The organism is Salinithrix halophila (assembly GCF_042650125.1).
Classification (GTDB): Bacteria; Bacillota; Bacilli; order Thermoactinomycetales; family DSM-45169; genus Salinithrix; species Salinithrix halophila.
On record NZ_JBHSAP010000009.1, the window covers coordinates 398,795 to 456,465 of the forward strand.

The 57,671-nt window shown below is 52.6% G+C and carries 58 protein-coding genes and 1 riboswitch (2 of these 59 running past the window's edge); of the genes, 18 read left to right on the forward strand and 40 right to left on the reverse strand.

The features are described 5' to 3' along the window. Positions 1–715, reverse strand: partial view of a DUF4397 domain-containing protein gene (locus ACFOUO_RS08220; RefSeq protein WP_380704075.1) — the 5' portion only. The gene continues 80 nt to the left of window position 1, outside the view; 715 of the gene's 795 nt are visible here — the first part of the coding sequence; its start codon is at positions 713–715; the stop codon falls past the left edge of the window. Positions 716–893: 178 nt separating this feature from the next. Here ACFOUO_RS08220 and ACFOUO_RS08225 point away from each other — a divergent pair, with 178 nt between their 5' ends. Then, the gene (locus ACFOUO_RS08225) at positions 894–1,049 is read left to right on the forward strand and encodes a hypothetical protein (protein ID WP_380704077.1); all 156 of its coding nucleotides are present in this window, start codon (positions 894–896) and stop codon (positions 1,047–1,049) included. A gap of 89 nt (positions 1,050–1,138) precedes the next feature. On the opposite strand, the gene ACFOUO_RS08230 is transcribed toward ACFOUO_RS08225, so the two are convergent. After that, positions 1,139–1,375, reverse strand: a complete 237-nt coding sequence (locus ACFOUO_RS08230; RefSeq protein ID WP_380704079.1) for a hypothetical protein — start codon at positions 1,373–1,375, stop codon at positions 1,139–1,141. Between the two features lie 185 nt (positions 1,376–1,560). On the opposite strand from ACFOUO_RS08230, the gene ACFOUO_RS08235 reads away from it, so the two are divergent. Genes ACFOUO_RS08235 through ACFOUO_RS08245 form a run of 3 tightly spaced genes read left to right on the forward strand, consistent with a single transcriptional unit; the run spans position 1,561 to position 2,662 of the window. After that, positions 1,561–1,791 carry a spore coat associated protein CotJA gene (locus tag ACFOUO_RS08235; RefSeq protein WP_380704081.1) on the forward strand — a complete coding sequence of 77 codons (231 nt, stop codon included), beginning with the start codon at positions 1,561–1,563 and terminating at the stop codon, positions 1,789–1,791. After that, complete coding sequence (locus ACFOUO_RS08240) at positions 1,784–2,065, forward strand: spore coat protein CotJB (protein WP_380704082.1); 282 nt, start codon at positions 1,784–1,786, stop codon at positions 2,063–2,065. Before ACFOUO_RS08235 ends, ACFOUO_RS08240 begins: the two co-directional genes overlap by 8 nt. A gap of 27 nt (positions 2,066–2,092) precedes the next feature. Continuing rightward, positions 2,093–2,662, forward strand: coding sequence for a manganese catalase family protein (locus tag ACFOUO_RS08245; RefSeq protein ID WP_380704084.1), 570 nt, complete (start codon positions 2,093–2,095; stop codon positions 2,660–2,662). 46 nt (positions 2,663–2,708) lie between these two features. On the opposite strand, the gene ACFOUO_RS08250 is transcribed toward ACFOUO_RS08245, so the two are convergent. Further along, the gene (locus ACFOUO_RS08250) at positions 2,709–3,128 is read right to left on the reverse strand and encodes a Ger(x)C family spore germination C-terminal domain-containing protein (protein WP_380704798.1); all 420 of its coding nucleotides are present in this window, start codon (positions 3,126–3,128) and stop codon (positions 2,709–2,711) included. Positions 3,129–3,220: 92 nt separating this feature from the next. Next, positions 3,221–3,919, reverse strand: a complete 699-nt coding sequence (gene sigK / locus ACFOUO_RS08255) for an RNA polymerase sporulation sigma factor SigK (protein WP_380704086.1) — start codon at positions 3,917–3,919, stop codon at positions 3,221–3,223. Positions 3,920–4,349: 430 nt separating this feature from the next. Here sigK and ACFOUO_RS08260 point away from each other — a divergent pair, with 430 nt between their 5' ends. Then, positions 4,350–5,777: an alanine/glycine:cation symporter family protein gene (locus ACFOUO_RS08260; RefSeq protein ID WP_380704088.1), complete on the forward strand. Its 1,428-nt coding sequence runs from the start codon at positions 4,350–4,352 to the stop codon at positions 5,775–5,777. A gap of 96 nt (positions 5,778–5,873) precedes the next feature. On the opposite strand, the gene ACFOUO_RS08265 is transcribed toward ACFOUO_RS08260, so the two are convergent. The 5 genes from ACFOUO_RS08265 to ACFOUO_RS08285 all read right to left on the reverse strand — a co-directional run bounded on the left by ACFOUO_RS08265 (position 5,874) and on the right by ACFOUO_RS08285 (position 14,348). After that, positions 5,874–8,120, reverse strand: a complete 2,247-nt coding sequence (locus tag ACFOUO_RS08265; RefSeq protein WP_380704090.1) for an immune inhibitor A domain-containing protein — start codon at positions 8,118–8,120, stop codon at positions 5,874–5,876. 324 nt (positions 8,121–8,444) lie between these two features. Continuing rightward, complete coding sequence (locus ACFOUO_RS08270; protein WP_380704092.1) at positions 8,445–10,706, reverse strand: immune inhibitor A domain-containing protein; 2,262 nt, start codon at positions 10,704–10,706, stop codon at positions 8,445–8,447. Between the two features lie 296 nt (positions 10,707–11,002). After that, positions 11,003–12,316 (reverse strand): MDR family MFS transporter, encoded by a 1,314-nt coding sequence (locus ACFOUO_RS08275; RefSeq protein WP_380704094.1) that lies wholly within the window; start codon positions 12,314–12,316, stop codon positions 11,003–11,005. A gap of 347 nt (positions 12,317–12,663) precedes the next feature. After that, entirely contained in the window at positions 12,664–13,146 is a 483-nt protein-coding gene (locus ACFOUO_RS08280) for a DUF4166 domain-containing protein (RefSeq protein WP_380704096.1), read from the reverse strand. 146 nt (positions 13,147–13,292) lie between these two features. Further along, on the reverse strand, positions 13,293–14,348 hold the full coding sequence (locus ACFOUO_RS08285) for an RNA-guided endonuclease TnpB family protein (protein WP_380704098.1): 1,056 nt from the start codon (positions 14,346–14,348) through the stop codon (positions 13,293–13,295). A 305-nt stretch (positions 14,349–14,653) separates the two neighbouring features. Here ACFOUO_RS08285 and ACFOUO_RS08290 point away from each other — a divergent pair, with 305 nt between their 5' ends. Beyond that, a complete protein-coding gene (locus ACFOUO_RS08290; RefSeq protein WP_380704100.1) occupies positions 14,654–15,820 on the forward strand; it encodes an aminotransferase class I/II-fold pyridoxal phosphate-dependent enzyme in 1,167 nt (388 codons plus the stop codon). 85 nt (positions 15,821–15,905) lie between these two features. Next, positions 15,906–16,736, forward strand: a complete 831-nt coding sequence (locus ACFOUO_RS08295; protein WP_380704102.1) for an alpha/beta fold hydrolase — start codon at positions 15,906–15,908, stop codon at positions 16,734–16,736. 55 nt (positions 16,737–16,791) lie between these two features. On the opposite strand, the gene ACFOUO_RS08300 is transcribed toward ACFOUO_RS08295, so the two are convergent. From ACFOUO_RS08300 to ACFOUO_RS08335, 8 genes are all read right to left on the reverse strand, one after another. Then, positions 16,792–17,244 (reverse strand): PTS sugar transporter subunit IIA, encoded by a 453-nt coding sequence (locus ACFOUO_RS08300; protein WP_380704104.1) that lies wholly within the window; start codon positions 17,242–17,244, stop codon positions 16,792–16,794. A gap of 176 nt (positions 17,245–17,420) precedes the next feature. After that, a complete protein-coding gene (locus ACFOUO_RS08305; RefSeq protein WP_380704106.1) occupies positions 17,421–17,615 on the reverse strand; it encodes a hypothetical protein in 195 nt (64 codons plus the stop codon). A gap of 173 nt (positions 17,616–17,788) precedes the next feature. Beyond that, the gene (locus ACFOUO_RS08310) at positions 17,789–19,228 is read right to left on the reverse strand and encodes an aldehyde dehydrogenase family protein (protein ID WP_380704108.1); all 1,440 of its coding nucleotides are present in this window, start codon (positions 19,226–19,228) and stop codon (positions 17,789–17,791) included. A 29-nt stretch (positions 19,229–19,257) separates the two neighbouring features. Continuing rightward, positions 19,258–20,298, reverse strand: coding sequence for a homoserine dehydrogenase (locus tag ACFOUO_RS08315; protein WP_380704110.1), 1,041 nt, complete (start codon positions 20,296–20,298; stop codon positions 19,258–19,260). 18 nt (positions 20,299–20,316) lie between these two features. Beyond that, complete coding sequence (locus ACFOUO_RS08320; protein ID WP_380704112.1) at positions 20,317–21,537, reverse strand: M20 metallopeptidase family protein; 1,221 nt, start codon at positions 21,535–21,537, stop codon at positions 20,317–20,319. Positions 21,538–21,555: 18 nt separating this feature from the next. Next, the gene (locus ACFOUO_RS08325) at positions 21,556–22,794 is read right to left on the reverse strand and encodes a cystathionine gamma-synthase family protein (protein WP_380704114.1); all 1,239 of its coding nucleotides are present in this window, start codon (positions 22,792–22,794) and stop codon (positions 21,556–21,558) included. Next, positions 22,791–23,789, reverse strand: coding sequence for a cyclodeaminase (locus ACFOUO_RS08330; protein ID WP_380704116.1), 999 nt, complete (start codon positions 23,787–23,789; stop codon positions 22,791–22,793). The genes ACFOUO_RS08325 and ACFOUO_RS08330 overlap by 4 nt, the downstream gene beginning before the upstream one ends. Positions 23,790–23,792: 3 nt before the next feature. Continuing rightward, a complete protein-coding gene (locus tag ACFOUO_RS08335) occupies positions 23,793–25,004 on the reverse strand; it encodes a M24 family metallopeptidase (RefSeq protein WP_380704800.1) in 1,212 nt (403 codons plus the stop codon). 225 nt (positions 25,005–25,229) lie between these two features. On the opposite strand from ACFOUO_RS08335, the gene eutB reads away from it, so the two are divergent. Further along, on the forward strand, positions 25,230–26,225 hold the full coding sequence (gene eutB, locus ACFOUO_RS08340; RefSeq protein WP_380704118.1) for a hydroxyectoine utilization dehydratase EutB: 996 nt from the start codon (positions 25,230–25,232) through the stop codon (positions 26,223–26,225). 36 nt (positions 26,226–26,261) lie between these two features. Further along, a complete protein-coding gene (locus tag ACFOUO_RS08345) occupies positions 26,262–27,920 on the forward strand; it encodes a PucR family transcriptional regulator (RefSeq protein WP_380704120.1) in 1,659 nt (552 codons plus the stop codon). A gap of 43 nt (positions 27,921–27,963) precedes the next feature. Here the strand turns inward: ACFOUO_RS08345 and ehuA are convergent, their stop codons facing one another. The 4 genes from ehuA to ehuB all read right to left on the reverse strand — a co-directional run bounded on the left by ehuA (position 27,964) and on the right by ehuB (position 31,071). Continuing rightward, positions 27,964–28,788 carry an ectoine/hydroxyectoine ABC transporter ATP-binding protein EhuA gene (gene ehuA, locus ACFOUO_RS08350; protein ID WP_380704122.1) on the reverse strand — a complete coding sequence of 275 codons (825 nt, stop codon included), beginning with the start codon at positions 28,786–28,788 and terminating at the stop codon, positions 27,964–27,966. A gap of 18 nt (positions 28,789–28,806) precedes the next feature. Then, positions 28,807–29,475 carry an ectoine/hydroxyectoine ABC transporter permease subunit EhuD gene (gene ehuD, locus ACFOUO_RS08355; protein WP_380704124.1) on the reverse strand — a complete coding sequence of 223 codons (669 nt, stop codon included), beginning with the start codon at positions 29,473–29,475 and terminating at the stop codon, positions 28,807–28,809. Positions 29,476–29,478: 3 nt separating this feature from the next. Then, positions 29,479–30,117 carry an ectoine/hydroxyectoine ABC transporter permease subunit EhuC gene (gene ehuC / locus ACFOUO_RS08360; RefSeq protein ID WP_380704126.1) on the reverse strand — a complete coding sequence of 213 codons (639 nt, stop codon included), beginning with the start codon at positions 30,115–30,117 and terminating at the stop codon, positions 29,479–29,481. Between the two features lie 87 nt (positions 30,118–30,204). Further along, complete coding sequence (gene ehuB / locus ACFOUO_RS08365; protein WP_380704128.1) at positions 30,205–31,071, reverse strand: ectoine/hydroxyectoine ABC transporter substrate-binding protein EhuB; 867 nt, start codon at positions 31,069–31,071, stop codon at positions 30,205–30,207. 874 nt (positions 31,072–31,945) lie between these two features. Here ehuB and ectA point away from each other — a divergent pair. From ectA to thpD, 4 genes are all read left to right on the forward strand, one after another. After that, on the forward strand, positions 31,946–32,521 hold the full coding sequence (gene ectA / locus ACFOUO_RS08370; protein WP_380704130.1) for a diaminobutyrate acetyltransferase: 576 nt from the start codon (positions 31,946–31,948) through the stop codon (positions 32,519–32,521). 4 nt (positions 32,522–32,525) lie between these two features. Beyond that, positions 32,526–33,815, forward strand: coding sequence for a diaminobutyrate--2-oxoglutarate transaminase (gene ectB, locus ACFOUO_RS08375; RefSeq protein ID WP_380704132.1), 1,290 nt, complete (start codon positions 32,526–32,528; stop codon positions 33,813–33,815). A gap of 36 nt (positions 33,816–33,851) precedes the next feature. Further along, positions 33,852–34,253 (forward strand): ectoine synthase, encoded by a 402-nt coding sequence (locus ACFOUO_RS08380; RefSeq protein ID WP_380704134.1) that lies wholly within the window; start codon positions 33,852–33,854, stop codon positions 34,251–34,253. Positions 34,254–34,358: 105 nt separating this feature from the next. Continuing rightward, positions 34,359–35,255 (forward strand): ectoine hydroxylase, encoded by an 897-nt coding sequence (gene thpD, locus ACFOUO_RS08385; protein WP_380704136.1) that lies wholly within the window; start codon positions 34,359–34,361, stop codon positions 35,253–35,255. 355 nt (positions 35,256–35,610) lie between these two features. On the opposite strand, the gene ACFOUO_RS08390 is transcribed toward thpD, so the two are convergent. Beyond that, on the reverse strand, positions 35,611–36,183 hold the full coding sequence (locus tag ACFOUO_RS08390) for an ECF transporter S component (RefSeq protein ID WP_380704138.1): 573 nt from the start codon (positions 36,181–36,183) through the stop codon (positions 35,611–35,613). A gap of 165 nt (positions 36,184–36,348) precedes the next feature. Beyond that, a riboswitch (FMN riboswitch) is annotated at positions 36,349–36,487 on the reverse strand. Between the two features lie 19 nt (positions 36,488–36,506). Continuing rightward, positions 36,507–38,312 carry a peptidoglycan D,D-transpeptidase FtsI family protein gene (locus ACFOUO_RS08395; RefSeq protein ID WP_380704140.1) on the reverse strand — a complete coding sequence of 602 codons (1,806 nt, stop codon included), beginning with the start codon at positions 38,310–38,312 and terminating at the stop codon, positions 36,507–36,509. Between the two features lie 169 nt (positions 38,313–38,481). Here ACFOUO_RS08395 and ACFOUO_RS08400 point away from each other — a divergent pair, with 169 nt between their 5' ends. Continuing rightward, positions 38,482–39,063 (forward strand): YitT family protein, encoded by a 582-nt coding sequence (locus ACFOUO_RS08400; RefSeq protein ID WP_380704142.1) that lies wholly within the window; start codon positions 38,482–38,484, stop codon positions 39,061–39,063. A gap of 173 nt (positions 39,064–39,236) precedes the next feature. Here the strand turns inward: ACFOUO_RS08400 and tatA are convergent, their stop codons facing one another. The 14 genes from tatA to recD2 all read right to left on the reverse strand — a co-directional run bounded on the left by tatA (position 39,237) and on the right by recD2 (position 52,857). Next, positions 39,237–39,506: a twin-arginine translocase TatA/TatE family subunit gene (gene tatA / locus ACFOUO_RS08405; RefSeq protein WP_380704144.1), complete on the reverse strand. Its 270-nt coding sequence runs from the start codon at positions 39,504–39,506 to the stop codon at positions 39,237–39,239. Positions 39,507–39,510: 4 nt separating this feature from the next. Further along, complete coding sequence (locus ACFOUO_RS08410) at positions 39,511–41,103, reverse strand: PhoX family protein (RefSeq protein WP_380704146.1); 1,593 nt, start codon at positions 41,101–41,103, stop codon at positions 39,511–39,513. 192 nt (positions 41,104–41,295) lie between these two features. Further along, positions 41,296–42,336: an endolytic transglycosylase MltG gene (gene mltG / locus ACFOUO_RS08415; protein WP_380704148.1), complete on the reverse strand. Its 1,041-nt coding sequence runs from the start codon at positions 42,334–42,336 to the stop codon at positions 41,296–41,298. 234 nt (positions 42,337–42,570) lie between these two features. Beyond that, positions 42,571–43,617, reverse strand: a complete 1,047-nt coding sequence (gene mltG / locus ACFOUO_RS08420; protein ID WP_380704150.1) for an endolytic transglycosylase MltG — start codon at positions 43,615–43,617, stop codon at positions 42,571–42,573. Positions 43,618–43,701: 84 nt separating this feature from the next. Next, positions 43,702–44,013 carry a DUF1292 domain-containing protein gene (locus tag ACFOUO_RS08425; RefSeq protein ID WP_380704152.1) on the reverse strand — a complete coding sequence of 104 codons (312 nt, stop codon included), beginning with the start codon at positions 44,011–44,013 and terminating at the stop codon, positions 43,702–43,704. A gap of 10 nt (positions 44,014–44,023) precedes the next feature. Continuing rightward, positions 44,024–44,356, reverse strand: coding sequence for a DUF1292 domain-containing protein (locus ACFOUO_RS08430; protein ID WP_380704154.1), 333 nt, complete (start codon positions 44,354–44,356; stop codon positions 44,024–44,026). Further along, the gene (gene ruvX / locus ACFOUO_RS08435; protein WP_380704156.1) at positions 44,349–44,777 is read right to left on the reverse strand and encodes a Holliday junction resolvase RuvX; all 429 of its coding nucleotides are present in this window, start codon (positions 44,775–44,777) and stop codon (positions 44,349–44,351) included. Before ruvX ends, ACFOUO_RS08430 begins: the two co-directional genes overlap by 8 nt. Positions 44,778–44,831: 54 nt before the next feature. After that, positions 44,832–45,086 (reverse strand): IreB family regulatory phosphoprotein, encoded by a 255-nt coding sequence (locus ACFOUO_RS08440; RefSeq protein WP_380704802.1) that lies wholly within the window; start codon positions 45,084–45,086, stop codon positions 44,832–44,834. Positions 45,087–45,313: 227 nt separating this feature from the next. Continuing rightward, a complete protein-coding gene (alaS, locus tag ACFOUO_RS08445; protein WP_380704804.1) occupies positions 45,314–47,938 on the reverse strand; it encodes an alanine--tRNA ligase in 2,625 nt (874 codons plus the stop codon). A gap of 375 nt (positions 47,939–48,313) precedes the next feature. After that, positions 48,314–49,381, reverse strand: coding sequence for an AI-2E family transporter (locus ACFOUO_RS08450; RefSeq protein WP_380704158.1), 1,068 nt, complete (start codon positions 49,379–49,381; stop codon positions 48,314–48,316). A 186-nt stretch (positions 49,382–49,567) separates the two neighbouring features. Further along, positions 49,568–49,795 (reverse strand): hypothetical protein, encoded by a 228-nt coding sequence (locus ACFOUO_RS08455; RefSeq protein ID WP_380704160.1) that lies wholly within the window; start codon positions 49,793–49,795, stop codon positions 49,568–49,570. 21 nt (positions 49,796–49,816) lie between these two features. Further along, on the reverse strand, positions 49,817–50,017 hold the full coding sequence (locus ACFOUO_RS08460) for a hypothetical protein (protein ID WP_380704162.1): 201 nt from the start codon (positions 50,015–50,017) through the stop codon (positions 49,817–49,819). Between the two features lie 16 nt (positions 50,018–50,033). Further along, positions 50,034–50,534 carry a PRC-barrel domain-containing protein gene (locus tag ACFOUO_RS08465; protein ID WP_380704164.1) on the reverse strand — a complete coding sequence of 167 codons (501 nt, stop codon included), beginning with the start codon at positions 50,532–50,534 and terminating at the stop codon, positions 50,034–50,036. A gap of 67 nt (positions 50,535–50,601) precedes the next feature. Then, positions 50,602–52,857, reverse strand: a complete 2,256-nt coding sequence (gene recD2 / locus ACFOUO_RS08470) for an SF1B family DNA helicase RecD2 (RefSeq protein ID WP_380704166.1) — start codon at positions 52,855–52,857, stop codon at positions 50,602–50,604. A gap of 277 nt (positions 52,858–53,134) precedes the next feature. On the opposite strand from recD2, the gene ACFOUO_RS08475 reads away from it, so the two are divergent. From ACFOUO_RS08475 to clpP, 3 genes are all read left to right on the forward strand, one after another. Beyond that, entirely contained in the window at positions 53,135–53,728 is a 594-nt protein-coding gene (locus ACFOUO_RS08475) for a helix-turn-helix domain-containing protein (RefSeq protein WP_380704168.1), read from the forward strand. 73 nt (positions 53,729–53,801) lie between these two features. After that, a complete protein-coding gene (locus ACFOUO_RS08480) occupies positions 53,802–54,041 on the forward strand; it encodes a hypothetical protein (RefSeq protein WP_380704170.1) in 240 nt (79 codons plus the stop codon). Between the two features lie 77 nt (positions 54,042–54,118). Next, a complete protein-coding gene (gene clpP, locus ACFOUO_RS08485) occupies positions 54,119–54,694 on the forward strand; it encodes an ATP-dependent Clp endopeptidase proteolytic subunit ClpP (RefSeq protein ID WP_380704172.1) in 576 nt (191 codons plus the stop codon). A gap of 342 nt (positions 54,695–55,036) precedes the next feature. Here clpP and ACFOUO_RS08490 read toward each other — a convergent pair whose 3' ends face one another. The 3 genes from ACFOUO_RS08490 to ACFOUO_RS08500 are packed head-to-tail and all read right to left on the reverse strand — an operon-like array spanning position 55,037 to position 57,291. Next, on the reverse strand, positions 55,037–56,173 hold the full coding sequence (locus ACFOUO_RS08490) for a cysteine desulfurase family protein (RefSeq protein WP_380704174.1): 1,137 nt from the start codon (positions 56,171–56,173) through the stop codon (positions 55,037–55,039). Positions 56,174–56,192: 19 nt separating this feature from the next. Then, positions 56,193–56,612 carry a cysteine metabolism transcriptional regulator CymR gene (cymR, locus tag ACFOUO_RS08495; RefSeq protein ID WP_380704176.1) on the reverse strand — a complete coding sequence of 140 codons (420 nt, stop codon included), beginning with the start codon at positions 56,610–56,612 and terminating at the stop codon, positions 56,193–56,195. Then, positions 56,596–57,291, reverse strand: coding sequence for a YczE/YyaS/YitT family protein (locus tag ACFOUO_RS08500; protein ID WP_380704178.1), 696 nt, complete (start codon positions 57,289–57,291; stop codon positions 56,596–56,598). The genes cymR and ACFOUO_RS08500 overlap by 17 nt, the downstream gene beginning before the upstream one ends. 246 nt (positions 57,292–57,537) lie before the next feature. Between ACFOUO_RS08500 and ACFOUO_RS08505 the strand changes: the two genes are divergently transcribed. Next, positions 57,538–57,671, forward strand: partial view of an AAA family ATPase gene (locus ACFOUO_RS08505; RefSeq protein WP_380704180.1) — the 5' portion only. The gene runs 1,201 nt beyond the window's last position; 134 of the gene's 1,335 nt are visible here — the first part of the coding sequence; the start codon lies at positions 57,538–57,540; its stop codon lies off the right edge, out of view.

Here is a 57,671-nt window from a genome sequence, read left to right on the forward strand (position 1 = left end):
CGGCAGTCAATTTCACATTGGGGATCTTCAGTACCGCCCTTTCCGTACCGGTCGGACGAACTTCCAGGTTGACGGTTGCTGAGGGGAGAAAGAGGTAGTCGGTTCTCTCTTTATAGCCGATCTCTTCAAAGAGAACATTGGCACCCGTAACCGCTAAATCCACTCGGGGGGTATCGGGAGAAAGGTGGATAAAACGGATACCGGCCATCCCTCTTCGTCTTGTCGGCCGATCTTCCACCGTCAACAGCTCCAGCCTGGCTTTTCTCCCCACCACGGCTACGGTATAGTGCTGACCGGCAGCGGCGGAGAGCCGTACAGATGCTACCGGCGTCCCTTTTCGGCCCGCAGGGTAAATATCCACTTTGCGACTTCCAGCAGGAAGAGCCCGGTAGTCTGTCGTCTGCCCGAACTTCACGTTTCGTGCCAACCGTTTCCCGTCAGCATAAACATCGACAAGAGATGCATCAGGGGAGGCATGGAGAATACGAACCATCGCGCTCCCATCCTCCCTTGGAGGCCTCTGCTGGGCTATCGGTTGCCAATCCTCCATGACTTTGCCCGATCGGTAAGCTTTAGCCACCTTACGGGCGTATTTAAAATGCTTCCGGTAAAAATGGATGTGAGCATCCGGGTCCATATACTTGTAATAATCAGCTAGCAGCAGGTAGCGATAAGCCTTTTCTATCCAGCGTCTCATCTCTTCTTTCGAAGCCATTATCCGACCTCCTTGTTCGGAACCTCATCCCTTAAGAATATGCGCCCATGGGCAGGAAGTGTCCGAAAAAAACGGCGTTCAGTGATCCACCAGTGGATAGAGGCCGCCCTTTCCAATCCGCACCGGGAGAATAAACTGTGGATGACCAACAGCTTCGAAAAAGGAGGGCGGTTAAACCATGTGGCTGGCCAAAATAGCCAACCTCTTTGCCGGGATCGGCAGCTTCGGAAAGTTATCATCCATTTGGAAATGGTGGGGGACGGTCCGTTCTTTTCACCAATTGTGGAAACGGGTGAAAACGATGTGGGGAGTTTTCACAAAAGCGGCCGCCTAATCAAACAAAAATCCTGCCTGGATCAGGCGGGATTTTTGTTTAGGAGTGCGAAAGAAGGATATCCCCCGATTGAAGGAGCCAAGCACCGCTCATCCTTCGGAGCTTTTCGGGTTCCTCCGCACCCGCTGGTTGCATAGGATCATCGTATTTTGCTGTTTGGAGACGATGTTATTGTTGTTTCCCGTCACGGTGATCCCCCCAACGGATTTCTGATTCATGGGGGGGTTCATCTGCTGACCTGGGCGGGGTACGACAGGAATATTGGGTTGATTCGACAGAGTCCCGTTCTGGGAGACAATCCCATATAGGCTTCTCCACATACGCACGAAGCCACCCCCTTGGTATCCTTTTATTTTATGATCGATCTTTTCTATTGAACCGGCCATTGCTCGGGGTGCCCGAACCATCCTTATCACGCCGGAATTCCTTTCGTCTATGCTTGACATTCCCGTTCTAAGCCCTTTTTTCTTTCAATATAATGGCACTGGTAAAAGGAAACGGAGGAATCGGTATGTATACGACGAGAAAAGTGTATTTCCCTTTCGTCGGTCCCTATGATCCCTGTCCTCCCATGCGAGTCAAAACTTACGAAACACCCCCCCAGCTCTATATGGGATTCCAACCTTACAACCTCCCCCAGTTCTCACCGCCAGAGGCTTTGAAACGGGGAGCACTGTGGCCGGCCCTGTATGCCCCCTACACCAACCCTTTTGAACACCCAGATGGTGGTCGCCATGACTAGCATCCATCATTGGAGCGACGAAAAGAAAAAGGAATACTTCCATTCCTTGGAGCAAATCCAAATCCTCGACTTCGTCTTGGTGGAGTTGACCCTCTATTTGGATACCCATCCCAACGATCGGCAAGCCATTCGCCAATATAACGAAACCACCCGACAAAGCTTCGAACTGAAAAACCGCTTCCAGCAGCGGTTTGGTCCTTTACAGCCCTTTGGGGGCAGCTATTCCACCGATCCCTGGTCTTGGGGGGAAGCACCTTGGCCTTGGCAGATCTAAAACCTACAGATCGAAGGAGGATTTCGTTTGTGGATTTATGAAAAAAAATTGCAATATCCCGTTCGTGTCAGCAAATGCGACCCGCGCATGGCCAAATTTCTGATTGAACAATACGGTGGAGCAGACGGTGAACTGGCAGCGGCCCTCCGTTATCTCAACCAGCGATACACCCTCCCCGATAAAGTGATCGGCCTTGTCAACGACATCGGCACGGAAGAGCTGGCTCACCTGGAAATGATTGCTACCATGGTTTATAAACTGACGAAAGATGCGACAGCCGAGCAGATGAAGGAGGCGGGGCTCGGAGACCATTATGCCGATCATGATAAAGCTCTCTTCTTCCATAACGCGGCGGGAAACCCCTTTACCGCCACTTATTTTCAAGCGAAGGGGGATCCGATCGCCGACCTGTATGAGGACATTGCAGCAGAAGAAAAAGCCCGGGCGACTTACCAATGGCTCATCAATATGACCGACGACCCGGACTTGATCGACGGGCTGACGTTCCTCCGAGAACGGGAAATCGTTCACTCCCAACGCTTCCGAGAGGCCGTCGACCTGATTAAAGAAGAGCAATCGAAGAAAACCGTATACTGATAAACCGGGCAGCCCAGTACAGGGCCGTCCGGTTTCCCTATTTGTCCTAATTTAAGATTCCATCCCCCACAATTTCCACTTCTACTTTCGGCTTAAAACGCACACGGGGATAATCCCGGAACCATTTCTTTTTCTTCCTCACCTCCGGATTAAAGGCGATCAGTTGGCGAGCGACACAAAAAGCATCACAATGGGCCTTTTGCAGCTTTCTGACCAACTCTTCCGATTCCCGCGTCAATATTTTGGACAAGGTTTTGTTGAGACGTTTCATGGTTTTCTCGTCATTCACTTGGTCCATAGGGAACTCTGAGACTGTCCCCAGCAATTTGACATCGAGGCGCACTTCCACATTCCCGTTGGGCCGGACAAGAACCTCACATTTGCGTTTCACCTGGTTTCTCTTGATTTCGATAATGACATAGCCAGCAGGGTTACGCCACCATACGGCTTCCCCGTCTAACCGAATACCACAAAGGGGATTGTCGCTCCCGAGTTTGGTTGTTCCAACAAAAAAACCGACCTTCCTTGGCCGGTTTCTTTCCCGATATCGTTATCCCCTCAGGTTCCTACCCGGTAAAATTCATGAAAAAGCTTAATCAACGCCCGCTTCTCGATTCGGGAGACATAGGAACGGGAGATACCCAGTTCCTTGGCGATTTCCCGTTGCGTCTTCTCTTTCCCCCCCGACAGTCCGAACCGACTCTTAATCACTTCCTGTTCCCGTTCATCCAGGATATGAAGATGCCCATAAATTTTCTTTTTCTCAATCTTCATTTGCACCTTTTCCACGATCTCATCCCGCTCTGTCCCTAATACATCGATAAGAGTGATCTCATTCCCCTCTTTATCAGTACCGATAGGATCGTGCAAGGAGACATCCTTACGAGCTTTTTTAAGGGAACGGAGATGCATGAGGATTTCGTTTTCAATGCAACGGGCAGCGTAGGTAGCCAGTTTGGTTCCTTTGTTGGGCTGATAAGATTCAATGGCCTTGATCAGGCCGATGGTGCCGATGGAGATGAGATCTTCCGTGTCCTCGTTGGTATTCTCGAACTTTTTGGTGATGTGGGCGACGAGACGAAGGTTGTGTTCAATCAATTTGTTTCGGGCCTGACGGTCACCCTGGGCCATCTTTTTAAGGCACTGTTCCTCATCTTTTTCGTTCAGGGGCTGGGGAAAAGCGTTGTTCTTGATATATGCGACAAAGTACCACACTTCCCGGAACAGGATAGCGAGAGTCGTGATCAAACCGGGCACAGCCGCTGTCACCTCCGCTCATGTTTGCCGAAAAACAGGTGTTACCAGCATATGTGCAGGCGCACGGGCGCGTGCCTGTACGGGGAAAATCAGGGAAAGGATTGGGTTTTCACAGGCTCCACAGCCTCCGTATTATATACGACTATAAAGGGTTAAAGCGATGAAGTTTTATAAATTTTTATTTCTAAAACCTGATCTAAGTATCCCATCTATCCATCACAACAGTTTCATCCAAAATATAACATTATAAAAACGCATACGCTCTCTTATCCGAGGACCCCCCCCTTACTAATAAGGGTTTTGTCCGAAGAGGTATTTTTCTGGTTTTTTCAAACCAGATGTTTTATTTTATTTGGAAACATTTACTTATAGATTTAAGCCCCATTTCGTGTTCTAATTTTATAGAACTATATGAAAGGGGCGTTGCGAATTGTTGGACTATTTTATTAATACTGCCAATGATATCCTCTGGTCTTACATTTTGATTGCACTTCTCCTTGGGCTGGGACTCTACTTTACAATCGGGACCGGCTTTGTTCAGCTCCGCCATTTGAAAGAGATGTTTCGTGTTTTAAAAGACAAACCGGCAAAGGCACCCGATGGAAGTAAACAAATCTCCTCGTTGCAGGCGTTTTTCGTCGGTGCAGCGACCCGGATCGGAACCGGGAACGTCGCAGGTGTAGCAACAGCTATCGCCGCTGGGGGTCCCGGTGCCGTCTTTTGGATGTGGCTGGTCGCTGTGTTGGGAGGAGCCTCTGCCTTCGTGGAAAGCACCCTGGCACAGATTTACAAAGCAAAAGACAAAGTTGGCTTCAAAGGTGGCCCCGGTTATTATATGCAAAAACAATTGGGAGCCAAGTGGATGAGCGCCATTTTCGCCGTTACCATTATCCTGAGCTTTGGCCTAACCTTCAACGCTGTCCAAAGCAACACGATTGCAAGCGCTTTCAACAACTCTTTTGATATGAATCCCGTGGTCTTAGGGGTTGTGCTCGCAGTTTTAACAGGAATCATTATCTTTGGTGGGATTACCCGTATCGCTCGCTTCTCAGAGATCATTGTTCCTTTCATGGCCGCCTTTTATATCCTGTTGGCCCTGTATGTCATGATCGTCAACTTCACTCAAATCCCTGCCGTATTGACCTTGATTTTCAAGAGCGCCTTTGGTTTGGAGCAAGTAGTCGGCGGAGGGATGGGGGCTGCCATCATGATGGGAGTCAAGCGGGGATTATTCTCCAATGAAGCAGGGATGGGAAGCGCGCCTAATGCCGCTGCCACGGCAACCGTCACTCATCCTGTGAAACAGGGGTTCGTTCAAGCACTCGGCGTCTTCTTTGACACCCTGCTCGTATGTAGCGCAACAGCTTTTATCATCTTGACTTCCGGTGCCAAGCCCTCAGAGCAGTTAACGGGAATCGATTTAACCCAAACGGCTATGGGTGAACATTTTGGTGAATGGGCCGGCTTATTTTTAGCCATCGCCATTTTCACCTTTGCATTCAGCTCAATTATTGGTAGCTATTATTACGGGGAAGCCAATATCACCTTCATTCATAAAAGCCCGAAGGTTTTACTCACCTACCGAATTCTAGCCCTGGGAATGGTCGTATTCGGAGCAGTCGCCAGCCTAGAAATCGTCTGGAGTTTGGCCGACCTAGCCATGGCGCTGATGGCATTGACAAACCTTATCGCCATCATGCTTCTCGGAAAGTATGCATTTGCCGCATTGAAAGATTACCTCGCTCAACGAAACCAGGGGAAAGACCCCGTCTTTTATGCGAACAGCATTCCAGGATTGAAGGGAATTGAGTGCTGGGACGAAAAACCGTCGGCAGAGAAAGAACAAAAAGGAGCTTAACGCTTTCTCAATGAACAACAAAACCGCTCCACCCATTTCTAGGGGATGGAGCGGTTTTTAATTGGTGCAAAAACCATTTGATCCCTTACAGAGAGATCATTGACGTTTGGAGAGTTGGATGACGCCGCCCCGGTTCTTTTCTCGCAACACTTTGATCCGCAACCCGTGTTTCGGAAGGACTTTGCCGACCGTTTTAGCTCCGGGCATGGTATAGTTCCGATGATCATCGAACAGACGGACCCCAGGTTGGCCTGGATACTTCAGGTCTCCATAAGTGAGGTAGTTTTTGATGTCAATAGGAGAGGTTCGGCTGAGACCGAAGGCTGCATCTCCCAACTGATAACGATCCGTAGCCGGGTCGGTCCAGTCTTTGTTCCAGTACTGGACTCGCTGATGGGAATCCACAACACCAACCATGCCGTAACCCGGGTGACCGCTCGTGTTATTGTCTAGGTAACGACCATCATAATACCAGACGACCATTCCTGGATCATAGGTAAGGAAGCTGTCCCCTCGGCGCAGTTTAGCAAGGCCCTTATCCACGCCGTGATGGGTGCGCCATTCGATCAGATAGTAGTTCGAATGCATGGTGCCGCTTCCGTCAAAGCGAGTAAATCCGGACAGGTCGAACTTCGGCTCCTCTTCCGCGCCGTCTTCCAGAACAGTGTTATTATCACTGCTTATCACGATGTTATCCACGTAAAAACCGTCCAACGTCAGACCGCCGTCGGTAACATACTGGAATTCGAGCTTGATCTTCTTACCCGCAAATTCAGAAAGATCCAGTTCTTCCTTTACCCATTTACCATTCGTGTCATCGTCATAGGCTTTTAACTCTTTCTTTTCATTGGTAGCCTCGTCGATGACTTGGACATACAAGTAATCGTAACCCGTTTCAATCTGGCGCCAAGAATCGAAGCTGAGGCTTGCCTTGGAGGCCCCGGTCAAATCGATCGTCTTAGACGTCATCTTGGTATCTAGATTGTCTCCGATGGTGGAATAGTAGGAATACTTCCCGGTTTTCGGCTGAGTCGGCGGCTTTTTCTCCACTTTAGGCAAATTGATTTTCAGGGTTTTGCCAAACAGATTCTTGCTGACCGCTTCTTTCAAATTCGCTTTCTTTTTCCCTCGGATATCTTTCAAGTCGATTTCCATCGGGTGTGACCAGTAGCCTCCGAAAGTCGCTTGCAGGAATTGTTTGGACCACGGATCGAAGCCAACCGGTTCCGTCCCGAGGATTTTGCCATTCCAGCTGCCTCCGGACATGACAGACCAGGAGCCCACTGGAGACCCAAGGCCGGAGCGAGTGGTGTCATACAGATCCGGCACGCCGAGGTTATGGGCGTACTCGTGAGCAAACACCCCTACCGCCCCGTCCTCCGGCTGAATCATGTAATCATAGGCTTTCAGGGAAGTCCCCGGAATAGTCGCCGGCTTCTTCAAGGTCCAACGATGGGACCAGACGGCATCATCCCCGAGCTCTCCTCCGCCTGCTTCTTCCCCGACGCCAGAGTGGACGATCATCAGATTATCCAGCCTCCCGTCGGGTTCCATCACATTGCCGTCCCCATCGAGATCATAGGGATCGCGCTGGTCGTACTGATCTTCCTTCCCTTTAATCGCCTTCCCCACGGACTCCAGTGTCTCCTCCACCAGTTCACGGGGAGCTTTGTCATTATCATTGCGGGCGGGATCATTCCCCCCATAGTACGAAGCGTCATGCTTCGCCTTCTTCCAGGGAGTAACGGTTCCGTTAACAGCCCAACTGTCGCCGGATTGATCCTGGTAGTATTTCGCCATGGTAGTCAGTTTCAAGCCCTCGGGAGTGGTATAATTCCGAGGACTGAACAGCATTTTCTGATAGTGGGATTCGCTGAAATCTTTCGTATAGAGCGAACCTCTTTCCTCTTTTATCTGATTATGCTCATAATCAGGAAATTCAATCAATGCCACAGCGATATTGTCCGTATGGGCGGCTTTCCCTTTTAGTTGGCCTTTCTCCGCTTTGGTAATCGAACGATCCTGCATTTTATCCAGCCCTTTTTGGGCTTTCTTCCCATATTTTGTCGATGTATCAACGCCGTTCGGCACGCGGCGCTTTTCCACGTACTTCTGAACGGCTAACTCCACTTCTGCTGGTGATGCGCTCTTTTTGATTTTCCCCTTTTTAATCAGTGCTTCAGCCAACCGTTCCGTGTTTACTGAGCCCATGTCCACCTTCTGGTCTGTGACCTCTCGCCCCGAGGGCTTCGGCTCCGCTGATACCATGGGAGCGGTAGCTACGGCTCCCATCACCAGAGCTGCGGACAACAGCCCAGCTGTCGTTTTACCGATTTTCCCCAAATGATCTCATCCTTTCCCTATCACGATTTAACCCCTTCGAATAAAGGGAGCAGGGTAAAAAGGCCCTCCGTCCCAATATTGCGATATATGAAATTCTCCACAAGACTTCAAAAATCCTTTAGTTTGGGAGAAATATTTTTTATAAAACAAAAAATGACACTACGCTTGGCTACTGTCAACCATCAGCTATTTATAAAGGTAGGCACCGGAACAAGATTAAAAAGCTTAATACTTCCTAAATGAACGAAAAAAACCCTCCACCCACTTTTAGGGGATGGAGCGGTTTTGGAAAGGGAAAAAACCGTATGATCCCTTATTGAGAGATCATTGACGTTTAGAGAGTTGGATGACGCCGCCCCGATTCTTTTCTCGCAGCACTTTAATCCGCAAGCCGTGCTTTGGAAGGACTTTGCCGACCTCTTTAGCTCCAGGCATAGTGTAGTTCCGATGATCGTTGAAAAGAGGAACACCCGGCTGGCCTCGATACTTCATGTCTCCGTAATTCAGGTAGTTTTTGATGTTGATGGGAGAGGTTCTGCTGAGACCGAAGGCCGCATCTCCCACTTGGTAGCGATCTGTAGCCGGGTTGGTCCAGTCTTTATTCCAATACTGGACTCGCTGATGGGAATCCACGACACCAACCATGCCGTAACCCGGATGCTCGCTCGTTCGATTGTTCGCGTAACGACCGTCATAAAACCAGACGACCATGCCGGGATCATAGGTAAGGAAGCTGTCCCCCCGGCGCAATTTGGCAAGACCCTTATCCACACCGTGATGGGTACGCCATTCGACCAAATAGTAGCTCGGATGCAAAGTGTTGCTTCCATCAAAGCGGGTAAATCCGGACAGGTCGAAGTTCGCCTTCGATGGGTCTTCCGCTCCGTCTTCCAGAACTGTCTTGTTGTCACCGGTTACAGCGATGTTATCCACGTAAAAACCATCTAACGCTAAACCACCATCGGTAACATACTGGAACTCGAGCTTGATCTTCTTCCCCGCGAAGGCGGAAAGATCCAGATTTTCCGTTACCCACTTGCCTTTCGTGTCATCATCGTAGGCTTTCAATTGTTTCTTTGCTTGGGTGGCCTCATCAATAACATTGACATAGAGGTAATCGTAACCCTTTTCAATCTGGCGCCAAGAATCAAAGCTGAGGCTGGCCTTGGAGACCCCGGTCAAATCGATCGTCTTGGAGGTCATCTTAGTATCTAGATCGTTCCCGACCGTGGAGAAATAGGAATACTTCCCGGTTTTCGGCTGAGTCGGCGGCTTTTTCTCCACATCGGGCAGGTTGATCTTCAGCAATTTGCCAGAGAGTTTCTTGTTGACCGCTTCTTTCAAATCCACTTTTTTCTTACCCTGGATATCTTTCAAGTCGATTTCCATCGGGTGTGACCAGTAACCTCCATAAGTCGCCTGTAGAAACTCCTTGGACCACGGGTCGAAACCTACCGGTTCCGTCCCGAGGATTTCGCCATTCCAGCTACCCGCGGACATGAGAGACCAGCAGCCCACCGGAGACCCGAGTTTATCTTTATCCTCTTTATTGGTGTCATAGAGGTCCGGCAAGCCGAGGTTATGGCCGTACTCGTGAGAAAACACCCCTACAGCCCCGTCTTCCGGCTGAATCATGTAATCATAAGCTTTCAGCGAAGTCCCCGGGATAGTCACCGGATTCTTTAGGGTCCAACGATGCGACCAGATGGCATCCTCACCGAGATCTCCTCCGCCCGCATCTTCTCCGACACCGGAGTGGACGACCATTAGGTTATCCAGCCTCCCGTCGGGTTCCATCACATTGCTGTCCCCATCGAGATCATAGGGGTCGCGCTGGTCATATTGGGCTTCCTTGCCTTTGATCGCCTTCCCCACGGAATCCAATGTCTCCACCACCAATTCACGGGGAGCTTTGTCGTCATCATTGTTGGCAGGGTCGTTCTCCCCATAGTACGCCGCGTTGTGCTTCGCCTTCATCCAGGGAGTCACCGTTCCGTCAACCGTCCAGGTTCCACCGGATTGTTTCTTATAATATTTGGCCATGGTAGTCAGCTTGAGTCCCTCGGGAGTGGTATAATTCCGGGGACTGAACAGCATTTTCCGATAGTGGGATTCGCTGAAATCTTTCGTGTAGAGCGAACCTTTTTCCTCTTTGAGTTTATTGTGCGTATAATCAGGAAATTCAACCAATGCCACGGCGATATTATCCGTATGGGTAGCTTTCCCTTTACGTTTGCCTTTCGCCGCTTTGGCAATCGAACGAGCCTGCATTTTCTTCAGCCCTTTTTGGGCTTTCTTACCAAACTTCGTCGAGGTGTCAACACCGTTCGGAATGTTGCGCTCTTCCACGTACTTCTGAACGGCTTGCTCTACTTCCGCTGGGGAAGTATTCTTTTTGATTTCACCCCGTTTGATCAATGCTTTACCCAACCGCTCCGTGTTCACCGAGCCCATGTCCACATTCTTGTCTGTGACCTCCCGCCCTGAAGGCTTCGGTTCCGCCGATACCATGGGAGCGGTAGCTACAGCTCCCATCACCAGCGCTGCAGACAACAGCCCAGCCGTCGTTTTACCGATTTTTAACAAATGACCTCATCCTTTCCCTATCGATGTTTGACCCCTTTGCATACGGGTGACGGGTACAAAGGCTCAGGCACCCCATCCCAATATTGCAATAAATGAAATTCTTCATGATAATTAAAAAACCCTCCTAAAAAGGAAAAGGTTTTTTCACATAAAATATGACAGATCCTCCTACGTGCTACCAACCACCGGATAACGGTTCATCAGCGTTTTTGCCCGAGGGGCCCATGGACTCGAACAGTACAAGTGGTGTGCCTGCTACAACTCTCCTTGTAATGATATTGTAATGGCTATAATATTTAAGGCAAAACTTTACCCAATATTTCTCCTCTCCTTTCGGCCGGAATCGGCGGCCTTTTTTCCAGGCGCCGGAACAAGACATGGTAAACCCAGGCGCTAATGAATGCAATAACACCAAGAACGAGGAAAGTCCAGGCATGCCCCACCCAGGAGGCGAGGGGAATGGCGAAGGGCGCCAAGGTCCGTCCGATGGAGAAACGAAGGCTGGCAGCAGCAAAGTACTGACCACGCATATGCTCCGGCGCTAGCTCGGCGACAAAGCTTTCCTGGAGACCTACCACCGCCAGTTCGCCCGCAGTCAGAAGAACAACGGCAATGACAGCAACCCACAGGTTGGATGAACTACCGAGGACAAGCATTGAAAGACCATAGAGAATGGAAGAGACAATGAAGACATTCCCTTCCCGGTAACGAGTGATCCAGCGGGTAACCCAGACAGTAAATAGGACCACGAGAAAACCGTTTTCCGCCACCAGCCAGCCAAAAAAGGCAGCACCCCCGGTTTCGATACTCCACTGACCAACGGCGACAAGCGTTTGAACCGGCACGGCTTCCGTCACGTAGACAGCGATCGCTAGGTCCAGTTGCATAAATGTCTGAGCTACCAAGATACCCGCCAGGATAAACAGCATGAAGTTTCGGTCCGCAACAATGACACGGTAATCCTTCAGTTGCTGAAAGAGGAAATGATGCCACTTCATCCTTTTCCCTTCGGGGAGCCTCCCCGACTCTTCCTGGCGGGGCACGGTTTCCCGGATATAGCCGCCAATAAGAACCGTCAACATCAGGGAAGCTGCTGCAGCAAAGAGAAGCAGTTCAAAACGATAGGCAAAAAAGAACAGTCCACCTATGATCGGACCAATAACTACCGCTACGTTGATCGCCGTATAGAAAACAGCGAACACCTCGTTTCGATCCTTCGGTTCGACCAGATCCGCCACCATCGCATGACTGGCGGGCCAATACAGGGAACCGAATACACCTAAAGCCGTAAAACAGGCAAAAGTCAACAAGGGGGAGTGATACCAGGGGGAGTTTGCAACGGCGAACAGTAAGAATGCGATTCCCTCTCCCGCTGAAGCAATCAACATCATGCGGCGGCGCCCGAAGCGGTCGGCACACCATCCGCCGATCAGGTTGGCGAATACACCCACCAGTTGGGACAGAATCAATAACCCGCCAGCGGCCCCCTTACCAAAAGACTCGGAGAAATAGACAGCCATAAAAGGGAAAAAGGTCCAGAACAGGACATTGATCACGCCTTCCCCTAGCAACCGGACCTTTAGGTTCCGATCCCAATCTCTCCAAGACATCGTTCTCCCTCCTTTTTCTCTGTTTTTTTCCAACAAAAAAAGGGCCCCAGACAGGATATATCCCTGTCTGGGGCCCCGTGGCCAAATCGATGGAGGTTTATAAAGCTCCATAAAGAGGCGGCGACGGGTTGGGAAAGGGATCCTGCCATGGAATACGGGTAAACGCGGACACATGCCCTCCCTGGAATATCGCAAAGGGGCGCAGACGTACAAGGATATCATTGATATCTTTAACGCTCGTTTTCTTGATTCCCATGATCCCTTTCACCTCCGTCCATGCTTAAAAAATGGTTATTTTTCATTTTATCGAAACCCATCGCTCCCGGCAATACCTAATTTTTCATTTCTCATTCCCTCCATTCCGTCCGAAGGGGTTTCACATCCGACGGAATTCGCTCCGAAGCGCATCGAATAACATTCGCACGGAAGCTCCCCTGGTATCCAAAAACCGGGCCGAAGAGCGGGTTCGTCACCAGCACGCGGATCCGGTACCGTTCCGCTTCCTCGTCATACCATTCGCATACCTCCGCTTCCCCGGTAAGCCAGCGGGGGAAGCGGAATTGGACTCCCCCCTCGTAAAAGCGTTGTTCTTTCGAACGAAGATATAGACCCCCATTGGGGGCGACGGAGAGTTGGATATCCACTGCCAGGTGTTGATGGGTTCCCAGGTAGTCCACGACCACCCCCCTCTGACGGCTGTAAATCATTGTGGCGTCAAAACGTCGAACCCGATCCCCTAAGTGAAACCGCCGGGACCAGGTGACCGTCTCCCGTCCATAGGGATCCCGGTAGGCGAAATTACGGACTGTAAAAGGAATTTGAGACTCCACACGCCTGAAGGCGTGGGATTCTTGGGTAGTTAGCGTTCTCAGTCCATTTCTGTTTCGAACAACTCCCAAGTTGAGGGCGGTCTCATCAGCCCGTCCCATGCAGTTAGAAGTGTACCCACATGGGCGGCGTACCTGTTACCAGTACGCTAGGCGGCAAGGCCCGATATCGCTTTTCCAATATTCATGGCTCCGTTTAGATCGGCATGGCAATCGTAGCCGCATTTCCTACACTGAAAACGAAGACCCTGTCGGTTCCGCTTCTCCCTGTGTCCACATTTACAGGTCTGGCTCGTGTATTCGGGATTCACTTCTTCATAGCGGATTCCAGCCATTTCCGCCTTATATTGAATAAACGATTTCAATTGATAGAATGCCCATGAATGCAGGCTTCTTCCGGGATCTTTTTTTGACTTGGCTCGGTTACGGATAGCCGTCAGGTCTTCCATGCGGATCGTTCCCACACCGTGGGTGATCGCAAAGTTAACCAACTGACGGCTGATTTGATGATTCAGGTTCTTCATCCAGCTGGATTCTTTGTTCTTGGATTGACGGATTGCTTGTAGTTTCTTGTTCTTTCCGAGTTTCCTCCTTCGCGAGAAAAAGGAGCGCCGAACAAAGGCACAAGGACTTCCTTTGAAAAACAGCGATTTTGTCCCCACACTACTGACAGCGAGGTAGCGAAGTCCTACATCAATCCCCATGACTTTTTTCTTTGCAGTCGCTTCCACTTCCCATGTGATGGGGAGAGCCATATACCATTTCCGCTTCTTTTGATAGAGCTTTGCCGCTCCCATTTTCACCGACCCATTCACGATCTTCTCTAACCACACTTGCTGAAAGGGACGTGTGACCACAGGGACGCCAATCCTTTTTTCGAGTGTAGGAAAGGATACCGTATAGAAAGCTCCGCTTTTTTCTACCTTGACATTTTGATTATTGAAGCCACACCACATCTTGCGAAATGCTTTCGCTCGTTGCTTTTTCTTCTGGGACTTCACTTCGCGAATCGTTTGATTCACCACCGCAGACGGGAAGCGCTTCATGGAGAAATTTTTAAAAATCTTGCTGGTTGCCTGGTTGACCTCGGGATGTAGGAGGAGCCAATTAGCAAATTCGGTATTGATCGCAGTCATTTGCTGATACATGGTTTGTTTCGCTGCCGTTGGCTTAAACAGCTCTAGCCGCAGTGTGATCGTGGGCATTTCATCACCCCCTTGTTTTTTCTCTTCGATATTCTTGTTCTATATGTTCATTTTATATCCTTTACACTGCAACAAAGATAAGAAAAAGATGGTTGCTCTGTTCACCCCCTAAAAAGCAGGGGGTATTGAGCAACGCCGCCTTTCATCCTACGATTGAAACCGTGGGCTTTCAGCCGGCTAATTCTGTAAAACGAGAGAGGGGGGAGAAACCGCTTTCCCCCCAAGGCGTGGACGGAGGCGAAAGGTCGTGGTATCGTATGAATACATCACTCATACATCTCCCAGAGGGAGGAGCACAGGCACTCATGAACATCATGGCATCACAGAACATCCAACGGCTGGAGATGGGAGTTTTCAACGAACTGCTGGAAGCAAAGAGGCGTCTGGAGCGGGGCGGTATGGAAATGATTGACCTGAGCATTGGAAGTCCAGACACGCCTCCGCCGGACTTTGTCAAAGAAGAAATCATCCGCCATGCCTCCAGCGATACCAACTACGGTTACACGATGGGAGCGATCCCTACCTTCAACGGGAAGGTAGCTGCCTTTTATGAAGATCGGTACGGTGTCCCCCTCAACCCTCGTGCGGAGGTGCTCCAGCTGATCGGCTCCCAGGACGGCCTCGCCCATCTGGCAACCGCCCTGGTCGATCCAGGGGACATCGTGTTGGTACCGGATCCGGGCTACCCCATCTTTGAAGTAGGTGTTCATATCGCCGGTGGGGAACCTTGGCGAATGCCCCTTCGGGAAGAGTTCGGCTTCTTGCCTCGACTGGATCACATTCCAAAAGAAATTGCTGAACGGGCCAAGATGATGGTACTCAATTATCCCGCCAACCCCGTCGCTGCCCTCGCTGACCAGGCTTTCCTGGAAGAAGCAGTCCGTTTCGCTCGCCAAAACGATATCCTGATCGTCCAGGACTTCACCTATTCGGAGTTAGTCTTTGACGGGCAGCGAGCGGTCAGCCTGCTCTCTGTACCGGGTGCGAAAGAGGTGGCCGTCGAGTTCAACTCTTTCTCTAAAACCTTCAATATCGCTGGATGTCGGGTGGGATACATGGCAGGCAATGCTGAAGTACTCCGTATAATGGCGACAATGATGTCTCACACGCAGTACGGAATCTTCTATCCCATCCAGAAAGCGGCGGAAGCGGCACTAACCAAAGGCGGCGATTTCATCCGTAAACAGGTCGCCCTTTACCAATCCCGCCGGGATGCCCTGACGGACGCCCTGACAAATGCCGGCTGGAATACGGCCAAGCCCGCCGCTACCATGTACGTATGGACACGTACCCCTAAGGGTTGGCTGTCGTCAGATTTTGTCTTTCAGTTGATGGAAGAAACCGGCGTCGTCCTGACTCCCGGTAGTGCTTTCGGTGCCGAAGGGGAAGGGTTTGTTCGTATCACATTGGTGCAACCGGAGGAAAAGCTTCGCGAAGCGGCGGCTCGGATCGGAGGATTTTTAAAAACATAACCTCAGAAGCCCATACCGGGCTTCTTTTTTCATTCTCACCTTTCTGGGTACACTATAGCCAGCCCAATGGTGATAGGTGATTCCGATGATATCCCCCCATTCCCATCCTTCTCTTCACTGCCGCTTCTTCGGCGCTGGTCCTGCCGTCCTTTTCCTCCACGGGATTGGGACAGGATGGCGGCTTTGGAAACCCCAGATCCCCGCTTTTTCCCCTTTCTTCCGAATGATCCTGCCAGATCTCCGGGGACACGGCCTCTCCCCGCCCTTACCAAGGGATTTTACTTATGACATGATGGCGGATGATCTAGCGATTCTACTCGATGAGGCCAATATCAAAAAAGCGCATGTTGTGGGTCTATCCATGGGAGCCATCGTGGCCCAATGTTTTACCCTCCGTTATCCGGAACGCGTGGATCGGCTGGTGTTGGCCGACGGTTACTGTGATATGCCTGACCGTTTTACAGCCTTTTGTATGCACAGCTCCACGCCTCTCTGTTACCTGCTGCCCTGGTCTCTCATCCAATGGCTTGCCATCCATATCCATCGCGGGGATGATAGGGAGGCTCGACTGACCAAAGAAGTGTTGAAGGATTCCCTCACAATCGATAAAAAAACGTTTCTTCGCCTTAAAAAAAAATTCCCCCCCGATCTGTCCCCCCTACTTCACCGAATCCATGTGCCCACGATGATCTTGGGGGGAGAGGGGTTGGAAGTGGAAAAGAGAGGATCGCTGATGCTCCACAGGCGGATTATCCACTCTCGACTTGCTTTCTTTCATCATGCCTTCGACCCGCTAAACACGATGGCCCAGGATTCCTTTGACTCCTTAGTGCTCGACTTCCTACAAGGTCGGCCAATGAAGCGATACCCCGGCGTCCAGTTTAAACTCCGTCAGGAAACCGGACGGGACACTTGAAAAAGGGAGCCGATCGCTCTTTGATCGGTACGAATGATAGGTTCGCCCCGTTTTTTCACAGGGTGTCCATGAGCTCTTTCACTTTCCCTTTCGTGTCCGCCTTCAACAATGCAGCGCGGAAAGCGTCGTCGAGCAGCTTGCGAGAAAGGGCTTGCAGGATATGAAGGTGTTGATCCCCAGCCTGTCCCACAGGTGCAGCGATCATGAATACCAGGTTGACAGGCTCCCCGTCTAGGCTGTCCCAATCGATACCGGCCGGTTGACGACCGAAAGCAATCCCCAGTTCTCGAACACCGGAGGATTTTCCGTGGGGAATGGCGATGCCAAAACCAAACCCGGTGCTTCCGTAGCTTTCCCGTTCATACAGATCCTTTTTATAGGTGTTCCGATCAGAGAGAAAACCAGCTTTATCCAATGTAGCAAGCAGTTCGTCCATAACTGCTTCCTGACTAGAGCCTTGCAGATCAAGCACCATTACATCTTCTGTAAGCAGATCTGAGAGCTTCAACCATCGTCACCTCTTGCTTCGCTTGTACAGGTTCCATATGGCTCATCGTACCATGGAAACAATCCTTTCGATAACAAAAAGGCCGCGATTTGCGGCCCATCCTGAATCCCTCCCGTCATATCCTATGTAAAATCGGCAAAGTGGTCATCGGTTTCGAGGGAAAGAAATCACTTTGTTCAACCAGTGGGATGGAAAATCGAGCGTGCCAGTTTTTTGGCGGCATGTTTGATGGGTTCCACCTTTTTCTCAACCGTCTGGCTCGCTTCAGTGTCAGTACTCCCGTGGGAAGACGGAGCCGCGTTGACATGGTTCTGAACGGCAAACAGGGTCAGGGCGATCCCTAGAGCCGCAATCTTCATTCGTAATTTCAACTTCATCCCCACCTTCTTTCCATCCGTGCAGTATGCTCCTATTCTGTTATTCGCAACAGGGATCAATTTTGTGTCCACTTCCCAAAAAAAATAAAAAAAAAGCCGAAGTTTTCCCTTCGGCGGTTGCGGTCGGGTTGGTGACCTGCATTCTGAGGGCAATATCGACGGAAGATTCAGTGGCGCCTCAGCCGGAAGCAGACCACCTTCGTTTCCGTCATCTCCTCGATAGCGAACCGAACGCCCTCTCGGCCGAGCCCGGACATCTTGGTACCACCGAAGGGCATAGCATCGATGCGGTAATCACTGGAATCGTTCACCATCACCCCTCCGACCCGGGCCTCTCTAATCATGCGGAAAGACTTCTCCAGATCGCGGGTAAAAATACCCGCCTGTAGTCCATAGGGAGAACGATTCGCCTCCCGGATCCCTTCATCCAGATCCTTCACCCGGTATAGGCTGACCACCGGGCCGAAGATTTCCTCCCGGGCCAGCTGACAATGATCCGGTACATCCATCAGCACGGTCGGAGCGTAAAAAGCACCGTCCCGCTTCCCTCCGGCAAGCAGACGGGCACCCTTGTGGAGAGCTTCATCTACCCAACGCTCCACCCGAAGGGCTTCCCCCTCCGTAATAAGCGGCCCCATATCGGTTTCCTCGGATAACTTATCCCCTATACGATAGGTTCGAACACGACGGAGGAATGCCTCAGCAAAAGCGTCAAAAAGGCCGGATTGCACATAAACACGCTGGACCCCTAGGCAGTTTTGCCCCGCCGCCCAAAAAGCCCCTGAAACCGTAGAGGCCACCGCCTCCTCCAGATCTGCATCATCCAATACGATTACCGGCGAGTTAGACCCCAGCTCCATAGACAACTTCTTCAGCCCGGCTTTTCGAGTAATCGCCTCTCCTGCCTCTACTCCACCGGTAAAGGAGATCATACGGACTGCCGGATCACGAACCAATACATCTCCTACTTCACTCCCATGTCCAGTGACGACCGTGCATACCCCGGAGGGCAAACCGGCTTCCTCCAGGGTCTTCGCCAATAGCAATGCAGACAGAGGAGTGAGACTGGAGGGTTTGATCAGGATCGCGTTGCCGGCAGCTACAGCGGGGCCAGCCTTATGAGCGACGAGGTTAAGCGGATCATTGAAAGGAGTAATCGCCCCGATCAGGCCGACGGGGAACCGCCCGTAATATCCCATCCGATTTTCGCTGCCCGGGGATTGGTCAAAAGAAATCGTTTCACCGTTAATCCGCCGGGCTTCTTCGGCAGAGAGGCGGAGGGTATCGACGCAACGCCTCGCCTCCTTGCGGGCTTCCCGAATCGTTTTGCTGCCTTCTCGGGCGATCGTTACGGCAAAGGTTTCAGTCCGTTCCTGAATGAGATCGGCGGCCCGATGAAGGATGGCCATTCGCTCGTGGACCGCCATGTTAGCGGCTATTCCCGCTCCGGCGGCTGCTTCTTCAAGGGCTTGGTGCATCTCCTCTGCGCTAGCGGCAGGTACTGATTCGATCAGGGAGTTATCCTGGGGATCTCTCACATCGATCCACCTTTTTTCCCGCCCCCATATCTTATTCCCTCTCCACTGGTTTACGATTTCCAAACCCATCGCCCCTTCCCCCTTTCCCGGATTTCACCCTACGATCCTCCCCGGACCACGTGAATCAGGTCGTTTAACAGAGCAAACCCCGTTTCTTTCCGTCCGGCTCCCGCTCCGATCAACGTGACCGATCCCAATAAATCGCAATCGTAGGTGATCGCATTGAGCGCTCCGCTGACCCCTGCTAACGGATCGGACAGAGGGAGCTTCTCCGGGCCGACCGAAGCCCTCACTCCCCCTTGTTCCTTGCGGATGCGCCCAACCAGTTTCCAACACTTCCCCTCCTCCTTTGCTTGTAGGATATCCTCAACTGTCAAATGCCGAATTCCTTCCCTGGCAACCTCCCCTCGAGCCAACGGGTGATTCATCACCACCCGGGCCAGAATCATGATTTTATACAGAACATCATGGCCGTCCAGGTCACTTGACGGATCGGCTTCTGCCATTCCCTGTTGCTGGGCTTTAGCCAACGATTCCTCCAGACTCTCTCCCGTTTCCATCCGGGTAAGGATATAGTTGGTCGTTCCGTTGAGGATACCACGAACCTCGTAAATGTCATTGCCAGCGAGAGCTGTAGATGGCATACGCAGTGCCGGGGTTCCACTCATGACCGTACCTTCGTAGCCCCACTTCACCCCTTTGCGATCCGCCAAACTCGAGAGCTCCTCAAAAGCGAGAGCGGCAGGTCCCTTGTTAGTCATCACCACATTCTTCCCGCTTTCGAAAGCAGACCGACAATGGTTGATCGCCGGCTGCCCTGTTTCCACATCGGTGTAGGAAACTTCAACCACCGTATCGGCCAAGGCCTCCCGGATCGTTGTCAGACTGTCCCACCCCCGAACCAGCCCCGGCGTATCTGGATAGGCAGACAGATTCCCCTCCCTTTCCACAGCCTCAAGAAGCCGGGCTGGGTCCAATCCGTCGGGATGGTGAAGGGAACCTTTAAGCGGATCCGACACCGCTGTAATCACCCCTTGAAACCCCTCCTGCTCCTCCAAGACTCGCCCTTTGTCCCGCAGGATCTCCGTCAGCGCCTGCCCAACGGTTCCAAAACCGATCAGAGCCAGCTTATGTGCCATTCCATCCCCTCCCCATACTTACTTCGCCTTACCTTCTGCCGCGGAAACGTTCAGGAATCGCTTGGCCGTCTCTGCGAGGATAGCCGCCCCGGCAGCGAGACATCGTTCATCCAGATCGAAGAAAGGGGTGTGCAGATTCCGCTTTATCCCATCATCCAACGAACATCCCAGGAAAAACATCGCTCCCGGAACCCGTTCCGTCATATGGCTAAAATCTTCGGCCCCCATGCCGAAAGGGCCGGAGTGAATCTCAAATCTGGGGAAAAGATCCTGCACCACGCCTCGGATGCTGTCATTCATGCCAGCATCATTGTTCAGCACGGGTTCACCCCGCTCCACCTGAAGCCGGTAGCTTCCCCCAAGGGTGGTCGCGAGGGAAAAGGATCGTTCCAGCTCACTGATTAACTGCTCACGCACCTCGGGAGCATAGCTCCGGATCGTCCCCTGGATGAAGACTTCTGAGGGGATGATATTGCTGGCTGTTCCGGCATGGATTTGGCCGATACTGATGACTGCCGGTTCCAACGGGGAAACACGGCGGGGGACGATGCCGTAAATCGATTGGAGCACCGGTAACAAGATCCATGTCGGGTCGACACCTAGATGGGGGTAGGCCCCATGTCCACCCGTCCCGTAAAGGTGCCCCTGGAAGGTATCGATACTGGCCATGGTATAACCATCGTTGAGAAGGACAGCTCCATAGGGGAGTTCCGGGTTCATATGGAGGGCTAAGACGGCCTCCACCCCATCGAGGGCCCCGTCCTCGATCATCCGGAGCGCTCCCGTTAAACCGTCCGCCCCCTGTTTCTCTTCCGCCGGTTGGAAAAGGAACGTAACGGTGCCGCTGAGATTTCCTGCTTCTGCCTCCATCGCAAGGAGGCGCGTCGCCCCGAGGAGGATGGCAGTATGAGCGTCGTGGCCGCAGGCGTGCATCACTCCCGGATTTTGCGACCGATAGTCGCAGAGGTTTCCCTCCAGGATCGGCAGGGCGTCCATATCCGCCCGTAGAGCGATGTGGGCTCCTGAACCGGCGGATAGGGTTCCTATCACCCCCGTTCCGCCTACTTCCACACGGACCGAGATTCCCAAAGTCCGATCCAATTCGCTGGCGACCAACTTAGCCGTTTCCACTTCTTGAAAAGAGAGCTCCGGATATCGGTGGATGCGGCGGCGCCAGGCAATCAGTTCCGGGGTGAGGGCCTGGGCCCGTTCCGCGATCCGGCTGTTGTCCATGGTCATGGTTATCCCTCCCTGCGGTCAGGACGAAAAAGGGTGTATTGTTTCAAATTGAGCTTCTTCCGTCCCAGAACAGGCATCCAAAGCTTGCGTCAGATCATGAATTAAGTCCTCTGTCTCTTCAATCCCCACAGAGTAACGAATGAGCCCCTCAGGGATTCCCATCGCCCGCCGTTCCGCCTCCGTACACTCCACATGGCTCGTGGTTCGTGGCGGGCCGGCCACCGTCTCCACCGAACCCAGGTTGGCTGCGAGATGAGCGTGGGAGAGTTGCGGCAGAAAACGACGGACGGCAGCGAGCCCCCCTTTTAAAACAAAGCTGAGCACTCCCCCGAACCCTTTCATCTGTTTCGTGGCAATCTCGTGATGAACATGAGAGGGGAGGCCGGGATAAAAAACTGCGTCTACCCCGGGATGTTTCTCCAGGAACCGGGCGATGGAAAGAGCACTCTGATTTTGCTGACGCACCCGCAGGTGGAGGGTTTTCATCCCTCGTAACAGCAAATACGCAGCCATCGGATCCAGGGTCGCTCCGTTGATCTCTCGGTAGTGGTACACTTTCTCCACCAGTTCCGCCGAACCGCAGACAACCCCGCCCAGGGCATCGGCGTGCCCGCCCAGGAATTTTGTCGCACTGTGAAGAACCAGATCCGCCCCTAAATGCAAAGGGTTTTGGTTCACCGGCGTCGCTAAGGTATTGTCCACGACCACTGTCGCTCCCACTTGTTTAGCCGCTCGGACCAAACGCTCCAGATCTACTACTTTACAAGTCGGATTGGTTGGTGACTCCAAATAAAGCACCTTGCACCCTTTTGCGATCTCCCGTTCCAGGGCTTCGTGGTCAAGGGTATCGCACAGTTTTACCTCTACTTGAAAGCGGGGAAGGAATTCGAGGAAAACCTTGTTGGTTCCCCCGTAGGTGTCCTTGATGGAGATCACCTTATCACCGGGGGAAAGGAGAGTAAACAAAGTACCGCTGATGGCCGCCATCCCTGTGGCAAAGCTTGTAGCCGCCTCAGCCCCTTCCAACAGGCGAACTTTCTCTTCGAAGACCTCTACTGTCGGATTGGTGTTACGCCCATAGATGTGCCCCTTTTTCCGGCCAAGAGCAACCTCATGCCAGTGGTCGATATCCTCATACCCGAAGGAAACACTGTGAACGACAGGGACTTGGGTCGCACCTTGAACCAGATATTCCTCTTCTCCGCCCCACACTGCCTTCGTTCCGACCAACGGCTCGTATCCTCGATCCTTCGTCATCGGATCACCCCTTCGTCGGATTCCATCCTTACACCGCACCCTTGCGACCGCAAAGCTTGGTAGGCTCGGATGGCGATCATTGTATCTTGCACGCCGGTACCGGTCAGATCACAGACTGTAATCTGACCGGGCTGCGTCCGCCCCACCCCCTTACTGGAGGTCAATTCACCCAGTTCTGTAACCGCAACCGATTGGATCTCCCCCGTCACCACGGCGGCTCGCAGCTCTCCAAAGCGGAGACACTGGCTTCTCAGATCACAAACCACCCGATCCGCCGCGGACAACACGCCGTCAGCCAGTTCCCGTTTATGACCGGCATCAGAACCCATCGCTGTAATGTGAAGGCCGGGATGGAGCCAATCCGCTTGCACCACCGGCTCCCTCGCCGGGGTGGCTGTCACCAGGATGTCACTTTCCCGGACCACTGACTCGACATCCCGTTCAGCATGGGCTTCCACTCCGAGTTCCTCCCCCAGCTCCCTGGCACAGGTTTCTGCCCGTTCTTCTGAAGGGGACCAGACACGGACCGAGTCCACCTCCCGGACCAAAGCCAGACCCCGGATCTGGAACCGGGCCTGGTTGCCCGCTCCGATTACCCCGGGGCACCGGGCCTCCTTTGGAGCGAGGTAACGGGCCGCAACGGCTCCGGCAGCGGCGGTCCGCACGTCGGTCAAATACCCGTTATCCAAGAGAAGGGCCTCCGGCTGCCCCGTATCTGTGCGAATTAGGATCATCATCCCATTTCCGCTCGGAAGCCCAAGTTCGGAATTAAGGAAAAAACCGGCGGAGATTTTAATGGCAAACCACGGAAGTCCTGCCACCGCCGCAGTTTTAACGTCCACCTCCCCTTCTCTTTCAGGGAAATCCACCCTCATAATCGGCGGGGTTTGCACTTTTCCTTTTGACAGGAGGGAAAACCCCTCTTCCACAGCCTCCACCGCCCCCTCATCCAAGGGAACAAAACGTCTGATCTCCGCTTCATGAAAGATCCACATCGCTTAAGCCCCGCTTTCTTCCAAGGATGGAACGATACCTGGAATCGCCGGGCGCTGAACCAATTCCCTGGGAAAACAGGACAGCGTTTCGCATCCGGTACCGGTAACCCGAAACGTCTCCGAAAATTCCACCCCGCAGGAATCCAACCAGATACCAGGAATGAGATGAAAAGTCATGTTTGGTTGAAGGGTGGTCTGATCACCCGCCCGAATGCTGGCGGTATGCTCCCCCCAATCCGGAGGGTAGTTAAGCCCCACGGAATAACCCAGCCGGGACTCCTTCTTAAATCCCCGTTTTTGTATCGATTGCCTCCATGCAGCCTCCACCTCCTCGCAGGAGACCCCGGGTGCAGCGACTTCCAGTGCGGCATTCAATCCTTCAGCAACCACCTCTGCCAGTTCTCGGACGAGAGGAGACGGCGTTCCAATGACCGCTGTCCGTGCCAACGGTGCATGGTAGCGGCGGTAGCAGCCCGCCAGCTCGACGATGACCGCTTCTCCTGCCCGATAACGGCGATCCGTCCAAGTAAGGTGGGGCGTCGAAGTCTTCTCTCCTGACGGAAGTAACGGAACGATCGCCGGATAATCCCCACCGTACTCGGAGGTACCACTAATTTGGGCATGGGAGATGGCAGCCGCCGCATCACACTCTCTCACCCCCGCCGCGATGGTATTCATAGCCGTCTGCATCGCCCTTTCTGCGATTTGACCCGCCCGTTTCATATAGTCGATCTCTTGGCTGGATTTGATCATCCGTATACGGTTAACCAGAAGCGTGGCATCCTGGAAACAGGCATCAGGCAACCCTGTTCGAAGCCGTTCATAGGAACGGGCTGTGAAATAATAGGCATCCATCTCGACACCGAAACGTCTTTTCGCTTGGCCGATCTGGGTTAGGATATCCGCTACAAAGTCCATCGGGTGCCGTTCATCTGACTGAACGTACTCATCGGAATAGGGAATGATCCGGTCCGGATGGAACCAGACTGTAAGCCTGGCTCCATTGGCATCCTGTGCGCGACCGATCCATAACGGCTGCTCCTCCTCCAAAATCACAACCAACAATTGGGGGACATAAAAGGACCATCCGTCATACCCGGATAAGTAATACATGTTGGCCGGATCGGATAAAAGGAGAACTTCCACCCCTTCTTTGACCATTTGTTCTTTGGTCTTCTGAATCCGCTCAGCATACTCATTAATGGAGAAAGGCAAATCCTTAAACACCTTCCTCAGCCCCCTTTACCCCCGCGGGTTCTTTGCGGTTACCTTCATCTTACCGGGGACGCGTTTTTCGTCACAATCGCCAAACTGTATAAAAAACAGCCCGGTTTATTCGTCAATTTATTGAATAGATGGTTTATTCGGATAATTATTGGGGTATAGTTAGGGTTTACAGTGATGGGCCAAAAAGGCACCGTGAATTTGGAGGTGAACCGTATGACTCATTCTCATTTCACCGCTCAGCAAACTAGGGTTAACCCAGGGGCGATTTGGAAAGCCCGTAAACGAATCGCACCCTTTCTCACCCGGACTCCCCTGATTCAATCCCCCGTTCTGTCTGAAAAAGCAGGCGGCCCTGTTTATCTGAAAGCAGAGCACCTGCAACCCGTCGGATCCTTCAAGTTGAGGGGAGCCGCCAACAAAATCCTCAGTCTCGACGGGGAACACAGAAAACGGGGGGTCGCGACCTTTTCTACCGGTAACCACGGGCTGGCCGTTGCCTGGTTTGCCCGTCAACTTGGCATCCCAGCGGTGATTTGCCTCTCCGCTCGGGTACCCCGGGAAAAAACCGACCGGATCAAAGCTCTCGGCGCTGATTTGATCGTGTGTGGAGAGAGCCAAGATGAAGCCGAAGAGCGATGTCTTCAGCTGGAAAAGGAAGAAGGCCTTGCCGTGATCCCCCCCTTCGATGATCCCGAAATCATCGCCGGCCAGGGAACGATCGGACTGGAATTGTTGGAAGAACTACCCGATCTGGGCAGGGTGGTTATCCCTTTATCCGGCGGAGGACTCTTTGCAGGGATCGCCTTGGCTATCAAATCCAATCAACCGGAAGCCCGCCTAGTCGGGGTGACGATGGAAGGCTCCGCCGTCATGTACCACAGTCTGCGTAAAGGTCGTCCAATCACCATGGAAGAGCAAAACACCCTAGCAGACAGCCTTCTGGGCGGAATCGGCCTTGACAACCGTTATACGTTCCCGCTGGTGCGGAAACTGGCCGACGAAACACTCCTCGTTTCTGAACGGGGGATCTCCCAGAGTCTTTCCCTCCTTTTCCGAAATCACAAAATGATCGTCGAGGGTGCAGCCGCCACTGGAGCAGCCGCCATTCTGGATGGACGGATCCAGGCGGAGGGGCGTCCGATCGTCCTGATCCTAAGCGGCTGCAATGCCGATGCAGAAGAGGTGCTGCAAGCCATCAACCGCTCATAACCAATGATGCCTGGGGGCGAAAGGGGGAGACAGCTTATGTTGATGACCGTAAGGGACGTTCTCCAGCTGGAGGTGATGAAGGGAGCCAGGAACTTCACTTCGGACACGTTCCTGGATACCCGGATCGAATGGGTCTCCATCATTGAAGTACCGGTAGAAAATTTTGTCCGCCCCAAGGAATTTGTCCTTAGTACTGCCGTCGGCTGTGGACAGGATCCTGCTCTGTTTCGCGAATTTCTCCAGGCTCTGATCGATTCCGGAGCAGCTGCCCTCGCTGTCGCCGCCGGTCGTCATCTAAAAGAATTCCCCCCTGAAGCCATCCAACTGGCTGAGAAATGGGGTATGCCCCTGATTGAACTTCCCTGGGAAACCCGGTTTGCCGATATCATGCAGGAACTGTTCCGTATCCTCGACCATCGCGGAGACCAGATGGCCGCTTATTCAAAGGAGACCCAGGAAGAGTTGCTTCAACTGATCCTTCAGGGGGCCGATCTTTCCCGCCTAGCAACGGTTATCTATCGCAAATTACACTATCCTGCCCTGTTCGTCGATCACAAAGGGGACCTCAAAGGAGGGAGTCCGTCTTCCCAACCCTTGATTCAGCTCTGGCAAAATCCCTGTACCCCCCTCCCCGCCCACTCTGATCCCCTTCCCGGCTCTTTTCACGGCCAGGGAGAATGGCGTCTTCACCGAACAAGGGGTCGTTCCTTCCTTGAATTCCCTATTCGGTCCGCCCGGAAGCGCCAGGGATCCTTGCTGCTCCTGCTCCCGCCGGAAGCCGATCTTGCAGCTCCACTCCGGCGGGAAGAGCACATTTTCCTGGAGCATGCCACCACGGCGGCAGCCCTCTGTTTTCTTCAAGAAACCGTCGTGGTAGAAACGGAAATGCGGTTCAAAAGCGACTTCGTCTGGAGCCTGGCCAAAGGTGAAATCTCTTCCCCCGAATCGGCAACTGCCCGAGCCGAAACACTCGGTTATAATCTCACCGTCCCTTACACCTGCATTTTGGGAATGCCCGAGCCACTCGGTTCGGAACCCTATGCCAGCCGTTTCGACGAGCAGGGTTTCCCGGGGTTGATGGATGATGTCCATTACGCTGCCCGTGTAATCCGCCGCAATCTCCTTGCCACCCGGCAGCTGGATCAATTAATCCTATTCTTGGAGGCTGCTCCCAACCAAGTGATCGACCATGTCCAATCTTATCTCGATGTACTGGAAGGGCGTCTCCACGAACGGTTCCCCGACCGGGCCGTTTCCTGGGGAATCGGTGAAAATCACACGGGAATCTTCACCTTCCGGGATAGTTACCTGGCCGCCCACTCCGCCCTCACCATCGGGCGCCGTCAAAAAGGGCCTGGGCAACGGAACTTCTATATGGACACCGGCCTCTATCGCGCCCTGGAACAATTAGCCGAACACCCCGAAATGCGCGAGATCACCTGGTCCGCCATGAGCCGCCTGCTCGACTACAGTCGGCAACGGGGCATCGACCTGATTGAAACCTTTAACGCCTACCTCCGAAACCAGATGAATGTCAGCCAGACCGCCCGAGAACTCAACCTCCACCGCCAATCCCTCCTATACCGGCTCCGGAAGATCGAGTCCCTCACCGGTCGGTCTCTCTTTAACCCTGACGACCTGTTCCTGCTCCAACTCAGCATCAAACTATGGCAGAGCAAGGGGAAAATCAAATAAAAACCTGCCCGACATCACAGCCGGACAGGTTTTAGCTCTGTGTTTAAATTTCTACCGTTTCCCGTTCCCGATTGGAACCCACATCAAAACGACTAAGGAACTCCCGCAGACGATCCGTCTCCGGATCTGAGAATATTTTAGAGGGAGGCCCTTGCTCCTGGATGGTGCCGTTATCGAAAAAGCAGACCCGATCGGCCACATCCCGGGCGAAGCTCATCTCGTGAGTGATCAGCATCATCGCCATCTCCCCGCTCTTGGCGATATCCTTAATCACCTGGAGTACCTCACCTACCGTTTCCGGATCGAGAGCGGATGTCGGTTCGTCGAAGAGCATCACTTTGGGACGCATCACCAGCGCTCGGGCGATGGCTACCCGCTGCTGCTGACCACCGGACAGGCTGGCGGGATAATCTTTCGCCTTATCGGCGAGCCCTACCTTGTCCAGCATCTCCATCGCTCGCTCCTCCGCTTCTTTCTTGGAAAGATCCAACACCTTGATCGGCGCCTCGGTGCAATTACGAAGGATCGTCATATGAGGAAACAGGTTGAAATGCTGGAACACCATCCCGATATCTCCACGCACCTGATGCAGATGCTTTTCATCCGCTTTAACCAGCTTTCCCTTCACTTCTTTGTGCCAAAGGTGTTGGCCGTCGACTTCGATCGTACCAGAAGTGGGTTCTTCCAGGGTCATAAGCAAACGAGCCATCGTCGTTTTACCCGAGCCGCTGGGACCGATAATCGCCACTCTCTCCCCCGGCATCAGATCGAAATCGACCTCTTTTAGCACCTCGTTGTCTCCGAAAGACTTACTAACCCCCCGATATCGAACAAAGGCCGTCTTCGCTTCCGAATTGGTTTGACTCATGCTTTCACGTCCCTTCCTTTAACCTTGGCGACCGTTCTCAACATCAAGACGCCGTTCCAACCGTTGCACCAGGACGGATGAGATGTAACTGAGGATCAGGAAGAGGATCCCGACCAACGTCAATGGTTCCAAATAGCGGAACGTCTTGGAACCGATGATCTGTGCCAAACCCACGATTTCCACAAGCGTGATCGCGGATAATAACGGCGTTTCCTTAAACATGACGATCAAATAATTACCCATCACCGGCAAAACCGGGCGAATCGCCTGAGGCAAAATGACGGAGGTCCACTTCTGCCACGGCGAGAAATTGAGTGCCGTGGCCTCCTCCCACTGTCCCTTTTCTACCGAGTTAATTCCTGCCCGATAGACTTCGGAAAGGTAGGTACTGTAATGAAGGCCCAGCCCGATAGCGCCAGCCACAAAGGGGGACAGCGTCAATCCGAACCGCGGGAGTACATAGAAGATGAAAAAAAGTTGGACCAACAAGGGTGTCGTCCGTACAAACTCCACAAAGGCCAAGGAAGCCCAGGAGATCAGCTTGATCCGGGAACGGCGGGCGAAAGCAATGACAAGCCCCCAGATCATGGCTACCAGGAAACCCACCAGCGTGGCGCTTATCGTAATGTGCAAAACACCCAATAACTGCAGCAACACCTCATATGCGTAATCCCACTTCCAAATCATCGGTCAGACCCTCCCCACGGAAAATTTACGTTCGAGCCAGCGCATGAAAAGCGTGAGGGGATAACCGATCAGGAAATAAAGCAACAGCAAGATGCCGAAAATCTGAAATGTATACTCCTCCATGCTGTTACGCAAGGTATAAGCTTCGTAGGTCATATCGGGAATCGTAATCAGCGCCACCAGGGCAGTCCCTTTCAGCAACTCGATCATCAGATTACCGAAAGAAGGAATCATCGTCCGGAAAGCCTGAGGCAGGATGATATACCGCATCCGCTGGAACGGCGTCATGTTGAGGGCAATCCCCGCCTCGTGCTGACCTTTGGGAATGGATTGGATAGCCCCTCGTACCACCTCAGCCCCGTAGGCACCGTAGTTGATACCCAGGGCCAGAATACCCACCAACCCGGTTGGTAAACGAATCCCTACCAAAGGCAACGCAAAATACAACCAGAACAGCTGCACCAATAACGAGGTACCCCGGAAAAACTCGATAGTGAATCCGGAAACCCAGCGTACGGGCCGTACCTTGGACAGGCGACCTAGCCCCCCGAGAAAAGACAGCGCCAAAGCGAGGAGCGCGGAAAAGACGGTCAGTTGGATGGTGACCACGGCACCGGGCAGCAATGTCTTGAAAATATCCATGGTTACTCCGATGGGTCCCACGCCCTTTGTTTCAAGATTGGACGACCGGAGGGGATGCCTCCGGTCGTCGACAGAATGCCGCTTCAGTTATCCCTTGCACAGTTGTTCGGCAGTGTGATCTCCAGGAAGATCATCCTTGGTAAAGCCAAACGGTTTAATAATGTCATAGAGCTTCCCAGACTCTTTTAACTTCCCTAGTTCCTTGTCGTAGAGATCTTTCAGCTCCTTATCATCCTTGCGGAACGCCGCTGCACCGTACCCCCGAATATCTTTTCCTTTAATCGAAGGCTGTTTAAAGTCCTTGACTTCTTCGATGCTCTTCGAATTGGCCGATTCCAGTACGGCACGCAGAGAAGGACCGGTCATGGTGATCGCGTCCACCCGTCCCGCTTCCAGAGCGGAAATGCCAGAAGGCTGGTCGGGAACAATCTTAATCTGATCTTTCTTCACCCCGACATCCCGGAGGTATTGCTCCTCGATCGCCCCCTTCATGACGGCGATGGTGGCCCCTTTTTTCTTGGCGATATCTTCATAGCTTTTGATATTCTTCGGATTTCCCTTTTTCACCGCCAACCCCTCACCGATACTGTATTCCGGATCGGCAAAATTCACTTCCTTGCAACGATCCGGGGTGATATACATCCCAGCGGTGATCACGTCAAAACGTCCGGCTTTCAATCCCGGGATCAGGGATCCGAAATCGGTCAGCACCGGCTCCACTTGATCGATCCCCTGTTTCTTAAAAATTTCGCGGGCGATCTCAACCGCTTCCCCTGTCACCTTGCCATTCTCCTTATAGGCATAAGGCTTCTCATTGGCGAAACCCACGGTGATCTTTTTCTCCTCTTTCGCTTTTTCCAGCGTGGAGCCGGAAGAAGCCAGATCCAGTTGACCGCAACCGGCCACTGCAAGAATAAGGACGGGTAACAGGAATAAACGCAACAACTTTTTCACATCAACGCCCCCTTGCTATGTTTTGGTCGGTACCGATACAGGCCGGGAGCAATCCCTAAAAGAAGGAGCCCCGACCGACGACATCCCCGGAACTTGTGTACGGAACAATCGATCAATTCAGCCTACGTAGTCCGGGATCACTACATATGATACGACTATCAGGGTATCAATAGTTAGAAAAAATGGCAAACCGAGAAAATGCTGAAGAAAGTGTCAACAGATTGGGGCCCACGGGGGTTCGCTTGGTCCATTTCTCCGGGTTACTGGAGATTACCCAAGAATCCCCTGCGTTTACGCATGGGGAGTGGTCAAAGAATAGCAAGCCCCACAAACCTCCTCTTATTCCCTATCACGAAAGGATAAAATCTAAACCTGTTTTCCTTCCCAAAAACCACCGCCTCACCAAAAGGAAGACAATCCGCAAGGAAACCCTTTGAAATCCCGGCTTTTTTCATCCTCCATTTTTCAAAGGTGCTGAAAAACGCATGGATTCACAGCAACTAGCTGAATTTCCCGCTTCATCTCTCGCGACTCCTTCTCGAGGAGTTTAAGAAGCATTAAAAGGGGTAGAGTACTTTCGACGGTGGTGAGCCATTCACGTTACCATTAGAGACGGACAGTGATGAAAGACGGACCTTACGCCTGTCCCGTAGGTTACCTGCGGGATTTAGGTACGTCACAAGAAGGGAAGCCCCCTTCCCCTGTCAGTCCAATTTTCGGCTTAGACGAAGCCTTCGGGAAACGTCACACACGGAATGCTACCACCCGAAAAGACCGCGGCTCCGAATGATTCGGTCACTGCCGTGGGAGCGTCATTCCATACAACGAACAGGAAGGTGATGTCGCCATCAGCGGAAGTCATAGTCCATCGGCGGTGAAAACAGACTCTTCACGAAGGCCGAAAGTTTCGGTCAAAAAGCCTTACAGGAACCCAGCCAGCGGCACGGTCTCCTTCCGGAAACCTTCGGAGGAAGACGGTACGGCCGTTTGGGAGCTGATCAAAAACACCGGGGTGCTGGATCTCAACTCCGCATACAGCTACCTCATGCTGTGCAAGTACTTTTCCGATACCTGTGTACTGGCGGAAGAGGAGGGACGCGTGGTCGGGTTCGTTTCTGCATTCAAGCAACCCGAATCCCCGGATGTGATTTTTGTCTGGCAGGTAGCTGTGGATGAATCCCAACGGGGGAAAGGGATGGGCAAGACCCTTTTACGGGAACTCCTGAAGCGAAGCGCATGCTCTGAAGTGAGTTACCTGGAAGCGACCATCTCCCCCTCCAACAAAGCTTCCCAATCCCTGTTTGAGGGACTGGCAAGGGACCTGGAAACGGATTGCGGGACTTCGGTCTGCTTCTCCGAAGAATTATTCCCCGGCGAAGGACACGAGTCCGAGTGGACTTACCGAATCGGCCCCTTTGACCCTATGGAAACGACCGAGGAGGTTAAATGATACCTTGACTTCTACTACCGAAAAAACCGTAACCGACATGAGCGTATTTGAGGCCCTTGAATCAGAAGTACGCAGCTATTGTCGCAGCTTCCCGACCATCTTTGACAAAGCCCGGGGCTATAAACTCTGGGATACGCAAGGCCGGGAATTCATCGATTTTTTCGCCGGTGCTGGCGCGTTAAATTACGGCCACAATAATTCCCGGATCAAAAGCAAATTGATCGATTATCTCACCGACGACCACGTCGTTCACAGCCTGGACATGGCTACCGTAGCCAAGGAATCCTTCCTAAAACGGTTCCAGGATGTGATTCTCTCTCCCCGTGGGATGGACTACAAAGTGATGTTCCCCGGGCCGACGGGCGCCAATACGGTGGAAAGTGCCTTAAAACTCGCCCGCAAGGTGACGGGGCGGCAAACCGTGATCAGTTTCACCAAAGCTTTCCACGGCATGACCCTCGGGGCCCTCGCGGTGACCGGGAATGCCTTCAAGCGGAAAGGGGCAGGCGTCCCTCTTCACCACGCCGTTTCGATGCCCTATGATCAGTATCACGAAAATGTGGATTCACTCACCCTGCTTGAGCGTTACCTGGAAGACGACGGAAGCGGCGTTGATCTCCCTGCCGCAATCATCCTGGAAACGGTCCAAGGAGAAGGAGGGATCAACGTCGCCGGATCCGAGTGGCTGAAGCAGGTTGAGCAAATCTGTCGTCGTTGGGATATCTTGCTGATCGTCGACGACGTACAGGCAGGCTGTGGCCGTACCGGTCCTTTCTTCAGTTTTGAAGAAGCCGGTATTCAACCTGATATGGTCTGCCTGTCCAAATCCATCGGCGGTTACGGACTTCCCTTCGCCATCACCCTCATCAAGCCCGAACTTGACCAGTGGGCGCCTGGTGAGCACAATGGAACCTTCCGCGGTCATAACCTAGCCTTCGTCGCCGCCACGGAAGCCCTTAGTTATTGGGAAACAGACGAACTCACCCAGGATATCCTTCGCAAAGGGGAGAAAGTTCGACTCGCCCTGGAAGAGATGGCCGCCAAACATCCGGAGCTTCAAACGGACGTTCGCGGACGCGGCCTGATGCAGGGAATCTCCTTTGCATCCGAGGGGTTTGCAGACCGGGTTTGCCAAGCTGCCTTCCAACGCGGATTGATTATGGAGACTTCGGGCCCGGACAGTGAAGTGGCCAAGGTTATGCCTCCTTTGACCATCGACGATGAAGGACTGGACAAGGGGCTCTCGATCCTGGAAGAAAGCATCCAAGCCGCCAAACAATCCTCGACTCAGTAATCCACTCCATCTCTCTAACGAAAGGATGATTCTTCAATGATCGTGAAACACCTTGCGGATCTGGTCGGCACCGAAGACGAAGTCAAGGGCCAAACTTGGGAAAGCCGTCGTTTTCTGCTCAAAAAAGACGGAGTCGGTTTTTCTCTTCACGATACCTTGATTAAGGCGGGAACGACCACCACTATGTGGTACAAGAATCACATCGAAGCCGTCTATTGCGTACAGGGGGAAGGGGAAGTGGAAACACTGGACGACGGAACGGTCTACCCCATTAAAAACGGTACCCTGTACACCTTGAACGGCCACGAACGGCACCAGTTGCGGGCCAAGACGGACATGCGCATGGTCTGTGTTTTCAATCCTCCTTGCACTGGGCGGGAAACCCACGATAAAGACGGGGCCTACCCCTTGCTCGACGACGAGAAAGCTACCGTCTAGTCCAGAAAGGTTATCCATCGTTTCGGGAAAATACTGTACTTCTGAACAACCTCTCACTCACGTTTGAAGGAAAGGGCGGGAAACTTTCAAACAGGAGTGATCAAGATGGTGGATCTGTATCCTTCGCGAATCGATAACGAACCAAAAATTTTCGACCGGAAAGACCCCGTAGTCTACAGTGAAGGGACCGACCTTGCCAAAGGGCCCCTTAACCGAGAGCAAGTTGCTTCTTATGAAAAGAACGGCTTTCTCCTTCTGAAGAATTTCTTCTCCACGGATGAAGTGACAAAAATGACCGGAGAACTGAACCGTTTATGGGACGAAAATCGGACGGTCGATTCCCCAGAGGTGATCCGGGAACCAGAAAGTGATGAAATCCGTTCCATCTTCGATGCCCACCGAAAGAACGAGGAATTCAACCGGCTAGCGCGGGACCCCCGGCTCACGGACACGATTTCCCAACTGTTGGGCAGCAATGTATATGTCAATCAATTCCGTATCAACTTCAAGCCCGGGTTCAAGGGGAAGGAATTCTACTGGCATTCCGACTTCGAAACCTGGCACGTGGAGGACGGAATGCCCCGGATGCGAGCGATCAGCTGCTCCATCCTACTGACCGACAACCACTCCTACAACGGGCCGCTGATGCTGATACCGGGGTCTCACAACTATTTCGTCTCCTGCGTCGGAGAAACTCCGGAAGACAACTATAAGTCCTCCCTGAAAAAACAAGAACTAGGTGTGCCAGACAATGAAAGCCTCACCTGGCTGGTAGAACAGGGCGGAATTAGCACAGCCACCGGGCCCGCCGGTTCTCTCCTGTTATTCGAATGCAACACCATGCACGGATCCAATGGAAATATCACACCGTTGCCCCGGAGCAATGTGTTTTTCGTCTATAACAGTGTAGAAAACGCCTTGGTAGAACCCTTCTCCGGCTTGAAGCCGCGTCCCGATTTCATCGCCAACCGAAACCCGGAGACACCCGTACTTACTGGGTGATAAAGGAACCGTAAGCCGCATCCTTCTTGGATGCGGCTTATTTTCTCAAAGGGATATCGAAGTCAAAAAACCTGCAACAATTTTTCGACATCATTCGTCATAAGGGTACAACGATTATGCCAGTGGGTTATCGCTGCCACCAAAGAGAGGTGACATGATGCTGGAAGAATTTCGGCTCCTGCTTCCCGTGTTCGGTTTCATCGCGCTGATCGCCGGGATCCTTCTGACCTACCTTTGAAGACCTTCCTCCTCCTTTACCGGGCTTTATCGGGCGTGGTTACTTGTCATTTATACAAAAACCCGCCCGGAATCCCGGACGGAGAACAACGTTTTCAGTCATGTGAATGAAGGCTTTTTAACCCGTAGTGGGAAAGCGGAGTTTTGGCTTCAATCGATAGTAGAGCGGCAGAAAAACAAGGGCTACCAATGCTCCCTTCACCAAGTTGAAGGGTCCGATTCCGTATAAGACCAAGGCCGTCTTCTCAGGGCCCTCGATTGTCCAATTGATCAGAAAGGCATAGGCGGGCAGAATCACGAGATAGTTGGCTACGCTCATCAAGACAGCCATCGAGAAGGTGGCCGTGGTGAATCCGATCACCAGCCCTTTCACCCCAGGAATCTTCCTTGCCAGCATGGAGGTGATAAGCACGAAGGTACCGCCGGCTAGGAAGTTGGACATCTGTCCGATCGGGATGCCGGATTCACTCCCGGTAAAAAGGAAGTGCAAGAGATTTTTGATGAATTCTACCAGCACCCCGGTTAGCGGTCCAAATAGCAGCCCCGCCGCAATAGCGGGCAGTTCGCTAAAATCCACCCTTAAAAAAGCCGGAAAGGGTGGGAGCGGGAAGTTTAAGGACTGCATGATGAAAGCAAAGCAGGCCAGAAGAGAGACGGTGGTCAACTTTGCTGTGGAACTTGTTTTCGCCATCAGAGGGACACTCCTTTGTTTTGTGTATCTGATGACCACCGTACAACGAGAAACCCGAAAGAGGCGGTTGGCCGCCCTCCTTCGGGTTTCTTAGTTTTTGGGCATATTCAAACAAAGGACCACCCAATCTACCGATGGCCCCGATCTTTGCCCACACGTGTACGTGTCATCCTTCTCCCATCCAGACTATACTGTCGGCCCCGGAGTTTCACCGGGTCCACCGCACATATGGCGGGTCACGGACTGAGGCATACTGCACGCCATCACCGCCGGTCGGGAATTTCACCCTGCCCCGAAGGATTGAAAACGTTATTCATTTCTTTCTATTTTACCGGGAGGGTTTTCTTTTTGGCAAGGGGGAGACGGTGAATCCTCTCCAATACCTGGCGAAAGATTGTCTGAGCACGCATCTCTTTAGGATCATCCACTGACCGGACAACCACGGATACCGACCAACGGGGGCGGTCATAAGGGGCATACCCCACCATCCATTTATTATAGCGATCCCCCTTGGAGCCGATCTGGGCCGTTCCTGTCTTCCCGGACAACGGGATGGAAGCCCCCTTCATGGAACGGGCAGTTCCTTGTGTCACCACTCCCCGCATCATTTGCCGAACCTCTTTGAGGGAGCGTACCCCGATGGTTTTGTCCATTTTAAGTGCGTGGGATGGAAAACGGAAAAACAGGGTTCCATCATAGCGACGGATTTCATTCACCACCCGGGGATTGATTGTTTTCCCCCCATGAAAGAGTGTGGTCACCATATTAGCAGCTTGGAGCGGGGTCATTCGGACATCCCGTTGGCCAATTCCTGTCTGTGCCAACACCCCCCGATCCTTCCTTGAGGTTCCCTCAGCGAAGATCAGGCCCTTTTCTTCCCCCTTAAGCTGGTGAAAATCTTTTTCCTTAAACAATTCTCCCTTCCATATCATCGCCTGCCCCAGTCCCATCCGGCGGGCATAGGACTCAATCGTTTTCCCTCCTAGTTTCTCTGCTACCTGGGCAAAAGTGATATTGCAGGAATTGGCATAGGCTTCGGCAAAGGTTTGTTCTCCATGTCCTTTTGAACCGGTATCCGTCAAACCGTAACGACCCAACTTCCCGCTACACTCGAAGGTATCTGACGGCTTTACTTTCCCGGTGTCCAAAGCGGCAACTGCAACCACCGTTTTAAAAATGGACCCCGGTGTTGCCTCCATCAACGCCCGGTTGTCCCATGGGTTTTGGTCCTTTTTTGCCGTGGACCCGTCTGGACGGCTTGCCATTCCCAAAATATCTCCCGATGCGATATCTTGAACCACAACAGCCCCTTCTTGAACCCCGTTTTCAGCCAATACTTCCTCGACTGTCCGTTGGATATCCTTATCCAGGGTGGTTACCAGTTGGTAGGGGAATACGGTCTTTTCCCCCGATCCTTTCGTGATCGACGTCCCATTCAGAGGACGCCCCCGCCCATCCGCACCATATACGAGCAGTTCCCCGCTCCCGCCCCTCAGAAAAGGTTCGAAAGAGGCCTCCAATCCTGTGACTCCGATCCTGGACTGCGAATGGTAGACCCCATTCTTCCATTCCTCCGGGTATTTTTCCCGAATGAGAAACGGATTTCGTTCTAAGCGCCCGATCAACGGCCTGGCAAAGGGTGTCCCCGACCGGTTATCCGATTTCAATGCATAAATACCGGGAATGGCCAAAGAACGAATCGCCTTCGATTGCCCTTCCGAAAGCACTTTATCAATGCGCCCCTCTGCCAGCGCCATAGGGCCTTGTAACTTTGCCAGCCGGGATGCCAGATCACCATAGGGCATATCCAGGATACTGGCCAGCCGTTCCAACTTCTTTTGATTGGCCTCCAATTGGCCTCGTGACATCGGAAAAGAAATCAGACGCCATTCCTTCTGATAAGTAAAGGGCCGCCCCCTGCGATCAAGGATGCTTCCCCGACCGCTGTCCACCACGAATTCTCTGTTTTGCTGCTCCTGTGCCCGAGCAATCAGGTTAGCCTCCTCCCGGGAAAAGGAATGGACAGAAGACACCTGAATCCCGTACAGGCGGAGCAAAATCCCCCCAAACATCAGAATGATTGCTCCGGTAACCAAGATGATGCGCCAACGCCTTCCTTTGATGAACATCCATCCGTCCCTCCTGTCTTCTCCATTTTCGTCATGGGAGAGACCGGTTAAACGGTGGATAAAGAAACCACAAAAAAATCGCCCCTTTCCGCTTGTTTTCCCGACCACATAACACGGGACTTTTTCAAATAAAATAAGAGGACAATCTTTCGTGGGAAGAAGGATAAGCATGAACCGCCATCTGGCTATCCTCATCGGTGGAATCCTGATCAGTCTCGGAATCAATCTATTTTTAACGCCCCATCGCCTGCTAGACGGAGGCGTGATTGGGCTAGCCTTAATCCTTCGCTATCTATGGGGTGTAAAAACGGGGCTTGCCATTATCCTGCTCAGCATCCCGCTTTTCTATATTGCCTGGCTTTTTGACCGACGTACCTTGCTAAATAGCCTGTACGGGATGCTGGTCTCTTCCCTGCTGATCGACTGGCTTTCCTTTCTCCGCGGCAGCCTCGCTTGGCCCATCCTTCCCAGCGCTCTCATAGGGGGACTGCTTGTGGGAACCGGAGTCGGATGGATGCTACGCCATCGGACAAGCACCGGCGGTACCGATCTGATCGCCCAGTTGGTGGCGGAACGATTTCATCTCAACGCTGGGGGCATCATCTTCCTGATCGATGCCGCCATCATCGGCTCCGGAAGCTTCATCCTAGAGCCCATTCAGCTTTTGCATACCTTTTTGACCATCAGCGCCGTCGGCTTCTCTACTTCCCTGTGCGTGGGGCAAGCAGCAGAGGGCTCTATCCCCCATTGAAAAACATTTTACTTACAACCAAAAACCCCCGGCTAAAAGCCAGGGGTAAAGCTGCTGACAAGCCCGACACAGGGGAGCAGAGCCGGATTTTCGACTGCGCACCAGATGGATCTCCCGCAGATGTGGGGGTTGTCCGCTCCGTCGGAAACCCATCTGCGGGTTTTAGGATAAAATCAAGCGCTGGAACGCTTTTCTTCCTTTTTCGCCGGGACCGCTTCCTTGATGGATCCCGGTTCCGATGCAGCAGGTTTCCGATCGGGGAGAGGTTCTTTTTCTTTATCCTTGTCCTCGTCGTCGGACAGAAGTCCCTTGGTGGATTCTTTAAACTCTTTGATAGTCCGTCCGAAAGCACGCCCCATCTCCGGCAGCCGCTTCGGGCCAAAAAGGATCAGGGCCAAAACCAGGATGAGGATCAGTCCGGGAATACCGATATTCGGAATCATCGGATCAACCCCTGAAACCTTGTACCGCAACAACAGCCGCTTGGGGTTTATCACCGTGGGGCCAACGGCTGGTCGGATTGGCAGGATCCTTGGTTTCTTCCCCCGGATGCTGGACTGCGAGGAACAGCGTTTCTTCGTCAGGAGTAAACCAAGGACCGGTCATCTCGGCATCGGTTGGCCCGGAAGCAAATTGAAAGGCTTCCCCCTTATTGGGTCCACTGGTAGGAATATAGAAGGCACCGTTGTTTTTAAACGATTCGTATACCCCGTCCTTATTCAATTTGCTGGAGGAGATATCACAGAAAACCCACAGGTTACCGGCTTTATCAAAGTGAAGATTATCCGGGCAGGAAAATCCGCTCTGGGGACCGCCTACGGCGAATACTTCAAAACGGAAATCCGTTGCACCAGCATCATCGCCCTCTTCCATGAAACGGAGGATCTGACCATGGAAGTTACCGTGATCCTTGTTGTTTGTCAAGGCCAGATAGGCGGAGCCGTCAACCGGGCTCACTTCCACGTCCTCTGGGCGATCCATCGGAGTGGCACCCAACAATTTGGCCGCCTCTCGAGCATGGACCAGCACCTCACCCTGGGTCTGGAACTTTTCCTTAAGAGCCGGGGATTTTTCCAAATCGAGAGGGAGCCATTTCCCTTTGCCTAGATCCGCTACATAGAGGGTTCCTTTTTCCAGAAGACGGCTATTTTTTTTGCCGTCCCCCTTTCGGTAGACATCGTCACTGATGTATTTGTAAAAGTGCTCGTTGTTGGCGTCATCTCCCATATAGACAACGAGGCGACCGTTCTTGGCCAGGGTCATCGCGGCATTCTCATGAGAAAACCGGCCCAAAGCGGTATGTTTTTTCGGCTTCGACTTGGGTTGGAAAGGATCTACCTCGACTACCCACCCATAATGCGTATCGTTTCGTCCCCAACGTTCCGCATCTTCCTGAAAATTCTCTTCACAGGTAAGGACGGTATTCCAAAGGGTACGTCCGCCGCTACAGTTGGCAAACGTCCCTTCCACTTCGGAAACACCTCCGACAGCTTGATTCCCTTTGGCAGGGCCGGTGAGATCGATCATGGTATTGGCGGTAACACGGCGGGCATACCGGGATTCCTTGACTAACTTCCAGGACCCCTTTTCTTTTCGAACCTCGATGATGCTTCCGCCCAAGTTGTACTGCTCAATTTTATGTGCTTTTGCTTTTGGAGTATTTTCAGGATACAGGAACATCTTCCCATCCCCGACATATTCATGATTGACCCATAGCAATCCGTGTTGGGAAGACTCTTCGATAGGGAAGTAAACCGTCAGATCACAATTGTAGCCAAAGGTTTCTCCGTTACCGATTTCGTCCCCCCAAGCAGCGATCACATCATGACCGAATCCGCGGGGCAGAACCAGTTCATCCTTGCTAGAGGGTTTAATCGGGTGAAACGGTACACGTCCACCGCCTTTTGTTGCAGCAGCCACCTTGTTCCCAGCTTGGTCGGCTACTTCCGCCACTTTGCTAACACCGGTTGCCGTTCCGACCAGCGCGGCTGTTCCTACCCCCAGATAAGTCATGAACTGTCGTCGGGTCATTTTCTCCATCGGATAAGACTCCCTTCCCATCTATTGTCCAACTCCAACTGTAGCGTTCAAGGGTTGATGGTATATCAACCTTTTATTAATTTCTCGTGAATTTGTCTAACGGTGTCGAATTTTGATGAATGGAGGGAGACCCCTCACCGTTTATGACCCGATAAAAAAAGAGTACCCGTTTCTCATGGGTACTCTTTTTTATCAGCGGTCACCAGATGTTTTGGCTGCCTGCCGCTTGCTTTTTTTGATATTTTGTTGATGCTCCCTGTCGGTACGGGCAAAGTAATGCAGGCCGCTTCCATCCTTTCGCGTCACATAAAAGAGATAAGGATGCTTCTCCGGGTTAAGGGCCGCATTGAGTGCTTTTTTGCCCGGATTGGCGATCGCTCCTGGGGGAAGCCCTTTGATTTGGTACGTATTGTAGGGGCTTTTCACCTTCAGATCTTTAAAATAGAGGCGGGATTTCTGTTCCCCGAGAGCATATTGGACCGTAGCATCCACTTGTAATTTCTTTCCTATCCGAAGTCGATTATAGATCACACCGGCGATTCGGGGCAATTCGTCCCTAACCCGCCCCTCCCGTTCCAGGATGGAGGCGAGCGTAACCCATTCATCGACCGTGAGTCCCCGTTCCTTTAATTTTTCCCGGACACCCGGTTTTTGAAGTCGGTTTTGGAACTGTTGGAGCATCGCACCTACCAGTTTGTCTGGATCAGAGCCTTTAGGTAAATTATACGTGGTAGGGTATAAGTAACCTTCCAATCGGTGTCTTCGTTGTTTATCCCGGGAGATTTCTTTTAAGAAGGCGTAGGGATATTCTTTTCGATCCACCGCTTGCAAAAAAGCTTCACGGTCGACCCCCTTCGTCTCCAGACGATCTGCAATTCCTTCCACCGTTGTTCCTTCGGGCACGGTCAGGCGCAACACCCTTGGTGATCCTTCGGTAAGAATAGCCATGATTTCAGCGGCATCCGACCCGGGGGGTATTTCATACATCCCTGCTTTTACCCCTTTTACCTGCCCATTCAGATAAGCATAGACAGCGAAAAAAAGATCATCACGAATGAGTTGCTTCTCTTCCAGAAGCTTGCCCACATCAAAGATAGAAGTCCCTGGAAGTACCTCCATTTTTACCGGCCGGTCCGTCTTGGAGGACAGGCTGTATCCGATATACCAGTACCCCAGCGCAGAGAACGCCGTAAACAAAACCAAGGTGAACACAAGCCGCAAGATCCATTTCATGGTTGTTTTTACCTCTCTCGCTGAGATTCAACCATACCCTATCATAACCTACCCCAATTGTACATGCGCCCTTTCTTAGTTTGCCAGCTCTCGGAATCGTTCCAAATCACCGCCGAAAGGGATCGTTGCGGGACTTTGGTAAAGGAAAGGTTGAATGATCGTCACGAAACTGTCAATCATCCTTCACCTCATAAACAAAACCCATCCGTCCTTTGTTCCCATTTTTTCGTCCGTTTATCTGGCGCTGTTTTGGGTCTGAGTTTTTTTGCTCTTTTCGATAAAGGTACGATGCTGATCGAAAGTTTCCGCGAAATAATGCTTTCCCGTGCCGTCTTTTTTCGTTACATAGTAGAGAAATTTGTGTCGTTCGGGGTTGAGCGCCGCTTTCAACGCTTTTTCACCTGGATTGGCTATTGCACCTGGGGGAAGCCCTTCGATCTTATACGTATTGTAGGCACTTTTCAATTTCAAATCGTCATAGGAGAGACGTTCCTTTTGCTCACCCCTTGCATACTGGACCGTCGCATCAATCTGGAGCCGCATATTTTTGTTCAACCGATTGTAGATGACACCGGCTATTCTGGGAAGTTCACTCTTCACTTGCCCTTCGCGCTCCACGAGGGAAGCGACAATGACCCATTTATCCAGACTGAGATTCTTTTGCTTCAGCTTTTCGTTAACACTATTTTGTTTCATGCGGGTCTCAAATTGGCCGAGCATCAGATTGACGACATCATGAGCGGTCGCTCTTTTGGGGATGTTGTAAGTGCTGGGAAAAAGGTATCCCTCCAGCCGGTGCCGACGCTCCGGAGATTTCTCCGGGAGTTCCTTGAGAAAAGGATAATTGTAAGAATCGTTATCCACTGCTTCCAGGAAATCTGCTTTGCTGATGCGCCCCCGCTTTTCAAGAGCGTCACCGATCTGTTCCACGGTGAACCCTTCCGGAATAGTCAACGTGTAAGTACTTTGTTTGCCCTGGGTAATCAGATTGAGGATGCCATCGATATCCATCCCAGGGGGGATTTCGTAGATTCCGGCTTTCAACCCTTTGCCGTTGCCAGTGATCCAGGCGTATGTAGTGAAAAAAAAGTCGTTTCGGATCAACCCCTGTTGATAGAGCCTCTTACCGATGTCCGATGTGGAAGCACCGGGCTGAATCTCAAGAGGAACCGGCTGATCACGTTTGGGCGAACCCAAAGAATGATCCACATAGAAGTAAGCCAGAACCGACCAGGCAGCGAATAAGGCCAAAGTATAAATGAATCGCATCAGCCACTTCATCCATTGTGCTCCTTCTTCTAATTTCGCTTCTCTATGTTATCATATGTCCCCATAAAAATAACGGGGGAACTCCCCCGTATTTCGTCATGATTCGTCATTAATCAACAATTCGTCGATGGCGTCCGCTACCTCTTCCCACTCTATCTCATCTTCTACATGTTCGATATGACGGCCTGCCTCCGACTCGGTCACCCGGTATACCGCAGCGTCAGCATCACGAGAATCAGGGGGACGCAGGACGACATAATGGCGTCCGGCCAAGTCAAGCTCCCGCAAAATTTGATACCGTGACTCGGAATCGGCCCCTCCCTCATCGACAAGGGTGAGTTCTGGACCGAATTCCGCCTCCAGGATATCCAGTTTTCTTGGGATCTTCTCCTGTTCCTTCGTGTCCATGGATCGACCCTCAGCTTTCGTCTTCGTCAAACTCCGTTTCCAGCGTACGGAGCACTTCCTCCACCATATCCCACTCGTTATCGTCCTCAATCGGCATCAAGGAGAACTGCTCGCCTTCCCCTTCGTAGCGGAAAGCGTACACTTCCTGTTCGATGGGCTCATCATTTTCTTGGGCCCCTTCCGGTTCATCCACCGGGGTAAGCAGGATGTATTTATTGCCATTATCCTGCTCAAAGCGGTATAAAACCTGGAAAGATTCCTGTTCGCCTTCATCGTTGCTGATGATTACCATTTCTGATTCGGGGTGTTCCTGTTCATGATCATGGTGTCCATTGTCATTCATCGGTATTCCTCCTTTGGGCATCCAAATATCCTTGCAAGATCCAGGACGCCGCCATTTGATCAACTACCTTACGTCGCTTCTTCCGGCTCATGTCCGCCTCGATCAGCGTACGTTCCACCGCCATTGTCGATAATCGCTCATCCCACATTCGAACCGGGAGCGAAAACCGCTTTTCAAGATCCCTCGCCAGAGATTGGCAAGCCTCTCCTCTTTCTCCAATGGAACCGTCCATATTACGGGGCAAGCCGACGACAATAGAACTTACTTCATATTCGTTAATCAACTGAGCGATACGGTCCAGCCATCGGTCATCCTCCGTACGTTGGACCGTTTCCACTCCCTGAGCAGTCCATCCCATCAGGTCACTAACTGCGACTCCTACCCGTTTTTGTCCCGCATCGATCCCCATAGTACGCATCATTTCACTCCTGCATCCCTTCCAGCCCGCCATCTTTCGCTAGTGGTAGTTTGGTTTTCAGCTGCGCTGGTTATCTAGGAAGGATTTGACTAGTTCCTCCAATAGCTCATCCCGTTCCAACTTCCGAATCAGGGCTCGGGCGTTGTTATGACGGGGGATGTAGGCCGGGTCCCCAGAAAGAAGGTAGCCGACAAGCTGGTTAATCGGGTTGTATCCCTTGTCCTTGAGGGCCCCGTAGACAGTCAGCAGCACATCCCGGGGGCTAAGCTCCTGATCCTCTCCACGGAAATCGAACTTCATTGTTTTATCCATGGACACGTTCAACACCTCTCCTACGTCGGATAACCCACTGGGCTCAGCGTGTGCTTAAACACCCTTCATCTCCCAAGGATAACCTCAAGAGCGGGTTTCAGAATCGCACGGTGACCCACTTTCCCAAAGACATTCGCCTTAGACGGATCCATTTCCTCTTTTTCCTTGTTTCCCTGGGGGTTAAACAAGGTTTAAATCACATCCGCTGTGGGACCCGGCAGATCCCCTTACGATTGAGCGAAGACAGCCTCCCGGACGGCTTGAAAGGCTTCTTCCAACCGCTCCGGCTCTTTTCCACCCGCCTGAGCTAGATCGGGGCGACCACCTCCGCCGCCGCCACAGCGGCTAGCTGCTTCTTTTACCAGCTTGCCGGCATGCAACCCCGCCTGAACGTACTGCTTAGAAACACTGGCCACCAGCTGCACCTTGCCCCCCTGAACACTTGCGAGGACGATCACCCCTTCTTTCAGCCGGGTTTTTAGATCGTCAACCATACTCCGTAGGGCATCCATGTCCGGGGCGTCCACTTTCGCAGTAAGAATTGGGACCCCGCCTACCTCTTCCGCCTGGTCGACTAGATTAGCACCCTCCAGCCGATTCAGTTTTGCCCGAAGGGACTCATTCTCCCGGGAGAGCTCTTTCATCCGTTCTTGGAGGGATTCCACCCGGTTAGCCACATCATCGGGGGTTGCCTTCAACCGACCTGCCGCAAGGTGGAGAATTTGCAGCTGATCCTCTAGATACCGGTAAGCCCGACGACCGGTAAATGCTTCGATACGGCGTACCCCAGAGCCGATACCGCCCTCACTGACAAGCTTGAATAAGCCGATCTCGCCAGTCTGTCCGACGTGGGTACCACCACACAGCTCCAGGCTGTACTCACCCACTCGAACGACGCGAACCTCATCTCCGTATTTCTCACCGAAAAGAGCCATCGCACCCATCGCCTTCGCTTCCGCAAGGGGTTTGACCATGGTTTCCACCGGCGTATTCGCCCAAATCTGGGCGTTTACCCTCTTCTCCACCAACTGTTTCTCTTCTTCCGTAAGCGGTTCGATATGGGTAAAGTCGAAACGCAGCCGGTCCGGTGCCACCAAAGAACCAGCTTGATTGACGTGGTCACCGAGCACTTCCTTTAATGCTTTATGCAGAAGGTGGGTCGCCGTGTGATTTTTCATCACCTCGTTCCGGAAGGCACCTTTGACACTAGCCTCTGCCTCGTCCCCATTCCGAACGGTCCCTTCCTCAACAAGAACGGTGTGGATGTGTTCCCCTCTCGGTCCTTTTTGCACATCCATAACGGAGAGACGTGCACGAGGGGTTTGGATTTCGCCCTGGTCAGCCACCTGGCCTCCACTTTCGGCGTAAAAAGGAGTTTGTTCCAGCACGACAAAACAGGTCTCCCCTTCTCCGACCACGTCCACCAATTGTTCACCATGGAGCAGGGCAGCGATGCGGGTCATGGTCGTCCAGCTAGTATACCCTACAAACTGGCTGTTTACGCTCAATTCGGAGAGAGCTCCCCCTTGCACCTGCATACTGCCGGAATCCTTACGGGCTTCTCTGGCTCGTTGGCGCTGGGCTTGCATCTCCCTTTCAAACCCTTCCGTATCAACCGTAAGGCCTTGTTCTTTGGCATAATCTGCGGTCAGGTCCAGAGGGAATCCAAAGGTATCATATAGAGTGAAGGCTTCCTGCCCGGAAATTTGGATCTTGCCTTCCTTTTTCAATTGCTCCGCGATCCCTTCGAGGATCATCAAGCCTTCGGAGAGTGTCTCTAGGAACCGCTCTTCTTCTCCCCGGATCACCTTTTGGATGAACTCCTGTCTTTGGGCTGGCTCCGGATAAAACTCCTTCATGATTCCAGCGACGACAGGCGTGAGTTGATAGAGAAAAGCTCGCTCGACCCCCAGGGTACGGGCATAGCGGACTGCCCTTCTAAGCAAGCGGCGCAGCACATATCCTCGTCCTTCATTGGAAGGAACCACCCCGTCGGCGATCGCGAAAACCAGCGTTCGGATATGATCCGCGATCACTTTGAGAGCCGTATCCGCCTCGTTATTCACTCCGTACTTGACCTGGGCTTCCTCGCAGATTGCCCGTATAATCGGCTGGAAGAGGTCGGTATCAAAATTGGTCCGGACATCTTGCATGACAGAAGCCATCCGCTCGAGCCCCATCCCGGTATCGATGTTCTTCTTGGGAAGCGGTGTGTAGCTACCATCGGGATTGTGATTGTATTGGGAGAAAACCAGGTTCCAGATTTCCAGAAAACGCTCGTTTTCCCCACCGGGATAACATTCCGGGTCAGCGAGATCTCCGTAAGCTTCCCCCCGGTCGAAGAAAATCTCCGTGTTGGGACCACTCGGCCCCTCCCCGATATCCCAGAAATTATCCTTCAGTTTAATGATGCGCTCTTCCGGGATACCCACTTCTTCATGCCAGATTCGGTAAGCTTCATCATCTTCCGGATGAATGGTGACAGAAAGGCGTTCTGCATCCATCCCCATCCACTTCGGATCAGTCAGGAATTCCCAAGCCCAGTGAATCGCTTCTTTCTTAAAATAATCCCCGATAGAGAAATTACCCAGCATTTCAAAAAACGTCTGATGGCGGGCCGTATAGCCAACGTTTTCGATATCGTTCGTCCGGATTGACTTTTGCGCGTTGACGATTCGCGGATTTTCCGGGGCAACCCGGCCATCAAAATATTTTTTTAACGTGGCTACCCCGCTGTTGATCCAAAGAAGCGTCGGGTCGTCCACTGGGACCAGCGACGCAGAGGGCTCCACCCGATGCCCCTTTTCAGCGAAAAAGTCCAAGTACTTTTGGCGGATTTCGTTTCCTCTCATGGTTTCCAGCTCCTTTTCTTTTCCATAGACAGCAAAAAAGACCTTTTTCGCCCCGGCCAGGGACGAGAAAAGGTCTTCCCGCGGTACCACCCCGATTATCCACCCCCCAAAGGGAGAGGATCACCTTGTTTAGATAACGGCTACAGGCGCCGGCAGGCTTTTGGTCACCCGCACTCAGAAACTGGCCTTCGACCGTCCGGTGCCGGGGAGTCTTGCAGCCAAGGACATCCCTCTCTGGATCGGGGGGCGGTCTACTTCGGTTTCGTCATCGCATCCTATTGTTTTCCCGTGTCAATGGGGGCTTTTTCATTCCTGATATCTATTATACAACGAAAGGGGCTTCCTTCAAACCTCCTGCCCGTTTTTTCCTATCTTTCATGCCCTCTTGATATAATGTCGCATTATATGCTCCACTATCACCTTTCCAACGGCGAAAAAGGGAACCGCCAGGATAAGTCCGAGAATCCCACCTAGTTCTCCACCAACTAACAGGGCAAAAATGATAAACAACGGATGCATGTGCAGGGTTCGACCGACAATTTGGGGAGAGAGAACATTCCCCTCCAGGATTTGAACAGCGAGATTGACCAGAATGACGCCCAAGACCATCTCTTTTGAAATCGTAAAAGCGACGAGAAGAGCCGGAAAAGCTCCGAAGAAGGGCCCCAAGTAGGGAATCACATTGAACACAGCAACCACCGCCGCCAATAAGAGCGGATAAGGAAGACCAATGATCAGATAACCGATATAAGCCAATACCCCGACGGCAACACAAACCAGTAACTGACCTCGTATATAGTTACCAAGCGCTTCATCGATATCTCGGAACATCCGGACTACCTCTTTGCGGCGCCGGGTAGGAAGCAGCGTAACAAAGGCTTTTTCGATAACGTGGACATCCTTCAACATATAGAAAGCCAAAAATGGAATGATGAAGGCGATAAAAAGTTGGTTGATGGTGGTACCAAGAGAGCTCATCAGGTTTCCTACACCATCAGTTACCGCCCCTTCCAGACGGTCCAAAGACTTTTCAACTCCCAGTCGTACGCTTTCCGGCAGGGAATCTTTACTATGGTTCATCTGGTCCACCCAGGACTGCATCCTCGCATTCCATTCCGGAAAGTGCTCAACCAATTCCTGTAATTGATGATTGAAAAGGGGAAGGAGATTCGTTAGGACAATCGCGACCGCTCCAATGAAGAGGGTATAAATGAAGAGAACGGCCAGCGACCTTGGGATCGAACGGCTGGCCAACATATTGACGACGGGATTCAATAAATACGAAATGATGACCGCCACGAGAAAGGGTCCCAGCACCGCTTTGATAAAAAGGAGGATCGTGTAAAGTAACGGCTCGATCTGGACAAGCAAAAAGAGGATGCCCAGCAGAACAAGGACCAAAAGGGACCCGCTCAATAACCGGTTTTGGCTGAACCGTTCCATGATCCCCCTCCTTTGGACCGGTTAACATACGGATAGTGCCAGGTCATGCTAACGCTCATCCAAAGTATATGTCCAACCCCTCCCCTTTACGCAAAGAATATGAGTGTCCGATACCGAAAATAAAAAGCCGCTCCGTCCTCTGGACAGAGCGACTAATCATGGTGGGGGAATGACCGGTGGGAACGGTCAGCGGGCTCGGCGAAGCAAGTTTCGTCCGAAGACCATGGAGATAATACGTGCGATGTCAATGCCACCGCGGGCCTTATTCATCCATTTGAACAAGCCCATCCCGCCCATTTGCCGGCCTTTCATCATTCCGGCGAAGTTGCCAAAGTTTCCGGATCGGCGGTAGCGCTGAAACAGAAAGGCGGCGATCGAGCCGATCAACAGCGTGGAAAGAATTGACCGTCTCATGGAAATCCCCCTTCCCGGATATCACAAGGATATCGAATCCTGCTCCCCGTCTCCGAGGAACAAGTCGTTCAGCGAACTGAGGCTTCCATCCTCTTCCACTTGGTGAATAGAAGAGATCTTGCCGTCGTTCACGGTCAGTTCAATAAAACAACCCCAACAATAAAACTGATTGGTTCCCACCCGGCCAATGTCATGGGTGTTGCAGTTCGGACAGCGAAGCATTCGGGTACCCCCCGTTTCATTGGGCGTCCCGTACAGGTTCTCCCAAGGAGGCAATCAGCACGTCTTCCCCCCAGGTGAGCGGCGTTTCGGGGCGAATGACTTTTCGCCCTTCACGCAAGTCATTGAAAAACCCGTCGGACAGTTCATATCCAGACAGGATTCCCATCTCCCCCCAGAAATAGACGTCTTCTACCGTTCCCATCGCTTGCCCGCCTGCTGACAAGACAGGACGACCCTTCAGTTTCCGTTCTCCGGTGACCAGCCCGGTCCAGCCGGTCTGCCTTTCGGAGAGCGGGAAGATATCCGCCTCGCTGTTCAGAATGACCGCATCGACACCCAATGACCGAATCCGTTCGATCGGGATAAAGCGACCGCGCCGGATCCATCCCCCACATTCCAACAACAGACCTCGGAGGCGCTGCTCCTCGTCAAAGAGCAGATCTTTGACTACGCCCAGCCGTTTGCCTGTTTCCACATGGATGACCGGTAAACCGATGACATCCTGTGATTTGCGCAAGGATTCATCACTCCTTCCGCTTTGTTTAGTATGCGTGGTAAGGCCGGGTCTCCATGCCGGGGGAATGTTACCATTCGGCTTCAATCAAGGTGGTCAGCTGACTATTTCGTTCCTCCCTCTCCCGGCGGTTCACTCCCCAAGCGAGAGCTTCCGTCTCCCCGCACAGGATCAGATAGGATTTCGCTCGCGTAATCCCCGTATAAATGAGATTTTTTTGTAACATTCGTCGGTAGGCCATCAAGACGGGCAGGATGACGATGGCGAACTCTGACCCCTGTGCTTTATGCACGGAACAAGCGTAAGCCAAACCAATTTGGTTGAGTTGGCTCCGTTTATACGGCACTTCCTGCCGGTCAAATTGCACCCAGAGAACAGGCTGGTCATTGCGGGCATCTTCTTCAATCGCGGAAATTTGCCCCATATCTCCGTTGTAAACGGGATGTTCCGGATGATTGACCAGTTGAAGAACCTTATCCCCATGGCGGAAAACGGACTCTCCCCACTGGATTTCCTTCTTCCCTTCCCGGGGAGGATTGACTGCTTTTTGCAGTTCCTCGTTAATCCTATTGACCCCGGCTAATCCTTTGTACATTGGGGATAGGACCTGGATGTCAAACAGGGTGTATCCCCTTTCCAGGGCATTGGTGTAGGTCTGGAGAATGACATGGACTGCCTGATCTTTTTTACAGGAAAAAAAACGGCGGTCGGATTTGGGTTCCGTCAAATCCGGTGGAACCTCGCCAGCCTTAAGGGAATGGGCGAGGCGGATGATAGAAGACCCCTCCTCCTGCCGATAGATGTCCGTCAATTCGACCCGTGGGATGCCCCTTACTTGAAGGAGATGGTGAAGAACCTTGCCAGGTCCAACGGAAGGCAGCTGATCGTCATCTCCGACCAGGATCACTTTCATCCCTTTGGGTACTGCCCGAAACAGCTGATTAGCCAACCAGACATCCAGCATCGACACCTCGTCGACGATCAGGAGAGAGCCTTCGATGGGATGGTCAGCATCCCGTTCAAAGAAGTCACCCTTCCAACCGAGTAATCGATGGATCGTCATGGCTGGAATCCCCGTCGCCTCGGACATTCGTTTCGCTGCGCGTCCGGTTGGTGCAACCAGACGGATCGGATAGGGTTTTTCCGAATTCTCGTAATCCTTGGGATCGATGGTACACTCTTCTAAGCGGCCGAACAAGTGACAAATCCCTTTAATCACCGTTGTTTTCCCGGTCCCAGGACCACCGGTCAGGATCATCAAAGGCGAGTCCATGGCCATGGTCATCGCTTCCCGCTGCCGTTCAGCATAAGCGACTTTTAATTCCTCCTCCACCTCTCCCACAGCCTTGTATAGCTCATGGGCCGGTGTCGGCTCCACCTTCTCCTCCAGCCAATCCCGCACCCGCATGGCTACCCCGTGTTCTGCGAAAAACAGGGAGGGAAGATAATACTTGCCGTGCTCCTCGATGAGGCGCTCCTCTTCCGCCATCTCCTCCAAAAGCCTTTGCCGCTTTTCCGAGGGAAATAACTCTTCCCCATTGGGGGCTAGGAGGGGTTCCATGCTTTGTACCAACTGTTCCTCCGTCACAAAGACATTCCCACGGGATAGGGACGCCTCCCGCAGGGCGAAGAGCGCAGCAGCCTGGAACCGTTCTGAAGCATCCAGAGCAATCCCCGATTTACGGGCAATCTCATCCGCCCTGCGAAAACCCACCCCCTCCACTTCATCGATCAAACGGTACGGGTTGGTCTTCACGACTTCCATCGTCGCTTCCTTAAACGTTTGAACCACCTTTAAAGCGGTGGCGGGACCTAGGCCAAATTGGTACAGGATGACCAAAGCCTGCTCCAGAGTATGATGCTCCCGCAGGCTCTCAGCAATCGTCTGAGCACGCGCCCCCGTTACCCCCGGAACCTCTTCCAGTACCGCCGGATCCGCTGTCGCCTTTTCCAGAGCATTGGGCCCGAGGTGTTCGACAATCTTTTCCGCGGTTTTTTTGCCGACACCCGGGAACAACCCGCTGGAGAGATACTTCGCCACCGCTTCTTTGGAGCGGGGGAGCTCCTTCTTGACGTGGTTCACCTGGTACTGCTTCCCGTATCGCGGATGATCGGTCCATTCTCCAAAACAGACCAGCGTTTCATCCGGGTGAGGGCGGATCATATTTCCGACCACCGTCACCTCATCCGTGTCCAGTTCCTCCGTCGCTTCCGTCACGCGCATCAGAAACACACCATACTGATTTTCTTCGTTATAAAAAATCTCCTGAACGAAAGACCCCTTTAGATAACTCTCCTGAAAAAGATCCAGACCGGGTTGTTCCATGAATTTGCACCTCTGCCGATCGAATGTTCTCGATTTCAGTATAAAGGTTGCAGGAACGGGATGCCACAGGATTGAGTATGGTCTCGCAATCCGAGGCGCCCTTCGCCTCCTCTAACGTTCATCTCCCTGAATGAATGAGACTCTGTTGCCACCTTTCAACAAAGGATTTCAGCGGATCTACTTTTTTGAAAAAAACGGTAAATGCTATTGACAGCAATCGTTTTTCGCAATAAAATATTTTTACGAAATACCAACCATTTACGAAGGATGATCCTTAATGCAATTACCCGACACCTACCGAGTGGAATCGCTGGAACAGGCAGCCGCCCTCCTTCATCCCCTGCGCGGGGAAATTTTGGCCCACCTGACAGAACCCGTTTCAGCGGCGGAAGTGGCGCGGCGGATCGGCGAGATCCCCCAGCGGGTCAACTACCACCTGAAAGCCTTGGAAAAGGTTGGACTGGTAAAGCGCGTCGGGAGCCGCCGAGTAAAAAACTTGGTGGAAGGCCTTTACTTGGGTGTTGCCCGCTCCTATCTCTTGGCAGACACCCTCGGACTTTCCCCCACCGCCCTCAGTCGCCTGAAAGACCAGCAATCCCTCTCCCATCTGATTCAAACATCAGAACGGATTAAAACGGCTGCTCTCCGTTTAATGGACCGTTCGGAAGAGGAAGAAGAGGTGCCAAGCGCAACATTAAGTACCGAAATCCGACTGAAAGATGAAACGGATCGGCAAGCTTTCCTCGATGAATACGTCACTCAGCTTGAACAGTTAGCCGCCAAATATCAATCTACCGACGGATCTCCCTACCGGATGGTGATGGCGGTCTATCCTGAAGCTGAAAACGGAAAGGAACCCGACGGCAATTAAAGATAAGCGACTTTGAACACCCATCTTCATACCGTCCGCTGGGTAAAAATACGCAAAATGGAGGGTAAAAACCTTGAAAAAAAAAGAAAGACCGTTCCCGGTCAATCCAAAACCGTCCCTAAACGCCAAGAGCAATGACCACTCATCCAAAGTCATCCCTCTTCCAACCTCTCTACGAGAGACCGATGGAGGCAATCAGACGGCAACAGTCCGGACCCTTCATCCTTCCTCCAGCAGCATCCCCCTCGTCATCACTGAAGTTTCTTCCGGTTTCGGTAGAACCCAGAAACCCCGGGCACAGGCCGCCGCCTAACCCCCTTATCAAAAAAAGGGGGGAACATGCAAGTGCCGGCTAGTGCCGGATCCCCTCACAAATAAGGAGTGAAAGACATGAACCTTACTCCAACGGTAATCGAGCAGACCCACCGCGGAGAACGGTCCTATGACATATACTCTCGTCTCCTCAAGGACCGGATCATTTTTCTCGGTTCCGAAGTCAACGATGTTTCAGCTAATGCGGTGATCGCTCAGCTTCTCTTTCTCGCTTCTGATGACCCGAGCAAAGACATCCACTTCTACATCAACTCTCCCGGCGGATCTACCACCGCAGGCTTGGCTATCTACGATACCATGCAACACATCCAACCCGATGTGGCCACCATCTGCGTCGGCTTGGCCGCCTCTGCGGGAGCTGTATTGCTAGCCGCCGGTACCAAAGGCAAACGGAGGGCGCTGGCCAACGCCGAAGTAATGATCCACCAACCCTGGGGTGGAACCCAGGGCCAGGCTTCAGACATCGAGATCCGAACTCGCTGGATGCTGAAAACGAAGGAAACTCTCAACCGCATCCTGGCGGAGCAATCAGGACAGCCTTTAGCTAAAGTATCCCGAGACACGGATCGGGATTTCTACCTGTCCGCTACCGAGGCGAAAGATTACGGTCTGATCGACGAGGTTATCCGTTGAAAGTCACTTCGCTGCCGAAATTTACCCGCATTCTCCAACGAAGCGGTAACAAGTTTAAAAAAGAGCCGGGCCCTCCTTTTTAGGGCTCGGCTCTTTTTGCTATGGTTCAACTCTTTCTCACTCGATCCAGAACATCTTCACCGTCAACATTGTTATCAGCGCCCGGAGGCACCAACCAGCGGCCACACACGCTTTTCCTTTGGCCGCTGGTTGGTGCCGGAAGGCACGGAGCGGACAACCCCACATCTGCGGGAGGAGCATCTGGCGCGGAGTCGGAAATCCGGCTCCGCCCCCCCTGCTCCGGGGTTTGTCAATAACCTCCCGGCCAAAAGGCCGGTTTCATCACTTCAACCGTTTTACCACCTCAGCCACCGTGCGGGCGGCTTGGGATGTCTGTTCCGGTGTATTTCCCAGGCCGAAACTGAAGCGGATAGCTGAGCGGGTTTCCGCTTCCGGCAGGTTCATCGCCCGCAGCACATGGGAGATTTTCAGGGTACCGGAGGTACAGGCAGATCCGCTGGAACAAGCGATCCCCTCCATATCCAGACTCATCAGCATGGTTTCCGTGTCGGTGCAGGGAAAGCTAACATTCAGGATATGGGGAAGATGCTCGGTTGGATGACCATTTACCTGGAAATCGATATCCGCTGCTTTCCATTCCGTCACCATAGCCTCCCGGCAGCGGCGGGCCTCATTCCGGTGATGTTCGCGGTTGGCGACAGCTATTTCCGCCGCTTTGCCGAAACCGACAATCCCCAGGACGTTTTCCGTACCAGCCCGGCGGCGGCGTTCTTGCTGCCCTCCATACATCTGGGGCCACATCTTTACCGCACGAGAAAGATAGAGAGCACCGACTCCCTTCGGGCCGTTGATCTTATGACTGGAGAGGGTGACCAAATCCACCGGCAGCCGTTCTACATCAACCGCTTCCATTCCATAAGCCTGGACAGCGTCGGTGTGGAAGAAGGCCCCAGCCTCTCGGGAGAGGGAGCCAATCGCTTCAATCGGCTGTAAGGTACCCACCTCGTTATTGCCAAACATAACGCTAACCACCGCTGTCCGTCCATCCAGGGCCTTTTGAAAAGCATCGGGGTCGACCCGAGCACTCCGATCTACCGGCAAATAGGTCACTCGGAACCCCAGCCGTTCCAGATAAGCGCATGTATCCAGCACCGCATGGTGTTCCACGGAGGAGGTAATGACATGGTCACGCCCCTTTTCCCGCTGGGCCAATGCCGTTCCAACCAGAGCCAAGTTGTCCGCCTCCGTACCCCCACTAGTGAAAATCAACTGACTGGGATCTGCGTTCAAGCCAAAAGCCACCTGATCCCGTGCCCGATCCACGGCGTTGCGGATCTCCCGACCAAATCCATGGATACTGGAGGGGTTACCGTACAGTTGGTCCAGGTAAGGTAGCATCGCCTCCCTCACCTGGGGATGGATTGGCGTAGTCGCCGCATGATCCAGATAAATGGCCATTTTCCTTTTCACCCGCGTTTCAGATATAAAACATGTAAGAGTCCTGGTCCCCTGAAGAAGCGCAATTATTCAGGTCAGCCAGGGTTGCATTGTCGAGGACATCGGCAATGGCGTCCCGGATTTTTTTCCATAGCTCCCGGCGTCCCGGATTGTCCTCCTCCGCAAATTCGACCGGACTGATCGGACCTTCCAGTACCCGGATCACATCGCCTGCTGTAATTTCTTCCGGTGGGCGGGATAACTTATACCCCCCGTATGCCCCCCGGACGCTCCGAACCAAGCCGGCATTCCGCAACGGGGCAACCAACTGCTCCAGATAATGCTCTGACAGACGATGCCGTTCTGCCACACTTTTGAGCGAAGTGGGTTTTTCCCCGTATCTTTCTGCTAAGTCCATCATGATGGTCAGCCCGTAACGCCCTTTAGTGGATATCTTCAACGGAAACACCTCTTCTCAACCACTGTTCAATCATTTTCTCCCAAAATCGGATCGACGTTTGCATCATCGGCCCAATCAACACCGAAAATAGTACCGTTCCGACAAATACCGGCCCGCCTAAGAACCATCCGGCGGCAAGGACACTCAACTCCATCGACATCCGCACGCGGCTGATGGAAAATCCCCAACGCTCAGAGAGCGCCATCACCACACCGTCCCGAGGACCCGCTCCCAGCCGAGGGGCTATGTAGAGTCCATTACCGATTCCGACCAGGAGGAGACCCGCTAACATCATCAATCCTTGGCCCCACCCGTCTACCGGCGTCTGCATCCATGGTTGAGCCAGGTAGTGGTCTACCAACCATCCGACCAGAATCATATTGAGAACGGCTCCGGGACCGGGCAGTTTCCGATCAATAACCGCCGCCGCGGTGATCAACACAAGGCCTACGATTTGTAACCATGTTCCCACCGTTAAAGGCGTATTGATGGCCAATCCCATGTGAAAAACGTCCCAGGGGGCCAGCCCCCACTGAGCCCGAATCATGACGGCGATTCCGAGGGCCATCACCATAATCCCTGCCATGAACGCCCCCCACCGTACCGAAAAGACTCGCCAATCCGTCTGCTTCCAATCGAACAAACCCCGCTTCACTTCTGTACGAACCGCCGCTTTCAACGTTGCAACCCTTCTTTTCTTCGATGTTTGGATCCGTACTATTTGACAATAGCTAGTTTAACATAGGAAAGACAGGCCCGAGAACCCGAAATTTCCGGATGTTGGAGGATTCTTCCGATTAAACTCCCCCCGCCTTGCCAGTAGGCCGATGTTTGTGGTATGCATGGGAAGAGACTCGACCCAAAGATCTCTGTGGGTCCCACCCTGATGCCGGAAAGGAAGTGCACAGGCTTCACGCCGTTTCCCATGAACCTATTCGATTACGGACAGGAACAGGAAAAGGAGAAAAGCGGACCACTGGCGGCCCGGATGCGCCCCCGCACCCTTGACGAGGTAGCGGGGCAATCCCACCTTCTCGGGAAGGGCAAACTTTTACGGCG

Coding starts and splice junctions, on each gene's coding strand:
- ACFOUO_RS08395 (WP_380704140.1), bottom strand. CDS start 38,312: ATGTTCATCAAAGGAAGGCGTTGGCGCATCATCTTGGTTACCGGAGCA.
- ehuA (WP_380704122.1), bottom strand. CDS start 28,788: ATGAGTCAAACCAATTCGGAAGCGAAGACGGCCTTTGTTCGATATCGG.
- ehuD (WP_380704124.1), bottom strand. CDS start 29,475: ATGATTTGGAAGTGGGATTACGCATATGAGGTGTTGCTGCAGTTATTG.
- ACFOUO_RS08285 (WP_380704098.1), bottom strand. CDS start 14,348: ATGCCCACGATCACACTGCGGCTAGAGCTGTTTAAGCCAACGGCAGCG.
- ruvX (WP_380704156.1), bottom strand. CDS start 44,777: ATGATGCGTACTATGGGGATCGATGCGGGACAAAAACGGGTAGGAGTC.
- ACFOUO_RS08290 (WP_380704100.1), top strand. CDS start 14,654: ATGAACATCATGGCATCACAGAACATCCAACGGCTGGAGATGGGAGTT.
- ACFOUO_RS08460 (WP_380704162.1), bottom strand. CDS start 50,017: ATGCTTCGCTGTCCGAACTGCAACACCCATGACATTGGCCGGGTGGGA.
- ACFOUO_RS08275 (WP_380704094.1), bottom strand. CDS start 12,316: ATGTCTTGGAGAGATTGGGATCGGAACCTAAAGGTCCGGTTGCTAGGG.
- ACFOUO_RS08225 (WP_380704077.1), top strand. CDS start 894: ATGTGGCTGGCCAAAATAGCCAACCTCTTTGCCGGGATCGGCAGCTTC.
- alaS (WP_380704804.1), bottom strand. CDS start 47,938: ATGAGAGGAAACGAAATCCGCCAAAAGTACTTGGACTTTTTCGCTGAA.
- ACFOUO_RS08400 (WP_380704142.1), top strand. CDS start 38,482: ATGAACCGCCATCTGGCTATCCTCATCGGTGGAATCCTGATCAGTCTC.
- mltG (WP_380704150.1), bottom strand. CDS start 43,617: ATGAAGTGGCTGATGCGATTCATTTATACTTTGGCCTTATTCGCTGCC.
- ACFOUO_RS08390 (WP_380704138.1), bottom strand. CDS start 36,183: ATGGCGAAAACAAGTTCCACAGCAAAGTTGACCACCGTCTCTCTTCTG.
- ACFOUO_RS08315 (WP_380704110.1), bottom strand. CDS start 20,298: ATGGCACATAAGCTGGCTCTGATCGGTTTTGGAACCGTTGGGCAGGCG.
- ACFOUO_RS08240 (WP_380704082.1), top strand. CDS start 1,784: ATGACTAGCATCCATCATTGGAGCGACGAAAAGAAAAAGGAATACTTC.
- ACFOUO_RS08235 (WP_380704081.1), top strand. CDS start 1,561: ATGTATACGACGAGAAAAGTGTATTTCCCTTTCGTCGGTCCCTATGAT.
- ACFOUO_RS08475 (WP_380704168.1), top strand. CDS start 53,135: ATGCAATTACCCGACACCTACCGAGTGGAATCGCTGGAACAGGCAGCC.
- ACFOUO_RS08430 (WP_380704154.1), bottom strand. CDS start 44,356: ATGAATGACAATGGACACCATGATCATGAACAGGAACACCCCGAATCA.
- ACFOUO_RS08490 (WP_380704174.1), bottom strand. CDS start 56,173: ATGGCCATTTATCTGGATCATGCGGCGACTACGCCAATCCATCCCCAG.
- clpP (WP_380704172.1), top strand. CDS start 54,119: ATGAACCTTACTCCAACGGTAATCGAGCAGACCCACCGCGGAGAACGG.
- ACFOUO_RS08440 (WP_380704802.1), bottom strand. CDS start 45,086: ATGGATAAAACAATGAAGTTCGATTTCCGTGGAGAGGATCAGGAGCTT.
- ACFOUO_RS08310 (WP_380704108.1), bottom strand. CDS start 19,228: ATGGGTTTGGAAATCGTAAACCAGTGGAGAGGGAATAAGATATGGGGG.
- ACFOUO_RS08295 (WP_380704102.1), top strand. CDS start 15,906: ATGATATCCCCCCATTCCCATCCTTCTCTTCACTGCCGCTTCTTCGGC.
- ACFOUO_RS08320 (WP_380704112.1), bottom strand. CDS start 21,537: ATGACCATGGACAACAGCCGGATCGCGGAACGGGCCCAGGCCCTCACC.
- tatA (WP_380704144.1), bottom strand. CDS start 39,506: ATGATTCCGAATATCGGTATTCCCGGACTGATCCTCATCCTGGTTTTG.
- ACFOUO_RS08345 (WP_380704120.1), top strand. CDS start 26,262: ATGTTGATGACCGTAAGGGACGTTCTCCAGCTGGAGGTGATGAAGGGA.
- mltG (WP_380704148.1), bottom strand. CDS start 42,336: ATGAAATGGATCTTGCGGCTTGTGTTCACCTTGGTTTTGTTTACGGCG.
- ACFOUO_RS08330 (WP_380704116.1), bottom strand. CDS start 23,789: ATGTGGATCTTTCATGAAGCGGAGATCAGACGTTTTGTTCCCTTGGAT.
- ACFOUO_RS08410 (WP_380704146.1), bottom strand. CDS start 41,103: ATGGAGAAAATGACCCGACGACAGTTCATGACTTATCTGGGGGTAGGA.
- ACFOUO_RS08455 (WP_380704160.1), bottom strand. CDS start 49,795: ATGAGACGGTCAATTCTTTCCACGCTGTTGATCGGCTCGATCGCCGCC.
- ACFOUO_RS08325 (WP_380704114.1), bottom strand. CDS start 22,794: ATGACGAAGGATCGAGGATACGAGCCGTTGGTCGGAACGAAGGCAGTG.
- thpD (WP_380704136.1), top strand. CDS start 34,359: ATGGTGGATCTGTATCCTTCGCGAATCGATAACGAACCAAAAATTTTC.
- recD2 (WP_380704166.1), bottom strand. CDS start 52,857: ATGGAACAACCCGGTCTGGATCTTTTTCAGGAGAGTTATCTAAAGGGG.
- ACFOUO_RS08380 (WP_380704134.1), top strand. CDS start 33,852: ATGATCGTGAAACACCTTGCGGATCTGGTCGGCACCGAAGACGAAGTC.
- ehuC (WP_380704126.1), bottom strand. CDS start 30,117: ATGGATATTTTCAAGACATTGCTGCCCGGTGCCGTGGTCACCATCCAA.
- ACFOUO_RS08425 (WP_380704152.1), bottom strand. CDS start 44,013: ATGGACACGAAGGAACAGGAGAAGATCCCAAGAAAACTGGATATCCTG.
- eutB (WP_380704118.1), top strand. CDS start 25,230: ATGACTCATTCTCATTTCACCGCTCAGCAAACTAGGGTTAACCCAGGG.
- ACFOUO_RS08450 (WP_380704158.1), bottom strand. CDS start 49,381: ATGGAACGGTTCAGCCAAAACCGGTTATTGAGCGGGTCCCTTTTGGTC.